Source organism: Streptomyces luteolifulvus (genome assembly GCF_008806595.1).
Classification (GTDB): Bacteria; Actinomycetota; Actinomycetes; order Streptomycetales; family Streptomycetaceae; genus Streptomyces; species Streptomyces luteolifulvus.
In genome coordinates this window covers 1-55,699 of sequence record NZ_VZRB01000027.1, presented here as the reverse complement: position 1 = coordinate 55,699, position 55,699 = coordinate 1, and the positions used below count along the sequence as shown (strand labels likewise).

Annotated in this window: 56 protein-coding genes; 13 read left to right on the top strand and 43 right to left on the bottom strand. The window is 70.5% G+C overall.

All coding sequences use genetic code 11. The features are described 5' to 3' along the window. Positions 1 to 143: 143 nt before the first annotated feature. Positions 144 to 719 (top strand): NADAR family protein, encoded by a 576-nt coding sequence (locus F7R91_RS30615; protein WP_150954138.1) that lies wholly within the window; start codon positions 144 to 146, stop codon positions 717 to 719. A gap of 42 nt (positions 720 to 761) precedes the next feature. Here the strand turns inward: F7R91_RS30615 and F7R91_RS43080 are convergent, their stop codons facing one another. After that, positions 762 to 1,601, bottom strand: coding sequence for a DUF4190 domain-containing protein (locus tag F7R91_RS43080; RefSeq protein ID WP_225320867.1), 840 nt, complete (start codon positions 1,599 to 1,601; stop codon positions 762 to 764). 155 nt (positions 1,602 to 1,756) lie between these two features. Between F7R91_RS43080 and F7R91_RS30605 the strand changes: the two genes are divergently transcribed. Together F7R91_RS30605 and F7R91_RS30600 are read left to right on the top strand one after the other, a co-directional pair. Next, the gene (locus F7R91_RS30605; RefSeq protein ID WP_150954135.1) at positions 1,757 to 2,872 is read left to right on the top strand and encodes an adenosine deaminase; all 1,116 of its coding nucleotides are present in this window, start codon (positions 1,757 to 1,759) and stop codon (positions 2,870 to 2,872) included. A 71-nt stretch (positions 2,873 to 2,943) separates the two neighbouring features. Further along, complete coding sequence (locus F7R91_RS30600) at positions 2,944 to 3,639, top strand: glycerophosphodiester phosphodiesterase (protein WP_150954315.1); 696 nt, start codon at positions 2,944 to 2,946, stop codon at positions 3,637 to 3,639. Between the two features lie 78 nt (positions 3,640 to 3,717). On the opposite strand, the gene F7R91_RS30595 is transcribed toward F7R91_RS30600, so the two are convergent. From F7R91_RS30595 to F7R91_RS30565, 7 genes are all read right to left on the bottom strand, one after another. Next, entirely contained in the window at positions 3,718 to 4,245 is a 528-nt protein-coding gene (locus tag F7R91_RS30595) for a hypothetical protein (RefSeq protein WP_150954132.1), read from the bottom strand. Positions 4,246 to 4,376: 131 nt separating this feature from the next. Then, positions 4,377 to 4,856, bottom strand: a complete 480-nt coding sequence (locus F7R91_RS30590; protein ID WP_150954129.1) for a hypothetical protein — start codon at positions 4,854 to 4,856, stop codon at positions 4,377 to 4,379. Then, positions 4,840 to 5,331, bottom strand: a complete 492-nt coding sequence (locus F7R91_RS30585; RefSeq protein WP_150954126.1) for an RNA polymerase sigma factor — start codon at positions 5,329 to 5,331, stop codon at positions 4,840 to 4,842. Before F7R91_RS30585 ends, F7R91_RS30590 begins: the two co-directional genes overlap by 17 nt. 107 nt (positions 5,332 to 5,438) lie before the next feature. Continuing rightward, a complete protein-coding gene (locus F7R91_RS30580; RefSeq protein ID WP_150954123.1) occupies positions 5,439 to 6,050 on the bottom strand; it encodes a class F sortase in 612 nt (203 codons plus the stop codon). Beyond that, positions 6,047 to 6,391, bottom strand: a complete 345-nt coding sequence (locus F7R91_RS30575) for a Tat pathway signal sequence domain protein (RefSeq protein WP_150954121.1) — start codon at positions 6,389 to 6,391, stop codon at positions 6,047 to 6,049. Before F7R91_RS30575 ends, F7R91_RS30580 begins: the two co-directional genes overlap by 4 nt. Before the next feature lie 170 nt (positions 6,392 to 6,561). Further along, positions 6,562 to 7,752: a polyamine ABC transporter substrate-binding protein gene (locus F7R91_RS30570; protein ID WP_150954118.1), complete on the bottom strand. Its 1,191-nt coding sequence runs from the start codon at positions 7,750 to 7,752 to the stop codon at positions 6,562 to 6,564. Between the two features lie 196 nt (positions 7,753 to 7,948). Beyond that, entirely contained in the window at positions 7,949 to 9,385 is a 1,437-nt protein-coding gene (locus F7R91_RS30565; RefSeq protein ID WP_150954115.1) for a gamma-aminobutyraldehyde dehydrogenase, read from the bottom strand. 169 nt (positions 9,386 to 9,554) lie between these two features. Here F7R91_RS30565 and F7R91_RS30560 point away from each other — a divergent pair, with 169 nt between their 5' ends. From F7R91_RS30560 to F7R91_RS30535, 6 genes are all read left to right on the top strand, one after another. Beyond that, positions 9,555 to 10,070, top strand: coding sequence for an Lrp/AsnC family transcriptional regulator (locus F7R91_RS30560; protein WP_150954112.1), 516 nt, complete (start codon positions 9,555 to 9,557; stop codon positions 10,068 to 10,070). Positions 10,071 to 10,072: 2 nt separating this feature from the next. After that, positions 10,073 to 11,437 (top strand): aspartate aminotransferase family protein, encoded by a 1,365-nt coding sequence (locus F7R91_RS30555; protein ID WP_150954109.1) that lies wholly within the window; start codon positions 10,073 to 10,075, stop codon positions 11,435 to 11,437. Positions 11,438 to 11,627: 190 nt separating this feature from the next. Next, positions 11,628 to 12,368 (top strand): ABC transporter ATP-binding protein, encoded by a 741-nt coding sequence (locus F7R91_RS30550; RefSeq protein WP_150954106.1) that lies wholly within the window; start codon positions 11,628 to 11,630, stop codon positions 12,366 to 12,368. Beyond that, positions 12,350 to 13,696 (top strand): hypothetical protein, encoded by a 1,347-nt coding sequence (locus tag F7R91_RS30545; protein ID WP_150954103.1) that lies wholly within the window; start codon positions 12,350 to 12,352, stop codon positions 13,694 to 13,696. The genes F7R91_RS30550 and F7R91_RS30545 overlap by 19 nt, the downstream gene beginning before the upstream one ends. Positions 13,697 to 13,792: 96 nt before the next feature. Then, the gene (locus F7R91_RS30540; RefSeq protein ID WP_150954100.1) at positions 13,793 to 14,200 is read left to right on the top strand and encodes a VOC family protein; all 408 of its coding nucleotides are present in this window, start codon (positions 13,793 to 13,795) and stop codon (positions 14,198 to 14,200) included. Positions 14,201 to 14,442: 242 nt separating this feature from the next. Beyond that, positions 14,443 to 15,138: an LAETG motif-containing sortase-dependent surface protein gene (locus F7R91_RS30535; protein WP_191971695.1), complete on the top strand. Its 696-nt coding sequence runs from the start codon at positions 14,443 to 14,445 to the stop codon at positions 15,136 to 15,138. Between the two features lie 54 nt (positions 15,139 to 15,192). Here F7R91_RS30535 and F7R91_RS30530 read toward each other — a convergent pair whose 3' ends face one another. From F7R91_RS30530 to rpsB, 11 genes are all read right to left on the bottom strand, one after another. Next, on the bottom strand, positions 15,193 to 16,029 hold the full coding sequence (locus tag F7R91_RS30530) for a maleylpyruvate isomerase family mycothiol-dependent enzyme (protein ID WP_150954097.1): 837 nt from the start codon (positions 16,027 to 16,029) through the stop codon (positions 15,193 to 15,195). A gap of 10 nt (positions 16,030 to 16,039) precedes the next feature. Next, positions 16,040 to 17,074, bottom strand: a complete 1,035-nt coding sequence (locus F7R91_RS30525) for an ABC transporter ATP-binding protein (protein ID WP_150954094.1) — start codon at positions 17,072 to 17,074, stop codon at positions 16,040 to 16,042. Further along, positions 17,074 to 18,801: an ABC transporter permease gene (locus F7R91_RS30520; RefSeq protein ID WP_408056072.1), complete on the bottom strand. Its 1,728-nt coding sequence runs from the start codon at positions 18,799 to 18,801 to the stop codon at positions 17,074 to 17,076. Before F7R91_RS30520 ends, F7R91_RS30525 begins: the two co-directional genes overlap by 1 nt. Next, complete coding sequence (locus tag F7R91_RS30515) at positions 18,777 to 19,874, bottom strand: thiamine ABC transporter substrate-binding protein (RefSeq protein ID WP_150954092.1); 1,098 nt, start codon at positions 19,872 to 19,874, stop codon at positions 18,777 to 18,779. The genes F7R91_RS30520 and F7R91_RS30515 overlap by 25 nt, the downstream gene beginning before the upstream one ends. A gap of 225 nt (positions 19,875 to 20,099) precedes the next feature. Further along, positions 20,100 to 21,206, bottom strand: a complete 1,107-nt coding sequence (gene rlmN, locus F7R91_RS30510) for a 23S rRNA (adenine(2503)-C(2))-methyltransferase RlmN (RefSeq protein ID WP_150954089.1) — start codon at positions 21,204 to 21,206, stop codon at positions 20,100 to 20,102. Between the two features lie 101 nt (positions 21,207 to 21,307). Beyond that, positions 21,308 to 21,760, bottom strand: coding sequence for an SRPBCC family protein (locus F7R91_RS30505; protein ID WP_150954086.1), 453 nt, complete (start codon positions 21,758 to 21,760; stop codon positions 21,308 to 21,310). Between the two features lie 205 nt (positions 21,761 to 21,965). Next, complete coding sequence (locus F7R91_RS30500; protein ID WP_150954083.1) at positions 21,966 to 23,183, bottom strand: phosphatidate cytidylyltransferase; 1,218 nt, start codon at positions 23,181 to 23,183, stop codon at positions 21,966 to 21,968. Further along, positions 23,183 to 23,740, bottom strand: coding sequence for a ribosome recycling factor (gene frr / locus F7R91_RS30495; RefSeq protein WP_150954080.1), 558 nt, complete (start codon positions 23,738 to 23,740; stop codon positions 23,183 to 23,185). Before frr ends, F7R91_RS30500 begins: the two co-directional genes overlap by 1 nt. A gap of 130 nt (positions 23,741 to 23,870) precedes the next feature. Beyond that, positions 23,871 to 24,629: a UMP kinase gene (gene pyrH / locus F7R91_RS30490; protein WP_150954076.1), complete on the bottom strand. Its 759-nt coding sequence runs from the start codon at positions 24,627 to 24,629 to the stop codon at positions 23,871 to 23,873. A gap of 195 nt (positions 24,630 to 24,824) precedes the next feature. Then, the gene (tsf, locus tag F7R91_RS30485) at positions 24,825 to 25,661 is read right to left on the bottom strand and encodes a translation elongation factor Ts (RefSeq protein WP_150954074.1); all 837 of its coding nucleotides are present in this window, start codon (positions 25,659 to 25,661) and stop codon (positions 24,825 to 24,827) included. A gap of 95 nt (positions 25,662 to 25,756) precedes the next feature. Then, the gene (rpsB, locus tag F7R91_RS30480; RefSeq protein WP_150954071.1) at positions 25,757 to 26,668 is read right to left on the bottom strand and encodes a 30S ribosomal protein S2; all 912 of its coding nucleotides are present in this window, start codon (positions 26,666 to 26,668) and stop codon (positions 25,757 to 25,759) included. 270 nt (positions 26,669 to 26,938) lie between these two features. Here rpsB and F7R91_RS30475 point away from each other — a divergent pair, with 270 nt between their 5' ends. After that, complete coding sequence (locus tag F7R91_RS30475; RefSeq protein ID WP_150954068.1) at positions 26,939 to 27,550, top strand: M23 family metallopeptidase; 612 nt, start codon at positions 26,939 to 26,941, stop codon at positions 27,548 to 27,550. Between the two features lie 176 nt (positions 27,551 to 27,726). On the opposite strand, the gene F7R91_RS30470 is transcribed toward F7R91_RS30475, so the two are convergent. The 17 genes from F7R91_RS30470 to F7R91_RS30390 all read right to left on the bottom strand — a co-directional run bounded on the left by F7R91_RS30470 (position 27,727) and on the right by F7R91_RS30390 (position 40,822). Next, positions 27,727 to 28,284, bottom strand: coding sequence for a TetR/AcrR family transcriptional regulator (locus tag F7R91_RS30470; RefSeq protein WP_150954296.1), 558 nt, complete (start codon positions 28,282 to 28,284; stop codon positions 27,727 to 27,729). Positions 28,285 to 28,417: 133 nt separating this feature from the next. Then, on the bottom strand, positions 28,418 to 29,260 hold the full coding sequence (gene whiG, locus F7R91_RS30465; RefSeq protein WP_150954066.1) for an RNA polymerase sigma factor WhiG: 843 nt from the start codon (positions 29,258 to 29,260) through the stop codon (positions 28,418 to 28,420). Between the two features lie 272 nt (positions 29,261 to 29,532). Continuing rightward, positions 29,533 to 30,693: a DNA-processing protein DprA gene (dprA, locus tag F7R91_RS30460; protein WP_150954063.1), complete on the bottom strand. Its 1,161-nt coding sequence runs from the start codon at positions 30,691 to 30,693 to the stop codon at positions 29,533 to 29,535. After that, positions 30,690 to 32,315, bottom strand: a complete 1,626-nt coding sequence (locus F7R91_RS30455; RefSeq protein ID WP_150954060.1) for a YifB family Mg chelatase-like AAA ATPase — start codon at positions 32,313 to 32,315, stop codon at positions 30,690 to 30,692. Before F7R91_RS30455 ends, dprA begins: the two co-directional genes overlap by 4 nt. After that, positions 32,315 to 32,716 (bottom strand): YraN family protein, encoded by a 402-nt coding sequence (locus F7R91_RS30450; RefSeq protein WP_150954057.1) that lies wholly within the window; start codon positions 32,714 to 32,716, stop codon positions 32,315 to 32,317. Before F7R91_RS30450 ends, F7R91_RS30455 begins: the two co-directional genes overlap by 1 nt. A 58-nt stretch (positions 32,717 to 32,774) precedes the next feature. Continuing rightward, positions 32,775 to 33,083, bottom strand: a complete 309-nt coding sequence (locus F7R91_RS30445) for a DUF2469 domain-containing protein (RefSeq protein WP_003993268.1) — start codon at positions 33,081 to 33,083, stop codon at positions 32,775 to 32,777. Positions 33,084 to 33,139: 56 nt separating this feature from the next. Further along, positions 33,140 to 33,670 (bottom strand): NUDIX hydrolase, encoded by a 531-nt coding sequence (locus tag F7R91_RS30440; RefSeq protein ID WP_150954054.1) that lies wholly within the window; start codon positions 33,668 to 33,670, stop codon positions 33,140 to 33,142. Next, positions 33,660 to 34,436, bottom strand: a complete 777-nt coding sequence (lepB, locus tag F7R91_RS30435) for a signal peptidase I (protein ID WP_150954051.1) — start codon at positions 34,434 to 34,436, stop codon at positions 33,660 to 33,662. The genes F7R91_RS30440 and lepB (F7R91_RS30435) overlap by 11 nt, the downstream gene beginning before the upstream one ends. A gap of 102 nt (positions 34,437 to 34,538) precedes the next feature. Continuing rightward, on the bottom strand, positions 34,539 to 35,519 hold the full coding sequence (gene lepB, locus F7R91_RS30430) for a signal peptidase I (RefSeq protein WP_150954049.1): 981 nt from the start codon (positions 35,517 to 35,519) through the stop codon (positions 34,539 to 34,541). After that, positions 35,407 to 36,501 carry a signal peptidase I gene (gene lepB, locus F7R91_RS30425; protein ID WP_150954046.1) on the bottom strand — a complete coding sequence of 365 codons (1,095 nt, stop codon included), beginning with the start codon at positions 36,499 to 36,501 and terminating at the stop codon, positions 35,407 to 35,409. Before lepB (F7R91_RS30425) ends, lepB (F7R91_RS30430) begins: the two co-directional genes overlap by 113 nt. Further along, on the bottom strand, positions 36,494 to 37,234 hold the full coding sequence (gene lepB / locus F7R91_RS30420) for a signal peptidase I (protein WP_150954044.1): 741 nt from the start codon (positions 37,232 to 37,234) through the stop codon (positions 36,494 to 36,496). The genes lepB (F7R91_RS30425) and lepB (F7R91_RS30420) overlap by 8 nt, the downstream gene beginning before the upstream one ends. A gap of 59 nt (positions 37,235 to 37,293) precedes the next feature. Beyond that, complete coding sequence (rplS, locus tag F7R91_RS30415) at positions 37,294 to 37,644, bottom strand: 50S ribosomal protein L19 (RefSeq protein WP_150954041.1); 351 nt, start codon at positions 37,642 to 37,644, stop codon at positions 37,294 to 37,296. 133 nt (positions 37,645 to 37,777) lie between these two features. Then, positions 37,778 to 38,611 (bottom strand): tRNA (guanosine(37)-N1)-methyltransferase TrmD, encoded by an 834-nt coding sequence (gene trmD, locus F7R91_RS30410; RefSeq protein ID WP_150954038.1) that lies wholly within the window; start codon positions 38,609 to 38,611, stop codon positions 37,778 to 37,780. Next, positions 38,611 to 39,153 carry a ribosome maturation factor RimM gene (rimM, locus tag F7R91_RS30405; protein ID WP_150954035.1) on the bottom strand — a complete coding sequence of 181 codons (543 nt, stop codon included), beginning with the start codon at positions 39,151 to 39,153 and terminating at the stop codon, positions 38,611 to 38,613. Before rimM ends, trmD begins: the two co-directional genes overlap by 1 nt. Positions 39,154 to 39,247: 94 nt before the next feature. Further along, positions 39,248 to 39,487, bottom strand: coding sequence for an RNA-binding protein (locus F7R91_RS30400; RefSeq protein ID WP_003973401.1), 240 nt, complete (start codon positions 39,485 to 39,487; stop codon positions 39,248 to 39,250). 2 nt (positions 39,488 to 39,489) lie between these two features. Continuing rightward, positions 39,490 to 39,918 carry a 30S ribosomal protein S16 gene (gene rpsP / locus F7R91_RS30395; RefSeq protein ID WP_150954032.1) on the bottom strand — a complete coding sequence of 143 codons (429 nt, stop codon included), beginning with the start codon at positions 39,916 to 39,918 and terminating at the stop codon, positions 39,490 to 39,492. Between the two features lie 301 nt (positions 39,919 to 40,219). Then, the gene (locus F7R91_RS30390; RefSeq protein ID WP_150954030.1) at positions 40,220 to 40,822 is read right to left on the bottom strand and encodes a hypothetical protein; all 603 of its coding nucleotides are present in this window, start codon (positions 40,820 to 40,822) and stop codon (positions 40,220 to 40,222) included. A 522-nt stretch (positions 40,823 to 41,344) separates the two neighbouring features. Here F7R91_RS30390 and F7R91_RS30385 point away from each other — a divergent pair. Further along, positions 41,345 to 42,202, top strand: a complete 858-nt coding sequence (locus tag F7R91_RS30385; protein WP_150954027.1) for a class I SAM-dependent methyltransferase — start codon at positions 41,345 to 41,347, stop codon at positions 42,200 to 42,202. A gap of 7 nt (positions 42,203 to 42,209) precedes the next feature. Here F7R91_RS30385 and ftsH read toward each other — a convergent pair whose 3' ends face one another. From ftsH to nsdA, 6 genes are all read right to left on the bottom strand, one after another. Then, complete coding sequence (gene ftsH / locus F7R91_RS30380) at positions 42,210 to 44,147, bottom strand: ATP-dependent zinc metalloprotease FtsH (protein ID WP_150954024.1); 1,938 nt, start codon at positions 44,145 to 44,147, stop codon at positions 42,210 to 42,212. Positions 44,148 to 44,237: 90 nt separating this feature from the next. Then, positions 44,238 to 45,791, bottom strand: a complete 1,554-nt coding sequence (gene ffh, locus F7R91_RS30375; RefSeq protein WP_150954021.1) for a signal recognition particle protein — start codon at positions 45,789 to 45,791, stop codon at positions 44,238 to 44,240. Positions 45,792 to 45,905: 114 nt separating this feature from the next. Beyond that, positions 45,906 to 48,353 carry a [protein-PII] uridylyltransferase gene (locus F7R91_RS30370; RefSeq protein WP_150954018.1) on the bottom strand — a complete coding sequence of 816 codons (2,448 nt, stop codon included), beginning with the start codon at positions 48,351 to 48,353 and terminating at the stop codon, positions 45,906 to 45,908. Between the two features lie 28 nt (positions 48,354 to 48,381). After that, entirely contained in the window at positions 48,382 to 48,720 is a 339-nt protein-coding gene (locus F7R91_RS30365; RefSeq protein WP_003997576.1) for a P-II family nitrogen regulator, read from the bottom strand. Then, positions 48,717 to 50,057, bottom strand: a complete 1,341-nt coding sequence (locus F7R91_RS30360; RefSeq protein WP_150954015.1) for an ammonium transporter — start codon at positions 50,055 to 50,057, stop codon at positions 48,717 to 48,719. The genes F7R91_RS30365 and F7R91_RS30360 overlap by 4 nt, the downstream gene beginning before the upstream one ends. Positions 50,058 to 50,369: 312 nt before the next feature. Continuing rightward, positions 50,370 to 51,860 (bottom strand): transcriptional repressor NsdA, encoded by a 1,491-nt coding sequence (nsdA, locus tag F7R91_RS30355; protein WP_150954012.1) that lies wholly within the window; start codon positions 51,858 to 51,860, stop codon positions 50,370 to 50,372. 433 nt (positions 51,861 to 52,293) lie between these two features. On the opposite strand from nsdA, the gene F7R91_RS30350 reads away from it, so the two are divergent. Next, complete coding sequence (locus F7R91_RS30350; protein WP_150954009.1) at positions 52,294 to 52,950, top strand: bifunctional DNA primase/polymerase; 657 nt, start codon at positions 52,294 to 52,296, stop codon at positions 52,948 to 52,950. Between the two features lie 265 nt (positions 52,951 to 53,215). Here F7R91_RS30350 and ftsY read toward each other — a convergent pair whose 3' ends face one another. Continuing rightward, positions 53,216 to 54,427 carry a signal recognition particle-docking protein FtsY gene (ftsY, locus tag F7R91_RS30345; RefSeq protein WP_150954006.1) on the bottom strand — a complete coding sequence of 404 codons (1,212 nt, stop codon included), beginning with the start codon at positions 54,425 to 54,427 and terminating at the stop codon, positions 53,216 to 53,218. Between the two features lie 179 nt (positions 54,428 to 54,606). Between ftsY and F7R91_RS30340 the strand changes: the two genes are divergently transcribed. Continuing rightward, entirely contained in the window at positions 54,607 to 55,578 is a 972-nt protein-coding gene (locus F7R91_RS30340; protein ID WP_150954002.1) for an LLM class flavin-dependent oxidoreductase, read from the top strand. Positions 55,579 to 55,699 lie beyond the last annotated feature (121 nt).

Below are 55,699 nucleotides of genomic sequence, written 5' to 3'. Positions count from 1 at the left end.
GCCGATCCTGACAGAGGAGAGGGCATCCAACAAGTGATTCCGTTGTTGCCTTTTGGTTACGCGACGGAATCTGTCGACCAGGTGTCGAGTCGGCGTCGAAAAGGGGGGACGGAGTGTCAGTGGTGGCTGCCAGACTCGCATGCATGGAAAGGATCACGGGGAAGATCGATTCACGGGATGCCCTGGTCAGGGAGGTCCGCGCGGGGGCGAGGATCAAATACCTGTACTTCTGGGGACACCGGCCGCGGCCGGACGGCAGTGTCGGCGCGAGCTGTCTGAGTCAGTGGTGGCCGTCGCCGTTCGCGGTCGGCTCGGTCACCTATGCGACGGCCGAGCACTGGATGATGGCGGCCAAGGCGCGGCTTTTCGAGGACGCGGAGGCGGAGCGGCGGGTGCTGGCCGCGGAGCATCCCGCCGAGGCGAAGAAGGCCGGGCGGCTTGTGCGGGGCTTCGACGAGGCGATATGGGAGCGCGAGCGGTTCGGGATCGTCGCCGAGGGCAATGTACGGAAGTTCGCCTCCGATCCCGCGCTGCGGGCGTTTCTGCTCGGCACGGGTGAGCGGGTGCTGGTGGAGGCGAGCCCCGTGGACCGGGTATGGGGCATCGGTCTGGCCGCGGACGACGAGAGGGCGACAGACCCGGAGCGGTGGCGGGGGCCGAATCTGCTGGGGTTCGCGCTGATGGAGGCGCGGACGACACTGCGGGAGGGGGCTGTCTGACGGGGCCGGTCTGCGGGTGCCCCCGCCGTGGCCCGCACCGTGTCAGGTCGCTATCAAGAACGCGATCATCACCAGGCCGAGGACGATACCCGCCGCTCCGCAGATGATTCCGGCGAGCGCCTGACCCGGGTTGGTCGCCTCACCGCGGTGGGCCTTGCCGCGGCCGATCATGCCGAAGACCACGGCCATGATGCCCAGCAGGATCGCGATCGGCCACAGGCAGAAGACGACGGCCGAGATGATGCCGATCACGAGACCGGCCGTGCCCAGCCCGTTGCTCGGCACGGGCGTCATACCGGGCCAGCCGTAGTACGCCCCGGCGCCCTGGGACTGCGGACCGTGGGCTCCGCCGCCGTAGGAGGGCTGGGAGGGGTAGCCGTAGCCGCCCGGATAGCCGTAGGGCACCTGGCCGGGGCCGTCCGGGGAGATCGGCGGCGGGGGCACCGGCTCACCCTGGGCGTAGGACGGGCCGACGGGGGGCGCGAAGGGACCGGCCGGGCCGCCCACGGGCGCGGAGGGGGCGGGCGGGACGAACGGGTTGCCGGCGGAGCCGTTCGCCGGTGCGGAAGGAGCGGGCGGGGCGAAGGGATTGCCGGCCGAGCCGTTCGCCGGTGCCGAGGGGGCGAGAGGGGTGAACGGGGATGCCCACGGCCGGGGAGCCGGCGAGCCGTCCACGCCGGGGAGCGAGGTGACCGTCTGCTGGTCGTGCACGGAGGGGGTGTGCGGAGTCGGTGAAGCCGTGTCGGCGATGGTCGCCCCTGGTCCCACGGAGCCGTCGTTCACCGGCGGCGCCCAGGGCTGCGGCACCGGCGCGGCCCCGCCGCCGGCCTGGTCCGGCTTGCTCAGCGGCACCCTGGGCGGCGTCTGCGCGTCGTCGGACATGCGCGGGATCCCCTCTGTTGAACGTCCCGTCATGCTAGGGCCTGTCCGGCGGGCCATGTCGCAGAGGAGCGGCGGCTCCTGATCGGCCGAGGTGAGGGCCGAGCACGGCCCGCGAAGCCTCGGCCTACGATGATCCCCGAGTCATCGATCAGCCGATCACCCGCGTCCCGCCGCATTCCGGGCCCGGACGCCGTTCCCGGGGAGGAACCTTGACCGACCACCTCGTCGACGCTCGCGTACCGCGCGACCTGCACGCCTTCATCGCGTCGCTGCCCAAGGCCGAACTGCATGTGCACCACGTCGGCTCCGCCTCCCCCCGGATCGTCTCCGAGCTGGCCGCACGCCACCCCGACTCCAAGGTGCCCAGCGATCCCGAGGCCCTGGCCGACTACTTCACCTTCACCGACTTCGCCCACTTCATCGACGTGTACCTGTCCGTCGTGGACCTGATCCGCACGCCGGAGGACGTACGGCTGCTGACCTACGAGGTGGCCCGGGACATGGCCCGGCAGCAGGTGCGCTACGCCGAGCTGACCATCACCCCGTTCTCCTCGACCCGGCGCGGCATCGACGAGCGTGCCTTCATGGACGCGATCGAGGACGCCCGCAAGGCGGCCGAGGCCGAGTTCGGGACCGTACTGCGCTGGTGCTTCGACATCCCGGGCGAGGCCGGTCTGGAGTCGGCCGAGGAGACCACGCGGCTGGCCACCGACGACCGGCTGCGTCCGGAGGGGCTGGTCTCCTTCGGTCTCGGCGGGCCGGAGGTCGGCGTACCCCGGCCGCAGTTCAGGCCGTACTTCGACCGGGCGATCGCCGCCGGCCTGCGGTCGGTGCCGCACGCGGGCGAGACCACCGGGCCGCAGACCGTGTGGGACGCGCTGGTCGACCTGCGCGCCGAGCGCATCGGTCACGGCACGAGTTCCGCGCAGGACCCCGAGCTGCTCGCGCACCTCGCCGAGCACCGCATCGCGCTGGAGGTCTGCCCGACCTCCAATATCGCCACGCGCGCGGTCCCCACGCTCGACGAGCACCCGATCAACGAGTTCGTGCGGGCCGGGGTCCTGGTGACCATCAACTCCGACGACCCGCCGATGTTCGGCACCGACCTCAACAACGAGTACGCGGTGGCCGCCCGGCTCCTCGACCTCGACGAGCGGGGCCTGGCGGACCTGGCCAAGAACGCGGTCGAGGCGTCCTTCCTCGACGAGGACGGCAAGGCCCGCATCAGGAACGAGATCGACACGTACACCGCGGCCTGGCTCGCCCCGTGATGGCCACGACGAGGCACCCCGAGACGATGCACGCCGAGACGACGGACCGCGAGACGATGGACCGCCGGACGATGGACCGCGAGAAGAACCTGACGGCCGTGGCCCACCGCGGCGACCCCTACCGTTTCCGCGAGAACACGCTCGACTCGCTGCGGTCCGCGCTCCGGCAGGGCGCGGACGCGGTCGAGATCGACGTACGGCTCACCCGTGACGGCGTGCCCGTGCTGCTGCACGACGAGACGCTGAAGCGGCTGTGGGAGCTGGACCGGCCGCTGCGCTCGCTGTCGGCGGACGAGGTGCGCGGGCTGACGGACGGCGGCGTGCCGACCCTGGCGCAGGCACTGACCGCGACCCACGGGGGCCGGGTGCTGCTCGACCTCCCGGGGACGCCGGACGCGCGGGCGGTGCGCCGGGTGGTGGACACGGTGCGCGAGTGCGGGGCCGAGGACCGTGTGTACTACTGCGCGGGCGCCCCGGCCATGCTCGCCGTACGCGCCGCCGCCCCGGCCGCCGAGATAGCGCTGACCTGGACGACGCTGGCGCCGCCGCGGCCCGCGCTGCTGGACGCGGTGCGTCCGCGCTGGCTCAACTACCGCTTCGGCCTGGTGGACCCGGGGCTCGCCGCCCGGGTCCACCGCGACGGCTATCTGCTCTCCGTCTGGACCCCCGACACCCGCCGCTCCATGCGCCGACTCCTCGACGCCGGCGTCGACTCGATCACCACGAACCGCATCGGCACCCTGTGCGCGCTGCGCGACCGCGCCTAGCAGCAGCGCAAGGGACCGCTGGGGCGCCGGCATCCGGAGGCTTCCGGGACAACGGTTTGTGCGCCCCCTCTTGATCCTTCACGTGGCCGTGGCCGTGGCCGGTACCGGGTCCGGGGTCATCCTCGCCAACCGCTTGATCTTCTTCCGTACGACGTACAGCGGGATCACCCCGAACACCCCGAACGACATGTCGATCACGCTCCACCAGAAGGGGATCTCGCGGATCGGCCCGCAGATCAGCGCGAGCGGGATGATCCCGGCGCAGGCGATCATCCCGAACTCGACGACCCAGATGTTGCGGACGGGGTCGCGGTAGGGGCCGTAGAAGGCGACGGCGATGACGAGGTGCGCGAAGGCCAGCCAGTCGGTGCCGTAGAGCACGAAGGGGTATGCGGCGTCGGTGGCGTCGAGGCCGCGCCGGACGTGCTCGATCCAGTCCATGAGGCCGGGCAGATGCTCCGGGACGGACAGGGCCCGGAGCAGGTCCTCGGTCCAGCGCAGTTCGTGCACCAGCGGGAAGGCCGTGGCGCCGCTGAGCACCAGGCAGACGACGAAGAGGGCCAGCCATGCGCGGATGCCCTTGAGAAGGGCGGCTCTGTCGCTCATGCCCCGAGCGTACGCCGTTAATTGAACACGTTCAAAACCGGGCCGCGCCCCAACGTGGCCCGGCGCGCCGGCCCTTCGGGCTCATGTCACTCCGGAGGGGCTGTCCTGCAGGGCACCGGCGACCTGCGACGTCACGGCTCCCGCACGGCGGACGGCTCGTCAAAGACCCTGGGCGGCTCGTCCGAGACCGTGGGCGGTGCCGTCGGGGTCTCGGCCGGAGTCGAGGTCCGGGATGGCGACGGACGGCGGGTCGGGCTCTCCGAGGTGGCGGGGCTCGGGGTTGCGGTCCGCTCCGTGGGCCGGGGGCGGACCGGCTCCGGGGAAGCCGGCGGGGCCGAGGGGGTGCTCGCGGGCGGCGGGGCCAGGGGAACCGCCGGGGACACGGGTGCGTCGGGTGCCGCCAGGCGCAGCGGCAGCATGATGCATGCCGCGACCGCGCAGGCCACGCCCGCTCCCGCCGCGGTGCGCAGCAGCCGGCGGCGCGACGCACGGCGGCGGATCGCCTCGTAGCGGCCGACGGGCGGTCCGAGGTAGTCGGAGGCGGGCCGCAGGATGACGGCGAGGGGGTCGTCGGGGTCGAAGTCCGGACCCTCGTCAGAGTGTGTGATCAAGACTTCTCCTCAGGTGGGCGCGGAGCAGTTCGCGGGCCGCGTGGAGGTCGGCCTTGACGGTTCCTTCCTTGCGCCCGGTCAGCACGGACACCTCTCTGACCGGCATGTCAGCGTAGTAGTGCAGCAGGATCGGGACGCGCAGCCGTTCCGGCAGGGCCTGCACGAGCAGACGTACCGACGGATCGGCCTGTTCGGGCGGCGGGCGTACGGCGGCCTCGGTGGTGGCGCGGCGCACGGCACTGCGTTCCCGTTCGAGCTTGCGCCAGTGGTCACGGACGAGGTTGGCCGCGGTGACGTACAGGAAGCCGCGCGGCTCCGCGACGGCCGTCCAGCGGGCCCAGAGCCGGGTGAACGCCTCCGAGGCGATCTCATGGGCCGTCTCGTCGTCGTCGACAAGACGGCGGCACCAGCCGGCGAGGCGCGGGTAGAGGGCGGCGAACAGTTCGGACGCGGCCTTCTCGCGGGACCGTTTCAACACTCTCCATGCTCGTGGGGGCTCGTGGGAGCTCGTGGGAGCTCGTGGGGGAAGACCCCGGGCCGGCGGCATGGGTTCCGCGGCCCGGGGTGAGGGTGGACGGCGGGTCAGGGGCCCGCGGAGGACAGCGCGGCGAAGACGATCACGTTGTCGGGGTAGCCGTCACCGGTACGGGGGCCGCCGCAGGTGATGAGCCGCAACTCCGGACGGTCCACGTCCCCGTAGACCTCGTCGGCCGGGAAGTCCGCCTTCGGAACCGTCCGTACGGCGGTCACGGCGAACTCCGGCGCCGCCCCCTCCGCCAGACGCGCCACGATCCGCTCGCCCCGCCGCAGCCGGGCGAGGTGACGGAAGACTCCGTCCCCGTAGGCGCCGACCGTGACATGACCGACGATCACCGACGGGCCGACCTGGCCCGGCGTCGGCGAGTGGCGGTACCAGCCCGCGCGGTCGTGCGCCGTGACCGGAGGCACCTCCATGCTGCCGTCGGGGGCCAGCCCCAGCCGGATGACGGGGGTGTCGACCCCAAGGACCGGTATCCGCAGCCCGACCGGGACCGAACGCCCCACGGCACGAGCCGCGTTCACGGGAGTGCGCGACCGCGTCGGCGTGCTGCGGGGGCCGGATCCCGTCTCCGGGTCCGCCCGGTGGCCGGCGCAGCTCACGAGCAGCGACGCCGTCGCCGCGGTGACGAATGCCCGCCTGGAGGGCGGGTTCACGCCCCGGTCGCCCGCCGGCGACGTACGAGAAACACGGCTCCACCGGCGGCGAACACCGCGGCGGCGGCCCCGCCGATCAGCCCCGTCTGCGCTCCGGAGCCGTCCTGCGCCGGTGCCACACCGGTGTCGGGCGCCTCCCTCGGTACGACCGACACCTGGCCCTCGGCGGGCGCCCGGGTCGGCTCGGCGCTCGGGGCGGTGGACTCGGCCGGGGCGGGTGAAGCGGTGACGCTCTCCCGGGGGCTGGGGACCGGGCTCGCCCCGTCGGCGAACGCGGGCACCGTGCCCGCCAGCACGGCGGCGCACGCAAGTGCCGTGGCGCTCAGAACAGTTCGGCGCATGAATCGCTCTCCTTCGTCGGCCGGCCCGCCCGCTGTCGGGGCGGGCCGGGTCACGGATCGAGGGGAGAGACGAGGGGGCGACGGGGCAGGTTGTAAAGAACAGGCAAAGTCAGGCGGGCGGGCAAGTCTGGCCCGGGAACAGCTTCTTGGCGGCGTGCGGGCCCTCGCGCCTACAGCCCCACGATCCCGTTCCACCGCTTGGTGAACTCCGCCCGTTCCTTCGGTGTGATGTCCCTCGCGACCGCGAGGTGTGCGCGCATCTCGTCGTCGGGGAAGATCAGCGGGTTCTCGGCCAGGGCCGCGGTGTCCTTGTCCTTGGACGCCGCGAGGACGTCCCGGGCGGCCGGGACCGGGCAGACGTAGTTCACCCAGGCGGCCAGCTCCGCTGCGGCCTCGGGCTCGAAGTAGTAGTCGATCAGGCTCTCGGCGTTCGCCTTGTGCGTGGCCCGGTTCGGGACCATCAGCGAGTCCGACCAGAGCTCGGCGCCCTCCTCGGGGACGACGAAGCGGATGTCGGGGTTGTCCGCCTGGAGCTGGATCACGTCGCCGGAGTACGCCTGGCAGGCCAGCACATCACCGCTGACCAGGTCCTTGGTGTAGTCGTTGCCGGTGAAGCGGCGGATCCGGCCGCCGTGCACGGACGACTCGACCTGGTCGCACACCGTGTGGAAGTCGTCGGCCGTCCACCGGGTGATGTCGACGCCGTTGCCCTGCATCAGCAGCGCGAACGCCTCGTCGAGGCCCGACAGCAGCGTCACCCGGCCCTTGAGGTCGCTCGCCCACAGGTCGGAGACCTGTCGGATCTCCCGGCCGAGCCTGCGGCGGTCGTAGGCGATACCGGTGATGCCGGACTGCCACGGCACGGTGAACCTGCGGCCGGGGTCGAAGGCGGGTGAACGCAGCAGCGGGTCGAGGTATTTCGTGACATGCGGCTGGCGGGCGCGGTCCATCTCCTGGACCCAGCCGAGGCGGACGAACCGCGCGCACATCCAGTCACTGATGACGACGAGGTCACGGCCGGTGCGCTGATGGTTCATCAGCGCGGGGCTGATCTTGCCGAAGAACTCGTCGTTGTCGTTGATCTCCTCGACATAGTCGACGGAGATCCCGGTGCGCTTGCCGAAGGCCTGCAGGGTGGGCCGCCGCGTCGAGTCGTCGTCGTCCGTATCGATGTACAGCGGCCAGTTCGCCCAGGTCAGCCGCTTGTCGGTGACGGAGACATCGGCGACGGCACGGTCGCCGGGAGCCACATACGCGGCGGGCACTCCACAGCCGGCGAGACCGGCCAGTGCCGCGCCCGAGCCGAGCACGCGCAGCAGGCTGCGGCGCGAGAGGGGGGACGTCCTGGGTGCGAGGGGCATGGGGGCAGCATGCCGGGGCGTGCCGCGTGCCCACAATCGACGCTGCGTCGAGCAGGCCCGCGCGGGGTCGACACCCTGTCGATCACCGTCTGGCAGGGGAAAGACGGCGGCCCCGGGACGGTCATCTCCCGTCCGGGGCCGCGGGCTTGAGGCCGACAGGCCTTCAGCCACTCAGCTGACTCGGTCACTCGGTCACTCAGTCGAGCGACGTCATCACGTGCTTGATGCGGGTGTAGTCGTCGAAGCCGTACGCCGACAGGTCCTTGCCGTAGCCGGACTTCTTGAAGCCGCCGTGCGGCATCTCGGCGACCAGCGGGATGTGGGTGTTGATCCACACACAGCCGAAGTCGAGGTTCTTGGACATCCGCATCGCGCGGCCGTGGTCCTTGGTCCACACCGAGGAGGCGAGGGCGTACTCGACGCCGTTGGCCCACTCCACCGCCTGCTCCTCGTCGGAGAAGGACTGGACGGTGATGACGGGGCCGAAGACCTCCTTCTGGATGATCTCGTCGTCCTGCTTGAGGCCGGAGACGACGGTCGGCGCGTAGAAGTAGCCCTTCTCGCCGACCTGGTGGCCACCCGTCTCGACCTTGGCGTGGGCGGGCAGGCGCTCGATGAAGCCGGAGACCTGCTTGAGCTGGCTGGGGTTGTTGAGCGGCCCGTACAGGACGTCCTCGTCGTCGGGCTGCCCGGTCTTCGTCTCGGCGGCGGCCTTGGCCAGCGCGGCGACGAACTCGTCGTGGATGGCCTCCTGGACGAGGACGCGGGTGGCGGCCGTACAGTCCTGGCCGGCGTTGAAGAAGCCCGCCACCGAGATGTCCTCGACGGCCTTGGCGATGTCGGTGTCGTCGAAGACGACGACCGGCGCCTTGCCGCCCAGCTCCAGATGGACGCGCTTGACGTCCTTGGACGCGGACTCGGCGACGGACATGCCCGCGCGGACCGAGCCGGTGATGGAGGCCATGGCCGGGGTCGGGTGCTCGACCATCATGCGGCCCGTGTCACGGTCGCCGGTGATGACGTTGAAGACGCCCTTGGGCAGGATCGAGCCGATGATCTCCGCGATCAGGACCGTGGAGGCGGGCGTGGTGTCCGAGGGCTTCAGCACCACGGTGTTGCCGGCCGCGATCGCCGGGGCGAACTTCCATACGGCCATCATCATCGGGTAGTTCCACGGCGCGACCTGCGCGCAGACGCCGACCGGCTCACGGCGGACGATGGAGGTCATCCCCTCCATGTACTCGCCGGCGCTGCGCCCCTCCAGCATCCGGGCCGCGCCCGCGAAGAAGCGGATCTGGTCGACCATCGGAGGAATCTCCTCGGAGCGGGTCAGCCCGGTCGGCTTGCCCGTGTTCTCCACCTCGGCCGCGATCAGTTCCTCGGCGCGCTCCTCGAACGCGTCCGCGATCTTCAGGAGGGCCTTCTGACGGTCGGCAGGGGTCGTGTCGCGCCAGCCGGGGAAGGCAGCGGCGGCGGCCGCCATGGCGGAGTCCACGTCCGCCTGCCCGGACAGCGGCGCGGTCGCGTACGCCTCCCCCGTCGCGGGGTTGACCACCTCGGTGGTCCGCCCGTCGGCGGCGTCCCGGAACTCACCGTTGATGTAGTTGCGCAGACGACGCAGCTCGGTGCTCACTGCCGGCCTCCTGTCAAGTTCGACGTGTCCAATCACTGAGACACCCACCCTAATCTGCAGACCCACGTTTTCAACACCCCTGCTCGCCGTAAGGCTGCGAAATCCGCAGGTCTCAGTCTCGTAAACAACGAATTTCATTGATGCAGCCTTGCGGAACTGTCGAGACGTCGTGCAGAGTGAGCGCGTGGCCAGTCGAAGCGCAGACCCCAGGGACTCCCGTGAGTCCAGGAGCGGCACTCCCCAGCTGGATGCCGTGTCCCTCGCCATCATCGAGCAGCTTCAGGAGGACGGGCGCCGGCCGTACGCCGCGATCGGCAAGGCCGTCGGCCTGTCCGAGGCGGCCGTGCGTCAACGCGTCCAGAAGCTGCTCGACCAGGGCGTGATGCAGATCGTCGCCGTCACGGACCCGCTCACCGTGGGCTTCCGCCGGCAGGCGATGGTCGGCATCCACGTCGAAGGCGACGTGGAGTCCGTGGCGGACGCGCTGACCGCCATGTCCGAATGCGAGTACGTGGTGATGACCGCAGGCTCCTTCGACCTGATGGTGGAGATCGTCTGCGAGGACGACGACCACCTCCTGGACGTCATCAACAAACGCATCCGGGCCATCCCCGGAGTGCGCTCCACCGAGAGCTTCGTCTACCTCAAGCTCAAGAAGCAGACCTATATGTGGGGAACCCGATAACCGTGAGCTCAAAGGACCTCAGCCGCACCGCGTACGACCACCTGTGGATGCACTTCACCCGCATGTCCTCGTACGAGAACTCCCCCGTCCCGACCATCGTCCGGGGCGAGGGCACCCACATCTACGACGACAAGGGCAGGCGCTACCTCGACGGTCTCGCCGGTCTGTTCGTGGTCCAGGCCGGTCACGGCCGCACGGAGCTCGCCGAGACCGCCTTCAAGCAGGCGCAGGAGCTGGCGTTCTTCCCGGTGTGGTCCTACGCCCACCCCAAGGCCGTCGAGCTGGCGGAGCGTCTCGCCGACGAGGCGCCCGGCGATCTGAACAAGGTCTTCTTCACCACCGGCGGCGGCGAGGCCGTCGAGACCGCCTGGAAGCTCGCCAAGCAGTACTTCAAGCTGACCGGCAAGCCCACCAAGTACAAGGTCATCTCCCGCGCGGTCGCCTACCACGGCACCCCGCAGGGCGCCCTGTCCATCACCGGACTGCCGGGCCTCAAGGCCCCGTTCGAGCCGCTGGTGCCGGGCGCGCACAAGGTCCCGAACACCAACATCTACCGCGCCCCGATCTTCGGCGACGACCCCGAGGCCTTCGGCCGCTGGGCCGCCGACCAGATCGAGCAGCAGATCCTCTTCGAGGGCCCCGACACCGTCGCCGCGGTCTTCCTGGAGCCGGTACAGAACGCAGGCGGCTGCTTCCCGCCGCCGCCCGGCTACTTCCAGCGGGTCCGCGAGATCTGCGACAAGTACGACGTCCTGCTGGTCTCGGACGAGGTCATCTGCGCCTTCGGCCGCCTCGGCACGACGTTCGCCTGCGACAAGTTCGGCTACGTCCCGGACATGATCACCTGCGCCAAGGGCATGACCTCGGGCTACTCCCCCATAGGCGCCTGCATCGTCTCCGACCGCCTCGCCGAGCCGTTCTACAAGGGCGACAACACCTTCCTGCACGGCTACACCTTCGGCGGCCACCCGGTGTCGGCCGCCGTGGGCCTCGCCAACCTCGACCTGTTCGAGCGCGAGAACCTCAACCAGCACGTGCTCGACAACGAGGGCGCCTTCCGCTCGACCCTGGAGAAGCTGCACGACCTGCCGATCGTCGGCGACGTCCGCGGCAACGGCTTCTTCTACGGCATCGAGCTGGTGAAGGACAAGGCGACGAAGGAGTCGTTCAACGACGAGGAGACCGAGCGCGTCCTGTACGGCTTCCTCTCCAAGGCCCTCTTCGACAACGGCCTGTACTGCCGTGCCGACGACCGCGGCGACCCGGTCGTCCAGCTCGCCCCGCCGCTGATCTCCGACCAGGGGACGTTCGACGAGATCGAGCAGATCCTGCGCGCGACCCTGACCGAGGCGTGGACGAAGCTGTGATCAGCTGACGCTGTGATCAGTTCCGGCCCCGGGCCGCCCATTCGAGTGAGAAAGGGCGGCCCGGGGCCGCGTGCTGTCCGGCGTCCCCGCGTGGACTGCCTAGCGTGCCGAGTGACCGATCGGCCCTGCCTTCGTTCCCCCGCACGGGGGATCCCGCAGGGAAAACGGATCAGAACCGAGGTGTACGCGCATGGTGGCCCCGCCCGACAACGACGTGCTCTGGGCACGCGCCCTGCACTTCCAGCACCACGACGGCTCGCCCGCGCTCAGCGGTGTCTCTCTCGGTGTCCGCGAGGGTGAGATCCTCGCCGTCAGCGGGCCCCGGGGCAGCGGCAAGACGACGCTGCTGCGATGCCTGTCGGGCCTGACTCCGGCCCAGCGCGGCGAGGTCTGGTTCAACAGCGTGCCCGTGCACACCATGGGCACGCTCACCCGGGAACGGCTGCGCCGCGACCGTTTCGGCTGGATCGACCCGGTCCCCGTGCTCGTCCCCGAGCTCAACGTCTGGGAGAACGCGGCCCTCCCCCTGATGTTGCGCGGCACCAGCCGGCGCCGGGCCAAGACGTCCGCGGTGGAGTGGCTGGAGCGCCTCGACATCGGCGACAGCATCCGCAAACGCCCGCACCAGCTGCACCAGGCCGAGCGTCAGCGCGTCTGCATCGCCCGCGCCCTCGCTCCCGCCCCCTCGATCCTGTTCGCCGACGAGCCGACGGCGCCCCTGCATCGCGCGGACCGCGCCCACGTCCTGCGCACCCTCACCACCGCGGCCCGCTCGCACGGCATCACGGTCGTACTGGCCACCCATGACGCGGAGACCGCGGCCCTCGCCGACCGCACCGTGTCCCTGCTGGACGGAAGGTGCGTGACCACCGTGCATCTGCCCCCGGTCGCCGAGACGGAAGGCCGGGCCGCGTGCTCGCTCTCCGTCTGACCCGCGGCGCCCGTCCCGCCGTACAGCTGCGCCGTCTGCTGGTGGCGGTGGCCTCGGCGGGCACGGGCTTCCTGCTCCTGTGCACACTCGGCCACGCCCTCAGCCACCCGGACGACCCCGCCGCCTCCCTCCTGCGCCTCGCCTGGTGTCTGACCCCGCTGGCCGCCACGGTGTACTTCGCCGTCGCGGTGGCCCGCACCGACCCGGGCACCAGACCGCGCCCCGGCCTCGCGGCGATCGGCCTGGGCCCCGCCCGGCTGATGGCCGTCTCGGCCACGACGACGGCCCTGTCCTGCACCCTCGGCTCGATGCTGGCCCTCCTGGTCTTCCTCCACCTGCGCGGCGACCTGACGGGCCTGCCGTTCGACGGCGCGGCAGCACACGCCCTGGCCGCGGACAGCCCCCTCCCCCTTCCGGCGACGGTGACGCTGCTGTCCCTGGTACCGGCGATCGCGTCGGTGTCGGCGGCGATGACCCTGCGGCCGCAGGGGGCGAAGGGAATGTTCGGAACGCGATGGAGGGGCAGCCTTCGCCGCCCGGACGCGCGCCAAGCTGCGGGCGGCGCCTTCGGCCGCCCGTCTGCGGGCATCCGCGCCACTGGGGCGGCGCCCGTCCCGAGGAAAGGCGGCACCACTCCGGCGCCGGTCCGCGCAGCCCACGTCCCCACAGCAACCCCGGCCACCCCACAGCCCGACCCCGACCTGACCCACACGACAGCCCCACCCCCCACCCCGGACGGCCTCCCCTGGGGCATCACCATCCTCGCCGCAGGCCTCGCCACGGAGGCCTACGCGATCCAGGCCGGAAACCCCCCGGGCCTCACCCTCCCCGGCGGCACGGCCACCGCCCCCGCCGTCCTGATCGGCTGGCTGCTCACCGCCCTCGGCCTCGCCCTGGCCGGCCCCGGCCTCACCCACCTCTGCGGCCACCTCCTCCAGTCCGCCCGCCCCGGCCCGCTCCGCCTCCTGGCCGGGCGCATCCTCATGGCGGAAGCCACCCGTATCGGCCGCCCCCTCGGCGTCGTCTGCGCGGTGGCGTCCGCGGCGTACGCCGTGATCACGCTGTACGACACCGCCGACCCGTCGTTCGGGCCGCTGACCCTCCTCGGTGCGGCCCTCGTGAGCGGCTGCACCGTCGCCACCCTGCTGACCGCCGCACTCGAGGCGAAGCAGGCCCGCGCCGACACCACCGCCGCGCTGCTGCGCCTCGGCGCCCCGACGGCGATGCTGCGCAGTGTCGCCGCCCTCCGCGCGGGCGCGCTGCTCACGGTGTTCGTACCGCTCACCCTGGCCGTCGCCCGGCTGGCGGCGCTTCCGCTGGCCCGCTGAAAAGTCCACGCGAACAATTTCCCCGGACGCCGATGAGTTCCGCACCGGCTACCGGTCTACCCAGGCGTACAGCACGCATCCGACGGGAGACCTCGCATGTACCAGCAGATGATCTTCGTGAACCTGGCCGTGAACGACGTCGACGCCGCGAAGAAGTTCTTCTCGGAGCTCGGCTACACGATCAACCCGCAGTTCACCACCGACGACTGCGCCTGCGTCGTGATCAGCGACACCATCGTCGCGATGCTGCTGAGCAAGCAGCGCTACGCGGACTTCACCAAGAAGGAGCTCGCGGACTCCACGAAGACCAGCGAGGTCCTGCTGTGTCTGAGCGCCGAGAGCCGCGAGAAGGTGGACGAGCTGGTCGACAAGGCGATCGCGGCCGGCGGCACCGCCAGCGGCCAGACGCAGGACCACGGTTTCATGTACGGCCGCGCCTTCGACGACCCGGACGGTCACACCTGGGAGGTCATGTGGATGGACCCGGCGGCGGTCCAGAGCTGACAACACGTACGTACAGGAGGTCTTCGCCCTGGTTGACCGGATCGGGGAGGCTCCGGAGGGTTTGAAACGCCTCGGTGGTTAACGAAAGAGCAAAGCCAATGTGCCCCAGGGGCATATGCATTGACACCGCCGATGGAGCGCTTATAAACCTGTGAGACTGCTGGGGGTGGTGAAGCCTCGCCTCACCGTCGCGTCATCTCCCCCCGAGCCCCGCTCAGTTGTACGACCCGCGAAGGGCAAACGTGTTCATAACCCGCCGCACCGCACGTCGTTCCGTGCGCATCCTCGGTGTCGCCTCCGCGTCGGCCGCGCTCGCGCTCGGCGTCGCGGGAAACGCGCTCGCCGTCGACATCATCGAGTTCTCGGCCGAAGCCAAGTGCGACGGCAAGAAGGGCGTCATCACCGTCACCGACGTGGACCCCACCGGGACCCCGGCGACCGTCTCCGTCTTCCTCGAGAACAACGGCGCCGATGCGAAGAAGGTGGGCGAGCAGGAGGTCAAGGGCTCGCGCAAGGGCACCACGGTCACCTTTGCCGAGAACTGGAAGCCGGACGCCGTCTACCGCATCCACGTCAAGACGGACGACGGCAAGGTCGACGCCGATGTCACGCCGAACCTGACCACCCCGTCCGTCGCCTGCAAGAAGGAGGACACCGGGAAGCCGTCGGCCAAGCCGTCGCCCTCGAAGTCCGCCAAGCCCCCGGCCGACGACAAGGAGTCCAAGACCCCGGCCCCGTCCGCCTCACAGAGCGAGAGCACCCCGCCCGCGGACACCTCGAGCAACGAGCCCTCGCCCGCGGCCGGTGAGTCGAACCTCGCCGAGACCGGTGCCAACTCCAACACCGGGCTCATCGCCGGTATCGCGGTCGCCCTCGTCGCCGTCGGCGGCGGCGCCGTGTTCTTCGGCATGCGCCGTCGTGGGAACAACTCCCGCTGATCCGCCCGTACGCGACCACGGCCCGTCCCCTCACCGGGGCGGGCCGTCCGCCTGTCAGCCGAATGTGGCCCGCTCCAGCCAGAACTCCAGGAGCTCCCGCTCGCCGACGATCTCCAACTCGGGGCTGTCCAGCGGCAGTCGACGGTAGAACGCGAGCAGTACGGCGGTCAGCGGGCCCCTCAGCTCGACGGTCGCCTTCTCATGGCCAGGCCGCCACACGACGACGTCCTCGGTGAACTCGACCACCCTCCCCCACCCTTCGGGCGAGGAGACCCCCAGCTCGCTTCGCTCGGCGTTCAGCCCGGCGGACGTGGCGGTGGCATGCAGATGGATACTGCGCCCGGGACCGCGCAGTTCGGTCGCCGAGTCGTCCGGCAGGGTCCGCTGCGCCCACTCGACGATCTGCAGCCACTCGTCGACGGCGTCGGCGGCCACCTCGGGCGCGACCTCGTAGGGCAGCCCGGCGGCCAGCGTGGCGTCGGCGCGGTGGACCGTGATCTCGTGGGTCATCCGCCGGGCCCAGAAGCCCGCGTCGGGGATCCCGGCCCAGCCCCACACCTTCGCGTCAGGGCCGGCCTCCCGCAGCGTGCCGACCAGCAGCTCACCCGTCTCGGCGAGCCAGGCGTCCAGCGCGGCGGCGTCGCCGCGCGCCTCGGGTCCGTCGTGCTGGGGCACCCGCTCCTCGGGGATGTCCTCCTCGGCTCGCGTGCGCACCAGGAGCTCCACCCAGCGCAGCGCACCGCCCACATGCCGTACGAGCTCTTCCAGCGACCAGTCCGGACAGGTGGGCACGGTGCCGGACAGATCGGCCCCGGAGGTCACCACCGCCCTCAACAGACCGACTTGGTGGTCGATTTCGTCGCAGTAGCGGTCGTACGGGAGCAGCGTCATGGCCCGCACCCTATGCGCCGGACGGCCGCCCCAGCACCACGATTTCCGCCGCCTCGAACTCCACCCCGACGGTGTCCCCGACCTCCGGCGCCTCCCGCAGCGCGCAGGCCGCTTCGAGCCGCTGGGCATCCTCGGGCTGCAGATGTACGGCGACGTGGCTGCCCTTGAAGGTGCGCGCGGCGACCGTGCAGCGCAGGCCCTGGTCGGCGGCCACGAGCCGCACTCCGGCGGGCCGCACCAGCAGTGTGTGGCTGCCGTCCGGGGTGCCCGCCGGGACCGGCAGCTTGCCCCATGGGGTGACCGCGGCCTCCCCGCCGACCGTGCCCTCGACCACGTTGTCGAAGCCGAGGAAGCGGGCCACGAACTCGTCCGCCGGCCGCTGCCAGACCTCCAGGGGCGTACCGGACTGGGCGATCCGCCCGTCCCGCATCACCACGACCCGGTCGGCGAGCGCGAACGCCTCGCCCTGGTCGTGCGTCACGGCGAGCACCGTCGTGCCCAGCCGCCCGAAGAGTTCCTTCAGTTCGACCACCAGCCGCTCCCGCAGCGAACGGTCGAGCTGTCCGAGCGGCTCGTCGAGCATCAGCAGCCGCGGCCGGGGCGCGAGCGCGCGGGCCAGCGCCACCCGCTGCTGCTCACCACCGGACAGGGAGGCGACGGCCCGGCCCGCGGCGCCCGGCAGTCCGACCAGGTCCAGCAACTCCCGCACCCGGGCGTCCCGCTGTCCCCTGGACGCTCCGCGCATCCGCAGCCCGAAGGCGACGTTGCCGCCCACATCCCGCTGCGGGAACAGCTGATGGTCCTGGAACATCAGCCCGACCCCGCGCCGGTGCGCGGGCACCCCCGCCTGGTCGCGCCCGTCGAGCAGCACCCGCCCACGGTCCAGCGGCTGCAGCCCCGCCACCGCCCGCAGCAGCGTCGACTTGCCGCTGCCGCTGGGTCCGAGCACGCACACGACCTCATGCTCGGCGACGTCCAGACCGACCGCGTCCAGCACGGCCCGGCCGCCGAACCGCACGGTCGCGTCCTCCAGGCTCAGCAGCATCAGAACTCCCCGGTCCGGTCGCCGCGGAGCCGCTCGAGGACGAGCAGCGCCACCGCGCACACCACCATCAGAATCGTCGAAAGGGCCATGGCCTGTCCGTAGTTGAGCTCCCCCGCCCGCCCCAGCAGCCGCGCCACCGCGACCGGCAGCGTCGGATGGTCGGGCCGTGCGATGAACACCGTCGCCCCGAACTCCCCGAGCGACACCGCGAAGGCGAACCCGGCCGCGATCAGCAGCGCCCGCCGCACCATCGGCAGATCGACCTCCCGCCACACCCGCCACGGCGAGGCCCCGAGCACGGCCGCCGCCTCCCGCAGCCGCTCGTCCACGGCCCGCAGCACGGGCAGCATGGTCCGTACGACGAACGGCACACCGACCAGCGCCTGGGCGAGCGGCACCAGGATCCAGGAGCTGCGCAGATCCAGCGGCGGCTCGTCGAGCGCGATCAGGAACCCGAAACCGACGGTCACCGCGGACACCCCGAGCGGCAGCATCAGCAGTGCGTCGAAGCCCCGCACCAGCCGGCCCGCGTCCCGCCGGGTCAGGGCCGCGGCGGCGAGACCCCCGATCACCACGGCGATGACGGTGGCGACCACGGCGTACTCCAGCGAATTGCCGATCGCCTCGATCGGCGCGACGAGGAAGATGCCGCTGTCGTCGCTGGTCAGGGCCCTGTAGTAGCCGAAGTCCGGTGCGTCGAAGGACCGCTGCACCAGCACGGCCGGCGGCAGCACGAGCAGCAGGGCGACCGAGACGAGGACGCCGGCGAGCAGCGCCCACTGCCCGGCTCCGCGCGGCCGCCGCGCGGTCGTGGACGCGTCCACGAGACGCAGGGCGGTCTCCCGTCGCCGTACGGTCCAGGCGTGCACGGCGAGGACCGCTCCCACCGCGGCGAACTGGATCAGCGTCAGTACGGCGGCCGTGGACAGGTCGAAGATCTCCGAGGTCTGCCGGTAGATCTCGACCTCCAGGGTCGAGAAGGTCGGCCCGCCCAGGATCTGCACCACACCGAAGGACGTGAAGGTGAACAGGAAGACCATGAGCGCGGCGGCGGCCACGGCGGGCCCGAGCGCGGGCAGTGTGACCTTCCGCCAGGCCGCGATCCGCGAGGCGCCGAGCATCCGCGCGGCCTCCTCCTGACGCGGGTCGAGCTGCGACCAGAGCCCGCCGACCGTTCGTACGACGACCGCGTAGTTGAAGAAGACGTGCGCGAGCAGGATCGCCCAGACCGTGGTGTCCAGCCGCAGACCCCACAGCTCGTCGAGCAGACCGCCGCGCCCCACGAGGGCCAGGAACGCCGTGCCGACCACGACCGTCGGCAGGACGAACGGGACCGTCACCACGGCCCGCAGGACGTGCTTGCCAGGGAAGTCGAGACGGGCGAAGACATAGGCGCCGGGCAGCGCGATCAGCAGGGTGAGCGCCGTGGAGGCGAGCGCCTGCCAGGTGGTGAACCACAGGACGTGCCGGATACCGGCATCGCCGAGCACGTCCGTGATCCGGCCGAGCTGCCAGACCCCGTCGGCCTTGAGACCGCGCGCGACGATGGCGGCGACGGGGTAGGCGAAGAACACCGCGAAGAAGGCGACGGGCACGGCCAGCAGCCCCAGCCGCGCCGCCACGCTCTTCGCGGCGCCTTTGCGCTCCCCGCCGTTCTTGCGCTTCCCGGCGTCCTTGCGCTTCCCGGCGCCCTTACGGGGGGTTACTTCAGTACGAGCGAGGTCCACGACTTGACCCACTGGTCACGGTTGTCGGCGATCTTCGCCGGGTCCATGGTCTCGGGATCCTTGGCCTGGGGGCCGTACTTCACGAACTCCTCGGGCACCTGGGCGGCCTCCCGCACCGGGTAGACGAACATGTTCATCGGCATGTCGTCCTGGAACGTCTTGGTGAGCATGAAGTCGAGCAGCGCCTTGCCGCCCTCGGCGTTCTTCGCGTTGCTCAGCAGTCCCGCGTACTCGACCTGACGGAAGCAGGTGCCGGTCGCGACGCCCGTGGGCGCGGTGCTCGGCTTCGGGTCCGCGAAGATCACCTCGGCGGGCGGCGAGGAGGCGTACGAGACCACGAGAGGCCGGTCGGCCCCCGCCTTCTTGCCCCCGGCGGAGCCGGAGAACTCCTCGTTGTAGGCCTGCTCCCAGCCGTCGACGACCTTCACGCCGTTGGCCTTGAGCTTCTTCCAGTAGTCCGGCCAGCCGTCGTCGCCGTACTGCGCGGCGGTGCCGAGCAGGAAGCCCAGGCCGGGCGAGGAGGTGGCGGCGTTCTCGGTGACGAGGAGGTTCTTGTACGCGGGCTTGACCAGGTCGTCGAAGGAGGACGGCGGGGTCAGCTTGTGCTTGCTGAAGTACGCCTTGTCGTAGTTGACGCAGATGTCGCCGGTGTCGATCGGCGTGACCCGGTGCTTGTCCTCGTCGGCGCGGTACTCCGGCATGACCAGGTCCGAGCCCTTCGGCTCGTACGACTGGAACAGCCCGTTGTCGAGTGCGCGCGAGAGCAGGGTGTTGTCGACGCCGAAGAAGACGTCGCCCTGCGGGTTGTCCTTGGTGAGGATGGCCTTGTTGACGGCTTGCCCCGCGTCACCGCTCTTGAGGACCCTGACCTTGTAGCCGGACTGCTTCTCGAAGTCCGCGAGCACGCTTTTGGACACGGCCCATGAGTCGTGGCTGACGAGGGTCACGGTCTTGGAGCCGGCGCCTGAGTCGGCGCTGTCGGAGTCGGACGACGAACCGCACGCGGACAGCACGGGCAGCGTGACCAGGCCCAGGCCGACGGCCATGGCCGCGAGCTTCTTGGTAGTGCTCACTGAAATTCCTCCTGGCTGACCAGGAAGAGACGCGGCCCTGCCCGGGACCTCTGACAGTTCCCGGGCAGGGCGCAACAGCTTGAGTGATGACCGAACTTCCTACCCAGAATGACCTGGGCAAGGTTCAGAGGGTCTGCGGTCCGTCCCGCACTCTCAGCGCTGTGGCGCTCCCCTGTCGGATGATGAAGATGTTGAGCTGATGAACGAGTCCTTACGCCGGTCAGACTACCGCTCGGTCGCGGCGAGCTGACCACACGCCCCGTCGATCTCCTGACCACGGGTGTCCCGGACGGTCACCGGCACACCATGGGCGGCGATCGCCTCCACGAACGCCTTCTCGTCCTCCGGCCGGGAAGCGGTCCACTTCGAGCCCGGCGTCGGGTTGAGCGGGATCAGGTTGACATGCACCGGCTTACCCCGGAGAAGCCGGCCGAGCCGGTCACCACGCCAGGCCTGGTCGTTGATGTCCCGGATCAGCGCGTACTCGATCGACAGCCGGCGCCCGGACTTCCCGACGTACTCGAACCCGGCGTCGAGCACCTCCCGCACCTTCCACCGCGTGTTCACGGGGACGAGGGTGTCGCGCAGCTCGTCGTCCGGGGCGTGCAGCGAGATGGCGAGCCGGCACTTGAAGCCCTCGTCGGCGAAGCGGTGGATGGCCGGGACGAGGCCGACCGTCGAGACGGTGATGCCGCGCTGCGACAGGCCGAGGCCGTCGGGCTCGGGGTCGGTGAGCCGGCGAATGGCCCCGACCACCCGGTTGTAGTTGGCGAGGGGCTCGCCCATGCCCATGAAGACGATGTTGGACAGCCGCGCGGGGCCACCGGGAATCTCCCCGTCCCTCAGGGCTCTCATCCCGTCCACGATCTGATGCACGATCTCGGCGGTGGACAGGTTCCGGTCCAGCCCCGCCTGCCCGGTCGCACAGAACGGGCAGTTCATCCCGCACCCGGCCTGGGAGCTGATGCACATCGTCACCCGGTCCGGATAGCGCATCAGCACCGACTCGACGAGCGTCCCGTCGAACAGCCGCCACAGGGTCTTACGGGTGGTGTCCTGGTCGGTCGACAGATGCCGCACGACCGTCATCAGCTCCGGAAGCAGCGCCTCGCGCAGCCGGCCCCGGGAAGCGGCCGGAATGTCGGTCCACTGCTCCGGGTCGTGCGCATACCGCGCGAAGTAGTGCTGCGAAAGCTGCTTGGCACGAAACGCCTTCTCCCCGACCGCGGCAACAGCGTCCTTGCGCTCGGCGGGCGTGAGATCGGCAAGATGCCGCGGCGGCTTCTGGGCTCCGCGGGGGGCGACGAAAGTGAGTTCTCCGGGCTTAGGCATGGCCGTACCAGTGTCGCAGATCCACAAGCGACACCGACCCGGGCTCCAGCAGGGCCGACGCGGCGGCTGCGCGCGTCGTAGTGGAGCCCGGGGAGGCCGTGCTACGCGGCCGTGTGCTCCAGGCGGTCCTTGAGCAGTTGTTCGTTGCGCGGGAGCTCCTTGCGGACCTGGGGGCGCACGACGAGGGGCAGGAGGACCTTGCCGACGCCGTGGCCCTCGAAGTCGAGGTCCAAGGTCACGCGGGAGGCGCGGCCGTCGTCGAGGGGGGTGATCTCGCCGTGGACGTGTCCCCGGATGGGGCCGTCGATCCCGCGCATGCCCCAGGTGTGCGGCGGCTGGAACTCGGTGACCTCCATGGTCATCGGCATCTCGCGGCGGCGGCCCACATGCCGGGTGACCCGGACGCGGGAGCCGACACCCATCGGGCCCTCGTCGAGTTGCTCCGCGGAGATGGCGCTCGCCTGCCATTCGGGCAGGTGGGAGGGGTCGATGACGTAGGCCCAGACATCTTCGGGAGTGCGGTTGACGTCGATCTCTTCGTGGAAGCCGGACATGGCTCCCCCTTTCCGAGGCGACCCCGTTATGGGGGCCTGCACCGGAATCGTCCCACCCGTCCGGTCGGGGCGCCATCGCCCGAGGACGCCGTGACGCGGAGGAGCCCCCGCCCTCGACGACCCCGAAGTCCTCGAAGTCCTCGAAGTCCTCGTAGTCCTCGAAACGGCAGGGGCTCCGTGCGACTCGTTCCGGTCGGCCGGGCCCTCAGCCGGACCCGACGAACAGCACCATCAGCAGCCACACCACGGGAGCCGTCGGCAGCAGTGAGTCCAGCCGGTCCATGATCCCGCCGTGCCCGGGGAGCAGCGTGCCCATGTCCTTGATGCCCAGATCCCGCTTGATCATGGACTCGCCGAGGTCGCCCAGCGTGGCGCTGGCCGCGACCGCGAGGCCGAGCAGCAGGCCCTGCCACCAGCGGCCGTCGTCGATCAGGAACTGCATGCACAGCGCGCCCGCCACCATCGCGAACGCGATGGCCCCGAGCAGGCCCTCGCGGGTCTTGCCGGGGCTGATGCGCGGGGCGAGCTTGTGCTTGCCGAAGCGCCAGCCGACGGCGTACGCGCCGGTGTCGCTGACGACCGTCAGGACCAGGAACGTCAGCACGCGGAAGGGGCCGTCGTCGGCGGTCAGCATCATCGCGACGAACGTGGCCAGGAAGGGGACGTAGAACGCCGCGAACACGCCCGCCGTGACGTCCTTGAGGTAGCCCTCCGGTGGTTGCGTCATCCGCCAGACCAGGACGGCCAGCGCGGTGAGCGCCATGGCCACCCAGGCGCCCTCGGCGCCGCGGACGTACCCGGAGACGACCATTGCGGCGCCGCCGAGCGCGAGCGGGACCAGGGGCGCCTTGATGCCCTTGCGCTCCTCGAGCCGCGTGGTCAGCTCCCACAGGCCCACCACGACGGCGGCCGTTATCACCCCGACGAACACGGCTTTGACGACGAACAGCGACGCGACGATCACCACGCCGAGCCCGATACCGACCCCTATGGCCGCACTCAGGTCCCGGCCCGCGCTCTTCTTCTGCGGCGCGGGAGCCGGCTGCGAGGCGTCGGGCATGGGCTCCGGATTCTGCGGCACCTCCCCGTAGGGGTGGGCCTGCGGCGTGTCGTAGGTCCCGTACGGCTGGGCCTGCAGCGGGTCGTACGGCGGAGTCTGCGGCGGGTCGTACAGCTGCGACGGGTCGTACAACTGCTGCGGCTCGTCGCGGAACAAGGGGCCGCTCAGCCGAGCGGCCCCCCGGTCGTCATCCTGGTGTCCGCCATGAGCGGGTGCGTCGGGCGCGATGGGCATGGGGCGAGTGTGCTGCGCGTCATGCGCATCGTACGCGGGACCCGCCGGGGCTGCCCCCTGGACAGGCCCCTGGTCGGACGGCCCCCAGTACCCGGCTTGTGGCGGCGCTCCCCAGGAAGAGTCGTTCATCAGACCTCGAGCAGCTCCGATTCCTTGTGCTTGAGGAGTTCGTCCACCTGGGCGACGTACTTGTGCGTCGTGTCGTCGAGCTCCTTCTCCGCACGGCGGCCCTCGTCCTCGCCGATCTCGCCGTCCTTGATCAGCTTGTCGATGGCGTCCTTGGCCTTGCGGCGGACGGAGCGGATGGACACCTTGGCGTCCTCGCCCTTGCCCTTGGCGACCTTGATGTACTCGCGGCGGCGCTCCTCGGTGAGCTCGGGGAACACCACACGGATGATGTTGCCGTCATTGCTGGGGTTGACGCCCAGGTCCGAGTCGCGGATCGCCTGCTCGATGTTGCGCAGCGCGCTCTTGTCGAACGGGGTCACGACGGCCATGCGCGGCTCCGGCACGGAGAACGAGGCCAGCTGGTTGATCGGCGTCGGCGCACCGTAGTAGTCGGCCACGATCTTGTTGAACATCGCCGGGTGCGCACGCCCGGTGCGGATCGCGGCGAAGTCCTCCTTGGCGACCACGACGGCCTTCTCCATCTTCTCCTCGGCCTCGAGGAGGGTCTCTTCGATCACCACTTGCTCCTGCGTGTCTTGAGTAGGCCCGGCTGCGGTTCCTTGACGGGGGCGGCGGCCGGCTGCGTCGCGTCTTCTTCCTGCACGGTTCCCGACCGGCAGGACATTGTCCATCCCCCGGTCAGGGTGATCAGCCCTGGCTGCCTTGGTCACCGACAAGCGTGCCGATCTTCTCACCCTTGACGGCGCGCGCGATATTGCCCTCCGTCAGAAGCTCGAAGACCAGGATCGGAAGCTTGTTGTCGCGGCACAACGTGATCGCCGTGGCGTCGGCGACCTTGAGGTCGCGGGTGATGACCTCGCCGTAGCCGAGGGAGTCGAACTTGACGGCGTCCGGGTTGGCCTTCGGGTCGGAGTCGTAGACTCCGTCCACGCCGTTCTTGCCCATCAGCAGCGCCTCGGCGTCGATCTCCAGGGCGCGCTGGGCGGCGGTGGTGTCGGTGGAGAAGTACGGCATGCCCATACCGGCACCGAAGATGACCACGCGGCCCTTCTGCAGATGGCGCACGGCACGCAGCGGGATGTACGGCTCGGCGACCTGCCCCATCGTGATGGCGGTCTGCACCCGGCTGTCGATGCCCTCCTTCTCCAGGAAGTCCTGGAGGGCGAGGCAGTTCATGACCGTGCCGAGCATGCCCATGTAGTCCGAGCGAGCCCGGTCCATGCCGCGCTGCTGCAGTTCGGCTCCGCGGAAGAAGTTGCCGCCGCCGATGACGACCGCGATCTCCGCTCCGTCGCGTACGACGGCCGCGATCTCGCGGGCGATCTTGTGCACCACATCGGGGTCCACGCCCAGGCCCCCGCCTCCGGAGAAGGCCTCTCCGGACAGCTTCAGCAGAAACCGGCCGCGTACTTTGCCGTCGTCGCTCTTCTGGGCCTTCGTGGTCATGGCGTTCTCCTCATGGTGCACATACGAAGAAGACCATTGCCGGTGGGGTGTGGTTCGCAACCCATACGCGGCAATGGCCTCCTCGTCAGATCTGCTGTCGTCCGCCACACGCGCGTGTGCAGCGGCGTACTCGGACGACTGCTGTCGACCCTAGCGGGATTACTCCCAGGATCGCGCGTCGATCGCGGTACGGACTCAGATGCCGACCTTGATACGCGAGAAGCGCTTCAGGGTGACACCCGCCTCGTCCAGGATCTTCTGGACGGACTTCTTGTTGTCGAGCGCGTACGGCTGGCCCAGCAGCGTGGCGTCCTTGAAGAAGCCGTTGAGGCGACCCTCGACGATCTTCGGCAGGGCGGCCTCGGGCTTGCCCTCGGCGCGGGTGGTCTCCTCGGCGACGCGGCGCTCGGACTCGACGACCTCGGCCGGCACGTCCTCCTTGGAGAGGTACTTCGGCGCGAAGGCGGCGATGTGCTGGGCGATGCCCTTGGCGACGTCGGCGTTCGGCTTGTCGAACTCGACGAGTACACCGATCTGCGGCGGCAGGTCGGGCATCGTGCGGTGCATGTACGCCGTCACGAAGCCGTCGGCGAACTGCGCGTAGCGGTCCAGGACGATCTTCTCGCCCAGGTTGGCGTTGGCCTCGTCCACGAACGCCTGAACGGTCTTGCCGGCCTCGATCTCGGAGGCGAGGAGCGCCTCGATGTCGGCCGGGGAGGTCTTCGCGACGTGCTCGGCGATCGCCTTGGCGACGGCCTGGAACTTGTCGCCCTTGGCGACGAAGTCCGTCTCGCACTTCAGCTCGACCAGGACACCGGAGGAGTTGTCGTCGGCGATGACGGAGACCACGGCGCCGTTCTCGGCGGAGCGGCCCTCGCGCTTGGCGACGCCCTTCTGGCCCTTGATACGGAGCGCCTCGACGGCCTTCTCGACGTTGCCCTCGGCCTCGTCCAGCGCCTTCTTGCAGTCCATCATGCCGGCGCCGGTGAGCTCACGGAGCTTCTTGACGTCGGCGGCGGTGTAGTTCGCCATGATTCCTGGAGTCTCTCTCGAAGTCTCTGAAGATCTACGGGCCGGACGGCGGGGGTTTGCGACCCCCGCCGTCCTTGACCCGAAGCGGTGAGGGGTCAGGCCTGCTCGGCGTCCGCGGCGGGGGCCTCAGCGGCCGGAGCCTCGGCGGCGGGAGCCTCGGCAGCCGGAGCCTCGGCGGCGGGGGCCTCGGCCTCGGCAGCGGGAGCCTCGGTAGCCGGAGCCTCGTCGGCCTTCTTCTCGCCCTCGAGCAGGTCGCGCTCCCACTCGGCCAGCGGCTCGCCCGCGGCCTTCTCACCCTTGCCCTCGGCGGCGACACCGGAGCGGGCGATGAGGCCCTCGGCGACCGCGTCGGCGATCACACGGGTGAGCAGGGTGACGGAGCGGATCGCGTCGTCGTTGCCCGGGATCTTGTAGTCGACCTCGTCGGGGTCGCAGTTGGTGTCGAGGATGGCGACGACCGGGATGTTGAGCTTCCGGGCCTCGCCGACCGCGATGTGCTCCTTCTTGGTGTCCACGATCCAGACGGCGCTGGGCACCTTCTGCATCTCGCGGATACCGCCGAGGGTCTTCTCCAGCTTGGCCTTCTCACGGGAGAGGACCAGGAGCTCCTTCTTGGTCAGACCGGACGCCGCGACATCCTCGAAGTCGATCTGCTCGAGCTCCTTGAGGCGCTGCAGACGCTTGTAGACGGTCGAGAAGTTGGTGAGCATGCCGCCCAGCCAGCGCTGGTTGACGTAGGGCATGCCGACGCGGGTGGCCTGCTCGGCGATGGCCTCCTGCGCCTGCTTCTTCGTGCCGACGAACATGACCGTGCCGCCGTGGGCGACGGTCTCCTTGACGAACTCGTAGGCGCGGTCGATGTACGACAGCGACTGGAGCAGGTCGATGATGTAGATGCCGTTGCGCTCGGTGAAGATGAAGCGCTTCATCTTCGGGTTCCAGCGACGGGTCTGGTGACCGAAGTGGACGCCGCTCTCCAGCAGCTCCCGCATCGTGACGACGGCCATGGCCGTTCTCCTTGAATTTCTCGGTTGTGCCGCGGGTGCCGGACGGCACTCGCGCCTGACGCCCACGTGCGCCGTGCCGCGAAGGACCGAGGAGCGCTGACACCGGCTTTTGATCACCTGGTGTCGGGGCGTGCGAAGTCGACCCGGTGACCCGGATCGCCAGAAGAAGTGTACGGGACCGGCGAGGCACCGGGTGACGCCGCTGTCCACAACCGACCGGTAGTCCACAGATCCCGGCCATGATCGACGCAGCTGCGGGACGGTTCTCGCATGCGAGTGAACCGATTTGAGCGGCGGGTATGTAGGGAGCTGTGGCTGCTGCTGTTGCTGACGGCGACGGTGGTCACCTCGACGGCCCGGCCGGGCGTCGCGGCGCGGCCGCCGTCGTGGGAGCCGGCGGGCCGTGGCACGCCGGTCCCTCCCGTGGCCCGCACTTGGCCGGTGGGCCCGGTGGGCACGAGGCCCGTGGTCCTGCGCGGCTGGGAGCCTCCGGCGACGGTGTACGGGCGCGGACACCGGGGCGTGGACATGGCCGCGCCAGCAGGCACTGCGGTACGGGCGATCGCGGCGGGCCGGGTGTCCTTCGCGGGCCGGGTGGCCGGCAGGGGCGTCGTCTCGGTCGAACTGACGGACACGGGCTCCCCACCCCTGAGGACGACGTACGAGCCGGTACGAGCGTCGGTGCGGAAGGGCGACGAGGTGGCGGCAGGCGGCGTTGTGGGCACGGTGGAACCCACGGGCTCGCACTGCACGGCCGCGTGTGTGCACTGGGGTCTGCTCAGAGGGGAGACCTACCTGGACCCCCTGTCGGTACTGCCACCATGGCTGCTCCGCAGGGGCCCGTCCCGCCTACTACCGGTGCACGGAGTGCCACTCCCGTAGCCGCGAGCCGCCAACCGCGGGCCTCCCGGCAGGCAGTCGTGCCGCCGCGGCGGCACGGGAGGGCGCGCACGGCACCCGTCAGCGCCGGACCGCGAAACCCACCCCACCCCGGCCACAGCCGACCAGCTCGACATGCTGCACGGCATAGCACTGCCCCACGCCGACCGCAGTCGACCTCAGCCCCGCACACCCCGCAGCGCCATCGAAACCGCCGCGGCCGTGATCGCCGACGGATCTTCCGCCGCCCCCAGTTCGATGCGCCGCACAGCCGCGTCCACGACTCCCTGCAGCAGCATCGCCGCCAGCCGGGGCTCCGCGTGCCCCATCTCCCCCAGCGCTTCGACGATCATCGCGACGAGGCCCCCGTGCGCGGCCCGGATCTTCTCGCGGGCCCCGGCGTCCAGCTCACTCGCCGAGATCGCCACCACGGCCCGGTGCCGCCGGTCCCCGACCAGCGCCAGCTGCTGCCGCACATAGGCCTCGACCTTGGCCTCCGCCGAGTCCTCCCGTTCCATCGCAGCCGACACCTCGGCGGCCCAGACCGGGAAGTCGACCTCGCACAGCTCCTCGACCACAGCCGCCCGGGACCGGAAGTACTCGTACACGGACGACCGGGCGAGCCCCGTCCGCTCGGCAAGGGCCGGGAAGGTCAGCGCCTCCGTCCCGCCCTCGGACAACAGGGAACGAGCCGCGTCCAGCAGGGCGGCTCGCTGCATCGACCGGTGCTCGGCCACGGAGGCCGCTCGAATCCTTGGCACGTCAACCACTGTACGGACGCGGCACCCCGCACGGGAGTCACTCCACGCGACCGACGCGCGTTCGACGGCCACCCGACGACCGGCCACGGCCACTGGCCGCCGGCTCCGGTCAACGTCCAAAACTCGCCAGCTTCGCGCGCAGCTGCAGCACGGACTTGGTGTGGATCTGACTCACCCGGCTCTCGGTCACTCCCAGCACGTTCCCGATCTCGGCGAGCGTCAGGCCCTCGTAGTAGTACAGCGTGACCACGGTCTTCTCCCGCTCGGGCAGCGTGTTGATCGCCCGCGCCAGAAACCGCCGCAGCTCCCGGTCCTCGGCCACCTCCACGGGGTTGTCGGCGGCGGTGTCCTCCAGTGTGTCCATCAGGCTGAGCCGGTCGCCGCTCTCGCCCCCCACATGCAGCAGCTCCTCCAGGGCGACCACGTTCGCCAGCGACAATTGGCTGAAGACCGCGTGGAGTTCGTCCACCGCGATCCCCATTTCCGCGGCGACCTCGCTCTCGGTGGGTGTGCGCCGCAGCCGCGCCTCCAGCGTGGCGTAGGCCCGCTCGACGTTGCGTGCCTTCTGCCGCACGGACCGCGGAATCCAGTCCAGCGCCCGCAGCTCGTCGATCATCGCGCCGCGGATCCGGGTGATCGCGTACGTCTCGAACTTGATCTCCCGGTCGATGTCGAACTTCTCGATCGCGTCGATCAGCCCGAACACTCCGGAGGAAACGAAGTCCGCCTGCTCGACATTGGGCGGCAGACCCACGCTCACCCGGCCGGCCACGTACTTCACGAGCGGCGAGTAGTGCAGGATCAGCTGCTCGCGCAGCCGCTCGTCCCCCGTCGCCTTGTACGACCGCCACAACTCGTCGAGCGTCGAGGGAGCGGGGGGCCGCACGCTGCCACCGTCGCGGGCGGCTGCGGGGATCGCCGCCCGGTCGGACCCGGAGGTGTGCTGGGGCATTCGTCGCCTTGTGCCGTTCTGCCGTGAAGTGCAGCTGCTTGAGTGAGCTGTCGGTCTGATGTCGAGATTGCCTGTCTGCGTGAGAACCCCCGTGAGCGTAGCGTGACTGGAGTGTCGCGGTGTGCGAAGAGCGATGCTCATCGCGTGCGCAGATACGTTCCGCTGAACGCCCTGCCGAGGCGCGCCGATCGCTGTGCGTGATCACCGGTTTGCGCCAACTCCGGGATTTCTCAAGGGCGTCAGGGTTCCCCCGGACGGCCGAACACGCTCGGTCAGCAGCGGCTCCGATCACCGCGTACGGAGATCATCGACTGGCGTGTCAACTTCCAGCCGTCGCCGTGTCGTTCGACGTAACCAAGTGATCGGAGTTCGTACAGCCTCGCGATCGCGTCGTCCTGCGTCGTCTGCGCACCGCGCGCGATCTCTTCCGCCGTGGCGGCGCGGCGGGCAGGCAGTGCGGCCAGGACATGCCGGGTGGGGGCGTCGAGCAGGTCGCGCGGCAGCACCGGCCCGAGCCGGTCCGGGGCCAGCTCGCCCATGTCGCCGACCAGTTCGACGACCTCCGCGGCGTCGGTGACCAGGACCGCGTCCTTGCGCAGCAGCTCGTGCACGCCCGCGGAGAGTGCGCTGGTGGCCGGGCCGGGTACGCCCATCGTGTGACGTCCCAGCCGCTGCGCCGCCCGGGCGGTGACCAGTGAGCCGCTGCGGTAGGCGGCCTCGACGACCACGGTTCCCCTGGTGAGAGCTGCGATGACCCGGTTGCGCAGAACGAATCTGCTCGGCGTCGGATGATCGCCGGGCGGCAACTCGCCGACCACCAGTCCCTGTTCGGCGATCCTGGTGATCAGCCCGGTGTGCCCGCGCGGGTAGGGCCGGTCGACGCCGCAGGCGAGCACGGCGACGGTGGCACCGCCCGCAGCGAGGGCGCCGCGATGGGCGGCTCCGTCGACGCCGTAGGCGCCCCCGGACACCACCACCCAGCCACGCTCGGCGAGCCCCGCGGCGAGGGTGGCCGCCATATGGGCGCCGTACTCGGTGCAGGCCCGGGCGCCGACCACGGCGACGGACCGCAGTGCCCATATCCGCAGACTGGGCCGACCGCGGACCCACAACCCCAGCGGCCGTGTGTCGCCCAGGTCGTCGAGCTGTCCGGGCCACTCGGCGTCGCCGGGGCACACGAACCGCACCCCGGCTTCCCGCGCCACGTCGAGGTCCCGGCGGGGCTCGGCCTGCCCGGCCCGGGCCCGCAGCCCCGCCCACCGTTTCTCACTGACCGCCGGTGGCCGCGGCCCGCCGTCCCGCAGCCGCCGTGCCGCCTCCCGGACCCCGCACTCCCGCATCCACCGTCCGCAGACCTCGTCGCCGGGCTCGATGACACGGGTGAGGAAGACACGGGCGAGCAGTTCGTGATCCGGGTCGTCACCGGCGCTCATGTCAGCGCCCCGATGGCCATGGGCACGCCTCGCGGCACTCCGGTGCGCAGTTGCAGCGCGAGGGCGACGTCCGTCGCGTCCGGCCGGTCATGGCCGACGAGGTCCGCGACGGTCCAGGCGACGCGCAGGACGCGGTCGATTCCGCGAGCGGTCAGTACGCCCCGCTCCAGGTTCCGTTCGGCTTCGTCCATGGCGCCGGTCACGGCGTGCCAGCGGTTGCGCAGTTCACGGCCCGGGATGTCGCTGTTGGTGCGCCACGGGGTGCCGGCGAGTCGTGCCACCGCCCGCTCTCTGGCCGCCCGCACCCGGTCGGCGACCGTCTCGGTGGACTCTCCCCGGGCACCGCGTTCGGTCAGCTCCGCCCGTGTCACCCGGTCCACCTCGACCCGTAGATCGACCCGGTCCAGGAGCGGGCCGGACAGCCGGGCCTGATAGCGGCGGATGGCCGAGGGCGGGCATTCGCACAGCGAGTCCTTGAGGGAGAAGCGGCCGCACGGACACGGGTTCGCGGCCAGCACCATCAGGAACTTCGCCGGGAAGCGCACGACCCCTGCGCTGCGGGCGATCACGACATGGCCCGCCTCCAGCGGCTGGCGCAGCGCATCGAGAGCCTGGCTGCTGAATTCCGGTGTCTCGTCCAGGAAGAGAACGCCCCGGTGGGACAGTGACACCGCTCCCGGCCGGGCGATACCTGGGCCGCCGCCGACCAGTGCCTGCATCGTCGCCGAGTGGTGCGGGGCGCAGTAGGGGGCGATGTCGATCAGTGGTTTGCCGGGCGGCAGCAGGCCCGCCACCGAGTGCACCGCCGTCACCTCCAGCGACTCCTCGCGGCTGAGCCGGGGCAGGATGGCGGGCAGCCGTTCCGCGAGCATCGTCTTGCCGGCGCCTGGCGGACCTTCGAGGAAGAGGTGGTGTCCCCCGGCCGCGGCAACCTCCACCGCCGTGCGTGCCGAGATCTGGCCCACGACATCGGCCAGGTCATGGCCGTGGTCGTGCTGTGCGGCGCCCATGCTGTGCGCTCCCGTGGCCGCGCCGGTGCCCGGCATGCGCAGACCCGCGAGGAGCGGATCGGGGCGGCCCGGGTCGACGGGCTCCTCGTCGGGCACGGGCTCGTCGGCGAGCACGGCGATCAGCTGGCGCAGGCTGCGCACGCCCAGCACCGACACACCGGGGACCAGGGAAGCCTCGGCGGCTGCGCACTCCGGCACGACCACCTGCTCGTAGCCGGCGTCCGCGGCGGCCAGCACCGCGGGCAGGATGCCCCGTACCGGACGCACCCGTCCGTCCAGGCCGAGCTCCCCGATCATCACGATGTCGGCCAGGACCCGCGGGTCGATCCGCTCGGCGGCACCGAGCACGGCGCAGGCGACGGCGAGATCGAAGCCGCTGCCCGCCTTCGGCACGGAGGCCGGGCTGAGACCGACCGTCAGTTTCTTCTGAGGCCATTCGCCGCCCGAGTTGACCACCGCAGCACGCACCCGGTCCCGGCTCTCCGTCAGGCTCTTGTCGGGCAGTCCGACCAGCGTGAACGCCGCGACGCCCGGTTCCAGGTCGGCCTGGACCTCGACCACCACGCCCTCGACGCCGACCAGCGTCACCGCACACGTACGGGCGAATCCCATCAGGCCACCCCCCGCACATGCTCGACGACGGGCGCGCCGCGACGGGGCAGGACGACGCCGATCAGATCGATGCGGACCCCGCCCGGTGGTGCGCCCCCGTGTTCCTGCGTCCAGCGTTCCGCGAGGCCCCGCAGACGGTCCGCCTTCACGGGCGTGACCGCTGCCATGGGGTGCTGGAAGGGACCCGCCCTGCGGGTCTTGACCTCGCAGACGACCAGGACGTCGCCGTCCCGCGCCACGATGTCGATCTCTCCGGCCCGCCCGCAGCGCCAGTTGCGCTCCAGGACCGTCATTCCGGCCTCGCCCAGCCGCCGCGCGGCCAGATCCTCGCCGTATGTGCCGAGTGCACTGCGTGCCCGGTCTGCGTTCATGTCGGCACCACCTCCGGCGCCAACCGTCACGCAACCGCCCCCAAGAAGTGGATCTTGGTGGATAACTCAGCGGTTGTGGATAACTCCGTCACCCGCTCGGGAGCTCGAGATCGCTCTTGTTCAGCTCCTCGATGTTCACATCCTTGAATGTGAGCACCCGTACCTGCTTCACAAAGCGAGCCGGCCGATACATGTCCCACACCCAGGCATCCGCCATGGACACCTCGAAGAACACCTCACCCTGGACCGAGTGCACCTGCATCTCGTAGTCGTTGGTCAGGTAGAAGCGCCGCTCGGTCTCGATCACATATTTGAACAGACCGACGACATCGCGGTACTCCCGGTAGAGCTTCAGCTCCATCTCGGTCTCGTACTTCTCGAGGTCCTCGGCGCTCATGGCATGTTCCCCTTCAGCCGTGCGATCCCACCATTGTGCGCCAGTCCCGTCAGCCCCTAGACGATTTCGGTGTCAAGGGTCACGGGCCCGGCCGGGGGACCTTCGTCGAGCACCCTGCGCAGCAGCTCGGCGAGTCTGGTCGGATACACCGTCTCATGTGCCCGGCCCAGTTCCTGACACGTCCACCAGCGTGCTCCGGCGACGCTGCGCCGCTCCAGTTCGGTGAGGCCCGCGGCCTCGGTGGACGTCTGGGTCGTACGGGCCAGGTAGTACCACTCGTCCTGGTCCCAGCGGCGGCCCGCGAACGGGAAGGAGCACATCCGGCGCCACAGCACCGGGCCCAGCTCGACCTCGGTGATGCCGGTCTCCTCGGCGAGCTCCCTGAGCGCGGCCTCCTCCCGGCTCTCGTCGCCCTCCACGCCGCCGCCGGGTGTGAACCACCAGTCGTCCGCCGGATCGTCCGGCTCATGGCCGTGCAGCAACAGGATGCGGTCCTGCGGGTCGAGCAGCACCACACGGGCGACCTTCCGCAGTCCGCCCCGGGAAGAGTCGGCCCCTTCGCCCGTCTCGGTCGCCTCAGCGGGCACCGGCCGGCTCCGTCCGCGTACCGGAGCGCCGGCCGCCGAGGCGCTTGGCGACCGGTCCGTACGCGGCGCCGCCCAGGATGAGCGCCGCGCCTACGACGATCATGGCGACCATGGTGCGCAGCGGGCCCGGCTCGGAGAGGGTGCCGAGCGCCTCGAAGCCGGTGGGCCGCTTCAGCATGCCGTCCATGGGCCAGACGACCGCGTCCACCCGGGCGGTGACCGCGTTACGCGACACCGTGCCCTGGGCCGCGTCGGCCAGATGGGCCGTGGAGTCGAGCGAACCCTGGCGCTCGTCACCGAGCAGGAACAGCCGCCCCTTGGGCACCGTCACGGTCGGGAAGTCCGTGATCTCGGCCAGGCTCCCCTTGGGCAGATACGGTTCGTCGATCCGCTTGCCGTTGACGGTCAGCTTGCCGTCCGTGCAGCAGGCGACCGTGTCACCGCCGATCGCCACCACGCGCTTGAGCACGGGGGCGTTGGTCACCCAGGTCTTGTCCGTGAAGACGACGACATCGCCGCGGCGGACCTCCCCGCCGTCGACGCGCTGCGCCAGCACCCGGGCGCCCGCGTCGATCGTCGGGCTCATCGAGCTCGTGGGCACGGTGTACGGCCGGTAGACCACCGCTCCCCAGCCGAATCCCCCGAGGAACAGCACAAGGCCCAGCGCGACGGCCAGCCCGGACAACCGCTGCCCGGTCCGGCTGCCGCCCGGGCCCGTGTTGGAGCCGCCGCCGTGCGGGGCCGTACGCGTCGTGGTCTCACCCATGGGTCCGCACCCTACCCGGCAGTACGGGACCCGGTCAGCCCCTCCACCTCGGCCGAGGTCAAGAGCTCCACAAGGGATTCACGACGGTGCAGATCGAGGACCTCAGCGGGTCTCGGCCGCCGCGGTCTTCCGGCGGCGCCACAGGGCGAAGGGCACCACGCCGGCCAGTGCGAGCCCGTTCGGGGCGACCGTCAGCGCGGCGGCGGCCGAGGACTGGTCCGACAGGCCGGGCTGGTCGAAGGTGTCCGGGACAGGGAGCGTGCCCCAGCGGCTGATCGGCCAGGCCTTGACGATGGCCCGTCCCACGGCCTCGTCCACCGGGACCATGCCGTGGTGCTTGTCCGACTGGTTGTAGCGGGAGTCACGTGAGTTCTGCCGGTGGTCGCCCATGACCCAGATGTAGCCCTCGGGCACCTTCACCGTGAACTGGCCGCCCTGGTCGTCGACGCTGCACGGGGTGTTGCCCGGGTACACGTACGGCTCGTTCAGCGCCTTGCCGTTGACCCTCAGCGGGCCGGTGCCCTTGCAGGAGACGGTGTCGCCGCCGACGCCGATGACGCGCTTGATGAGGTCCTTCTCTTCCGAGGACGGCATCAGGCCGATCCAGCTGAGGAAGGTCTGCACGGCGTTCGGGTTCGACGTCGGCTCGCCCGCGAGCCAGTTGTCCGGGTCGTGGAAGACGACGACCTCGCCACGCTCGGGCTCGGAGCCGAACCAGGGGGTGAGCTTGTCGACCAGGACGCGGTCACCCTGCTGGAGCGTGTTCTGCATCGAGTCGGAGGGGATCGAGAACGCCTGTACCAGGAACGTCTTGATCAGCAGGGCGAGCACCAGCGCGATGCCGATGAGGATCGGCAGCTCCTTCCAGAAGGAGCGCTGCTTCTTGGTCCTCGGGCCGGAGTCACCCGGCCCCTGGTTCCCGGAACCGCCGCGCCCGCCCGGCGCCGTACCGTCCTCGCTCGCCCCGGAGTCACTCCCGGGGGTCACGGCGCTGTCCGCGGCCGGGACAGCTGCTCCCACGGGGCGTCCGCGGTGTTCCTCGCCGTCGTGTCCGGACCGTGCGCCGACCGCCACATCCCCCACGCCAACTCCTTACTCTGTGCCGCCGCCTGCCCCACACACGGTGCAGGCCCACCACTCCCATAACGAGCGGGAGTTCCGCAGGGCTCGGGAGTCGGATCGTTCCGTTGAGATCCTCTGGAGCAACCCTATGCGACGGTGCGGCAGCCGCGGGCGACCCGGTTGCCGAGTCGGACACAGAAGCGTAGGTGTTCGGCTCCTTCAGTGAAGTCCAGTGACCGAAGGGCCAGGCGATGACCATGGCGCGGCCCACCACGGAGTCCTCGGAGACCGTGCCGCCATTGGTGTCCTGGTGCGAGCGGGAGTCCGCGGAGTTGGCGCGGTGGTCACCCATCACCCACAACCGCCCCTGGGGCACGGTGATGTCGAACTTCGCTTCGGACGGGACATTGCCGGGATAGAGGTAGTCCCCCTCGTTCAGGGGGACGCCGTTGACGGTGACGCGTCCTTGCGCGTCGCAGCACTTGACGCGGTCACCCCCGACACCGACGACCCGTTTGATGAGGTCCTTCTCGTTGTCGGACGGCAGCAGGCCGATGAAGGTCAGACCTTCCTTGACCTGTTTGACGACGACGGGGTCCTCCTTCTTCGCGGTGGGCTGCTCGTCCTTCAGCCAGCCGCCCGGGTCCTTGAACACGACGACGTCCCCGCGCCCCGGCTTGGAGCCGAACCACGGGGTGAACTTGTCGACCAGGACACGGTCGCCGATCTGGATCGTCTGTTCCATGGAGCCGGACGGGATCACGAACGCCTGGACGAGGAAGGTCTTCAGGACGAGGGCGATGAGGACCGCGACGCCGACGAGGAGAGGTATCTCCTTGACCGCCGAGCGCCTGCGCTTTCGCTTGACCTTGCGCTGCAGCTTGCGCCGCTCGGCACGCGTGCGGCCGCCGACCGGGCCGGAGAACGCACGCCGCGAACCCGTGGGCAGGAGATTGTCGGCGGGGCTGCTGGACGAACCGCGCGGTTTGCCGCGGTTACCCATGGGCACCGTCCGCCCTGCCCGACCCCCCGGCCTCCGGAGCGGGTACGCGCGCGTAGGCGCCGGGGCGCTCGAGGCGGGCCCAGTGGGCGGTGGGCCATACGATCCACTCGGCCCGGCCGATGACGTCGTCGACGGGGATCATTCCACCGCCCGGCGAGCCCAGGTGGTCGCGGGAGTCACTGGATGCGCTGCGACGGTCGCCGAGGACGAACAGCGTGCCGTCGGGCACGACGACGTCGAAGGGCACCGTGGACGGGCTGTCACCGGCGTCGAGGAACGCCGACTCGTCGACCGACCGCCCGTTCACCTGGATCCGTCCCTCCTTGTCACAGCAGACCACGTGGTCTCCCCCCACACCGACAACGCGCTTGATGTAGTCCGCGTGCCCGAAGTAGCCGGTGCCGTCGAACACGACGATGTCGCCGCGCCGCGGCTCGGCACCAAAACGGTACGCCAACCTATTTACGAGAACGCGGTCCCCGATCCTCAATCCGGGCTCCATGGATCCGCTGGGAATCTGGAACGGTTTGGCCACGAACGCGTTGAGGAGCAGCAAAAACAGCAGGCAGATCAGCAGGGTCAGGCTGATCCGGCCACCGGGAAGCCGGTCGGTGATCCGCGCCACCCATACGAAACGCGACCGTCCCTCCCGTCCTCCGGTGTCCGAGGTCTCCTCGGAGTCGGAGGGGCGGGAGGAGCGGTCGCGCTCCTTCGGCTGTGCTTCGGTGTCCATCGGGGCCAGATGGTATCCGGACCCGCTGTGAACGCCTCTTCTTACAGCGCGCCGCGAGATCAGTTCTCGCGCTTCTCCTTGATCTTCGCGGCCTTGCCGCGCAGGTCGCGCAGATAGTACAGCTTGGCGCGGCGCACATCACCGCGGGTCACGAGCTCGATCTTCTCGACGATCGGGGTGTGCACCGGGAAGGTGCGCTCGACGCCGACGGAGAACGAAACCTTGCGGACCGTGAAGGTCTCGCGGACACCGGCGCCCTGACGGCGGATGACCACGCCCTTGAACTGCTGCACACGGGAGCGGTTGCCCTCGATGACGCGCACGTGGACGTTGACGGTGTCACCCGGGCGGAAGGCCGGGATGTCGCTGCGCACCGACGCGGCGTCGACGGAGTCGAGCAGGTGAGACATTTCGTCTGCTTTCTTCGCTGATGCCACAGGTCATCAACGGGAACTAGGTGTTCTGGATGAAGCCGTGCGGGTCGGGGCGGGCGTCGTGTCCCCCTGCGGCAGGGGCGCACGCCGGACGGCGCACAACAGCGGCCTATTCTTCCATGCCCTCTGGCCTGCGCCAAAATCGGCCGTACGGCTCCCCCTCCGGGTCCGGCGCCCAGCCCAGGATGGAGAGCATTTCGCGGTCCTTCTTGTCGAAGGCCCTGGGATCGCAGCGCTCGATGAGGTCGGGCCGGTGGGCGGTGGTGCGCCGGAGGGCCTCGTCGCGGCGCCAGCGGGCGATCTTCCCGTGGTGACCGCTGAGCAGCACGTCCGGGATGTCACGGCCGCGCCAGACGGGCGGCTTGGTGTAGACGGGCCCCTCCAGAAGACCGGCCATCGCTCCGGGAGCGAAGGAGTCGTCCCGGTGGGACTCGGCGTTGCCGAGGACGCCGGGCAGCAGTCGCGCCACGGCCTCGGTGACGACGAGGACGGCAGCCTCGCCGCCGGCGAGGACGTAGTCGCCGATGGACACCTCGTAGACGGGTATCCGGGTGGCGTACTCGTCGATGACTCGGCGGTCGATGCCCTCGTAGCGGGCGGGCGTGAAGATCAGCCAGGGCCGCTCGGAGAGCTCGACGGCGAGTTCCTGGGTGAAGGGGCGGCCGCTGGGGGTGGGCACGATGAGCGCCGGCGCATGGGAGCCGGTCTCGTAGCCGTCGGCGAGGACGGAGTCCAGCGCGTCACCCCAGGGGTCGGTCTTCATGACCATGCCGGGGCCGCCGCCGTACGGGGTGTCGTCGACCGTGTGGTGCCGGTCGTAGGTCCAGGACCGCAGATCGTGCACCTGCACATTCAGCTGTCCACGCGCGCGTGCCTTGCCGACGAGCGAGACGTTCAGGGGCTCCAGGTACTCGGGGAAGATCGTGACGACGTCGAGCCGCATCACGCCTCGTCCCGGGTGGATGCGATCTCCGCGCGGTCGTCGATGAGTCCGGGCGGCGGGTCGATGACCGCGCGCTGCTCCTGGAGGTCGATCTCGGTGACGATCTCCTGGACGAACGGGATCATCACCTCGCTGCCGTCGGGGCGCTCGACGATGAACAGGTCCTGCGAGGGCAGGTGCGAGATCTCGGTGATCCGGCCGACCGCCATGCCGTCCCCGGTCACGACGTCGAGGTCCATCAGCTGGTGGTCGTAGTACTCGTCCTCCTCCTCGGGCAGCTCGTCCGGGTCGACGTCGGCGATGAGGAGGATGTTGCGCAGGTCCTCGGCGGCGTTCCGGTCGCGGACGCCCTCGAAGCGCAGCAGGAGCCGGCCGCTGTGCACCCGGCCGGTCTCGATGGTGAGCGGGCCCGCGGAGGCGGGGTCGGTGGCCAGTACGGCCCCGGGGGCGAGCCGCAGTTCGGGCTCGTCGGTACGGACCTCGACGGTGACCTCGCCCTTGATGCCGTGGGCGCGGCCGATCCGTGCGACTACGAGCTGCACTTTCGAAGATCTCCTGTGGATAGGACCCGTAACGACTACGGGCCGGGGAAGGCCTCGTGGCCTTCCCCGGCCCGAGCCGGTGCTGCGTTCGGCGTCAGCGGACGTGGTCCACGTCGACGAGGTCGACGCGGACACCGCGGCCGCCGATGGCGCCCACGACGGTGCGCAGAGCGCGTGCGGTGCGGCCGTTGCGGCCGATCACCTTGCCGAGGTCGTCGGGGTGGACCCGGACCTCGAGCACCCGCCCGCGGCGCAGGTTGCGCGAGGCCACCTGCACATCGTCAGGGTTGTCGACGATGCCCTTCACGAGGTGCTCGAGAGCCTCCTCGAGCATGCTCAGGCCTCGGTCGGCGCAGACGCAGAGGACTCGGCCGAAGCCTCGTCCTTCTTCTCAGCCTTCTTCTTCTGGGTGATGGCCTCACCCTTGCCCTCGTCGTCGCCACCGAGAGCCTCGAACGACGGACGCGCAGCCTTCGGGGCCGGCTGCAGCAGCGGCGCCGGGGCGGGCTCGCCCTTGAACTTCTGCCAGTCGCCGGTCTTCTTCAGGATGGCGAGCACGGGCTCGGTCGGCTGGGCGCCGACGGAGAGCCAGTACGCCACGCGCTCGGCGTTGACCTCGATGCGCGAGGGGTTCTGCACCGGGTGGTACAGACCGATCTCCTCGATGGCCCGGCCGTCACGGCGGGTACGGGAGTCGGCGACGACGATGCGGTAGTGAGGCGAACGGATCTTGCCCAGACGCTTCAGCTTGATCTTGACTGCCACGGGAGTGGGTTCTCCTGGATTTGACGTGGTTGGGCACGGCGAGATGGCCGCGTGGGGCTGCGGTACCCGAGTGCCCGATGGACGCGTCAGCCGGAGGAGAGAGGGGTCCTGTACGGCTGTCGAGTACAGCTAGCCATTGTGCCACACCCTGCGGGGGCCACCGACCGGGGCCCGGGCATGACGGAGAGGCACCCAGCGCCGCAGGTGCCCTCGTGCGGGTCGCGGCACCCCGGCGCGTCAAGGTGCCGCTGCGCCCACTCCCGACTGCTTGTCCGGCACCCACGAGATGCCGGGATCGCAGTCAGCCTGCCGCCGCCCCCACGACCTCGGGGATCCGGAACGGCTTCCCGCAGCCGCCGCACACGATCGGCGCCTGGGCCAGGACGGACGGGACGACCCGTACGTTGCGGCCGCAGTCGCAGACCGCCTTTACCCGCACGCCTCCGCCGGAGGAGCCGTGGCGGGCGGCCGGGCCGCGGAACGAGCGGGCCGTGTCCCCGGCCGTCGCGGCCGTGTGGGCCTTGAGAGCGCGCTGGAGGCGGTCGATCGTCGGACGGTAGCGCCGTTTCGCCTCGGGGTTGAGCGTGACCAGGGAGAAGCCGCTGCTGGGGTGCGGCTCCTCGGGGTGGTCCAGGCCCAACTCCTCGGCGATCGCGAGGAATCTGCGGTTGTGGTAGCGGCCGGCACGGGACGTGTCGCGCACCCCGCGCGCGGCGGCGATGCCATGGACTGCTTCGTGAAGCAGTCGCTCGAAGGAGAGTTCGTGCCCGCAGGCGGACGAGGACTCCCCGATCAGTGACTCGGGCGCGGCAAGATCGGGCAACTCGGGGTGGTACCGCTGGATGTCGGCCCACGCGAGCGCCAGTTCTGCGGCGAGTACAGGTGGTGTCTGTGTCGTGCTCACGTAATGACAACGAGCCGGAGTGCCTCTGTGTTCCGATTCCGGGGCATCCCAAATAATTTGCACGTACCCGTCAGTTGCCGCTGATGCGTCCTGACGAGGGCGGGTGCGCTGATCTGCGGAGAAGCCTCGCAGGTCCCAACAATGTGGTGCGTAGTCTGACGTACGACCCCGCGCGTAGACCATGTCCACACGCCGGGGCACCTGTGGTCCGCGCGTGCGCAAGAGGCGTTTCGGCCGCTCTCCCGCCGGAGGGCGCCACTTCACTCAGCGCCTGGGACGCCCGCGACGTTACCCGGACTCGGCGGCGGCCCCTGATCGCCATGGCGCGATGCTACGGGCCCAGGTTGCCGGAATGTGAAATCTGGCCACAGGGCCTTCCGACCCGCAAGCAGGGACCGACAACCCCTGGACGCGGGGTCGAGTGCGGAGTTACCTGGCTTACGGGGGGAGTGCGAGCGCACGTCACGGGGGCCATGGAAACGGGCACAGCGGCAAACTCTCGGCGGATTGGGGCGCTTACCTATGACACCTACGCTCGTGCGGCACCATCCTTCTCCCGCGGGATCCGCTCCCCGCGTGGACCGGTGGGCACGCGCGCGTGACTGGTCGGAGATCCAGGAGCGGATGCTCGTTCCGCTCTACGAGGCGGTTTACGAACGACTCGAAGTGGGCCCCGGTACGCGGCTGCTGGGCCTCGGCTGCGGCAGCGGGCTCGCCCTCCTGATGGCGGCGTCCAGAGGCGCCTCGGTCACCGGTGTCGAGCCCTGCTCCCCCGAGCGGCTGGCCCTCGCGCGGGAGCGGCTGCTCCCGGACGCGTGGGACAAACGCGCGCGTGCGGACACCCGGCTCGTCGGCGGTCCGCCCAGGGACGCGGCCGACGCGGAGACGCCCGCGTACACCCTGGTGACCGCCTTCGATCCCATAGGGTGCCTCGCGGGCGACACGGAGGGGCTCGGGGAGATGCTCGACGCGGCGACGCCGCTCGCCGGGCACGGGGCACCGGTGGTGCTGGCCAGCTGGGGTCCGCCGGAGCGCTGTGCCACCGCGGCCGTGCTGCGCGTCGCCAAGAAGCTGGCGGAGCCGCTGCGCGGCACGGGCAGCTGGCGCCCCGCCGGCCGGGACGACCTGGAGGAGGTTGCCGAGGGCTCCGGCCTCAAGCCGGACGGCTCCGGCCGGGTCGCCTGCCCGTTCGGATACGCGGGCGTCGACAGCGCCGTACGCGGACTGCTGTCGACGGGGCTCTTCGACGCAGCGATCTCGGCGACGGACCAGGCGCAGGTGGACAAGGAACTGAAGGAGGCGCTGCACCCGTACCAGCGGCGGGACGGGACGGTGTGGATGCCGAACGTGTTCCGCTATCTGATCGCACGAACCCGGTAGCCGCCCCTCAGGCGTCCTGCTCCTTCTTCAGGCGGGTGATCCCGGCGATCCGGTACGCGTCCGCCTCTTCCAGGGTCTCGTTCTCCAGCAGGGCCTCCGTCAGGGCGTCGAGCTTGCCCCGGTGCTCGCGGAGTTTGCGGCAGGCCTCCTCGTAGCACTCGTCGACGATCCGGCGCATCTCGGCGTCGATCACATCCAGGGTCTGCGGCGCGGCCGAGAGTCCGTATGCCTGCTGGGCGTCGCTCGGCAGGGCGGACAGCCGGCCGACGCGCTCGCTCATGCCCCAGCGGGCCACCATCCCGCGCGCGATGTTGGTGACCTGTTCGAGGTCGCTCTCCGCGCCCGTGGTGATGACCCCGTAGACGACCTGTTCGGCCGCCATGCCGCCCAGGGCGCCGATGATGCGGCCGCGCAGGTACTCCTCCGAGTGCGCGTACCGCTCCACCTCGGGGGTCGACATGGTCACCCCGAGTGCCCGGCCGCGCGGCACGATGGTGATCTTGCGGACCGGGTCGGCGCCGGGCTGCAGCATGCCGAGGAGGGCGTGCCCACTCTCGTGGAAGGCGGTGCGACGGCGGTCCTCCTCGGGCATGACCAGGGTGCGTTCGGCACCCAGCTGTACCTTCTCCAGGGCCTCGGACAGATCGGGCTGGGTCACCTTGTCCTGCTTGCGCTTGACCGCGAGCAGAGCGGCCTCGTTGGCGAGATTGGCCAGATCCGCACCTGTCATGCCCGGGGTCGTGCGGGCCAGCTGGGCCAGGTCCACGTCCTCGGCGAGGGGGATCTCCCGAGTGTGGATCTTCAGGATGGCCTCGCGTCCGCCGCGGTCGGGCGGGGAGACGGTGACCACCCGGTCGAAGCGGCCGGGCCGGGTCAGCGCCGGGTCCAGGATGTCGGCGCGGTTCGTGGCCGCGACGACGACCACGCCCTCCGAGCCGGAGAAGCCGTCCATCTCCGTGAGGATCTGGTTCAGCGTCTGCTCGCGCTCGTCGTGGCCGCTCACCGACGGGCCGCCGCCCCGCTGCCTGCCGATCGTGTCGATCTCGTCGATGAAGATGATCGACGGCGCCACCTTGCGGGCCTCGGCGAACAGTTCACGGACGCGGGACGCCCCGACGCCGACGATCATCTCGATGAACTCGGAGGCGGAGGCGGAGAAGAACGGCACGCCCGCCTCGCCCGCGACCGCCCGTGCCAGCAGGGTCTTGCCGGTGCCGGGCGGACCCGCGAGCAGCACACCACGGGGCATCTTCGCGCCCATGCGGCGATAGGCGTCGGGGTGCTCCAGGAAGTCGACGACATCGTCCAGCTCCCCCTTGACCTCGTCGATGCCGGCCACGTCCGCGAACGTCGTGCGCTCGGTGCCCGGCAGCAGCTCGACCGGTTTGGGCGGCGCCTTGCGGCCGAACATGCCGCCCGCTCCGCCGAGGCCCGCGCTCATCCGCCGGGCGAAGAAGACCCACACCGCGACCAGGAGCACGATCGGGATCAGGGAGATCAGCAGGTTGGACAGAAGGCTGCGCTCCTGCACGACCGGCCGCGCGGTCACCGTGACGTCGTGGCTACTCAGGTTCTGCCAGAGATTGTCGTCCGCGAAGGCGGGGCGCTGGGTCCTGAACTTGGTGTACTCGCCGCCGTCGTCGGGATCGTCCCGCGCCTCCTTGAGCTCGCCCTGGATCGCGTCGCCCTTGGAGTAGATCTTGGAGACGTTGCCGGCGTCGACCTGCCTGCTGAACTCCGTGTAGGAGATGGTCGGCTCGTCTCCCTTGCCGAGGTAGTTCAGCCCGATGTAGGCGAGCAGAAAGACGATCACCGCGGTGACGGCCAGGCCCCACCATCTGCCGCGTGTCCTTCTGCCGCCGGGCCGCCGGGGCGGCTCGTCCGGCGTGCCCTCGGTGCGCCACGGCTGATCAGGGGTCTTGCGGGGCGGCGCGGCATTGCTCATACATGGACGTTACGGCACACAGCGGGCCTCGGCACGCAGTGAGGGCGCCCCCTGGACAGGGGCGCCCTCACTGTCGTACGGCTTCGCGTGTCAGCCCATGAACTTCTTGAACTCGTCCGGCAGCTCGAAGTCCTGGCCGGCCTGCTGGCCCGGGAGGCCGAAGGCGCTGCCGCCCTGGGCCCCGGCGGCGCGGCGTGCGGCCTCCTCCTGCTCCTGCTGCTTGCGCTTCATCGGGTTGCCGGAGCGCTGTTTGCCCTTGGCCTTCTTCGGCTGCTTCTTCGTCCGGCCGGGGCCGCCGCCCATGCCCGGGATCCCCGGCATGCCCGGCATGCCGCCGCCCTGGGCCATGCGGGACATCATCTTGCGGGCCTCGAAGAACCGCTCGACCAGGTTCTTCACCGCGCTGACCTCGACGCCGGAACCACGGGCGATACGGGCGCGCCGCGAGCCGTTGATGATCGTCGGCTCCTGGCGCTCGCCCGGGGTCATCGACTTGATGATCGCGGCCGTGCGGTCGACATCGCGCTCGTCGAGGTTGTTGATCTGATCCTTGATCTGGCCCATGCCCGGGAGCATGCCGAGCAGCTTGGAGATGGAGCCCATCTTCCGGACCTGTTCCATCTGGGCCAGGAAGTCGTCCAGGGTGAAGTCCTGGCCCTTCTTGGACGCCAGCTTGGAGGCCATCTTCTCGGCCTCTTCCTGGCTGAACGTCTTCTCCGCCTGCTCGATCAGGGTGAGCAGGTCACCCATGTCGAGGATGCGGGAGGCCATCCGGTCCGGGTGGAAGGCGTCGAAGTCGTCGAGCTTCTCGCCGTTCGAGGCGAACATGATCGGCTTGCCGGTGATCTGCCGGATCGACAGGGCCGCACCACCGCGGGCGTCACCGTCGAGCTTGGAGAGCACCACACCGTCGAAGCCGACGCCGTCACGGAAGGCCTCGGCCGTGTTGACCGCGTCCTGACCGATCATCGCGTCGACGACGAACAGGATCTCGTCCGGCGAGACCGCGTCCCGGATGTCCGCGGCCTGCTGCATCATCTCCTGGTCGATGCCGAGGCGGCCGGCGGTGTCCACGATCACGATGTCGTGGACCTTGGACTTCGCGAAGTCGATGGAGTCCTTGGCGACCTTCACCGGGTCGCCGACGCCGTTGCCCGGCTCCGGTGCGTACACCGCCACGCCGGCGCGCTCGGCGACGACGCTCAGCTGGTTGACGGCGTTCGGGCGCTGGAGATCGGCGGCGACCAGCAGTGGCGAGTGGCCCTGGTCCTTGAGCCACCGGCCGAGCTTGCCCGCGAGGGTGGTCTTACCGGCACCCTGGAGACCCGCCAGCATGATCACGGTCGGCGGCTGCTTGGCGAAGCGCAGTCGCCGGGTCTCGCCGCCGAGGATCGTGACCAGTTCCTCGTTGACGATCTTCAGGACCTGCTGGGCGGGGTTCAGCGCCTTGGAGACCTCGGCGCCGAGCGCACGCTCCTTGACGTTCTTGATGAACGTCCGCACGACGGGCAGTGCCACGTCCGCTTCGAGGAGCGCGATACGGATCTCGCGCGCGGTGGCGTCGATGTCCGCCTCGCTCAGACGCCCCTTGCCGCGCAGATTCTTGAAGGTCGCTGAGAGGCGATCGGAGAGAGTATCGAACACGGCGGCGTCGGTCCTCGGGAGTCGGGGGCAGTATGAGCGTCTTCCAGGGTATCCGGACCCGCAAGACAATCCTCCCCGCCTGCGGCATTCAGGGCCTGGGAGGGAACGACGGGGTCACGCCCGTAGCGTCTGCTCCAGCTTCCCGGCCACCGCAGCCGCCTCGTCGCCCGCCAGCGGCACTCCTGCGGCGGTCGTCACATAAAAGGCGTCGACCGCATTGGAACCCAGCGTGCTGACGTGCATGCTCCGCACCTGCACCGCCGCCTCCTCCAGTGCCCGGCCGATCCGGTGCAGCAGACCGGGCGCGTCATGGGCGCGGACCTCGATCACCGTCGCCAGCCGTGAGGCGGACGGGGCGACCGTCACGCGCGGTGGCGGCGCCACCACACCCCGGCGGCGCGGGTAGGCGGCGTCGCGTTCGGCGAGGCGGCCGGCGATGTCCAGGGAGCCGTCGAGGGCCCGTACGAGATCGGCGCGCAGCCGGGCGGCCTGCGGCAGGGAGCCGTACTCGGCGGCGACACGCCAGTTCAGCAGCAGTACGGAGCCGTCCACGCCGTCCGGCAGGTCCTGGGCGCGCAGTTCGGCCGTGCGGACCGTCAGACGGTGCATGGCGAGGACACCGGCCACGGCGGGCAGCACACCCGGCTGGTCCGGTACGGCGATGAGCAGCTCCACGCCGAGGGGCTCCGGGTCGCCGGCCGACCGCTCCTCCGCAGGGGGCTCGGTCTGCGCGCGCAGCGCCAGCACCGGGCTGCCCGTGGCGACCGCCTCGATGGCGAGCCGCTCCTGCTCCGCGGTCGGCGCGGCGGCCTCCGGCTCGTCCGGGTCGTCCCCGGCGAGCACCGCGGCGACCCGCTTCACCAGGTCGGCGACCAGGGACCCGCGCCAGGACGACCAGGCGGCCGGTCCGGTGGCCAGCGCGTCCGACTCGGTCAGGGCGCGCAGCAGCTCCAGGGTGCTCTGTGTACCGACAGCCTCCGCGACCGAGCGCACGGTGGCGGGATCCTCCAGGTCGCGCCGGGTGGCCGTCTCGACGAGCAGCAGATGATGGCGTACGAGGGTGGCGAGCACGGTGACGTCGGCGCGGTCGAAGCCGATCCGCGCGGCCACGTCCTTGGCGATGATCTCGCCGGCCACCGAATGGTCGCCCGGCCAGCCCTTGCCGATGTCGTGCAGCAGCGCACCGACCAGGAGGAGGTCGGGCCGGCTGACCCGGCGGGTCAGCTCGGAGGCGCGGACCGCGGTCTCGATGAGGTGCCGGTCGACGGTCCAGACGTGGACGGCGTTGCGCTGCGGGCGGCAGCGCACCCGCTCCCAGTCCGGCAGCAGCCGTGTGATCAGGCCCTCGGCCTCCAGCGCCTCCCAGACCTCGACGGTGGGACGGCCGGAGCCGAGCAGTGTCACAAGCTGCTCGCGCGCTTCCGCGGGCCAGGGTGTGGGCAGCGGGCCCACCGTGGCGGCCATGCGCCGCACGGCATGCAGGGAGAGCGGGAGGCCCGCCTGAGCGGCGGCCGCCGCGGCGCGCAGCGGAAGCACGGGGTCGCGTTCGGGGCGCGCGGCGCGGGCGAGGACCACCTCGCCGTCCTGCTCCACCACCCCTTCGGCCAGCGGGGAGCGCTCGGGGACGGGCTTGCCGCCTCCGAGCATGGCGCGCAGACGCGGCCGCACAGCGCGCGACCGCAGCACGCGCCCCACCTCACGCCAGGTCACATCGCTCGCGTACGAGATGACGCGCGACGCCTCGTAGACCTGCCGCAGCAGAGCGTCGCCGTCGAGGAGGCCGAGCTCGACGGACACCTGGTCCTGTTCCTGGAGGGAGAGCCGGTCGGTGGCCCGCCCCGTCGTCAGATGCAGTGCGTCACGGACGTCCAGCAGCCGGCGCCGGGCGTCGTCCAGTCCCTCTCGCGGGGCGTCGGCCAGCCAGGAGGCGGCGACGGCGCGCAGCGCGGTGGCGTCACGGAGGCCGCCCCGGGCCTCCTTGAGGTCGGGTTCCAGGAGGTACTGCAACTCGCCCTGGCGCTCGGCGCGTTCGGCGCACAGCTCCTGGAGTTCGGGGAGGCGTTTCGGCGCCTGGTTGCGCCAGTCGGCGAGCACGGCCGTGCGCAGTCCGGCGGTCAGGCCGAGATCGCCCGCGAGATGGCGGGCGTCGAGCAGGCCGAGGTGGGCCTTGAGGTCCTCGGCAGCCGTCTTGCGGGCCTCGGCCGGGGTGCGGACCGAGTGGTCGAGGGCGAGGCCGAGATCCCAGACGGGGTACCAGAGGCGGTCGGCCAGGGCGGCGACCGCGTCGGAGTCGCTGCCGTCGTGCAGCAGCAGGAGGTCGAGGTCGCTGCGCGGGGACAGCTCGCCGCGGCCGTAGCCGCCGACGGCGACGAGGGACGCCCCGCGCAGTCCCGGCGCGGCCGCGTCGAACAGGCCGGACAGCCAGTGGTCGGTCAGTTCACTGAGGGCGGCACGGCGCGGCGGCCCGGTCCGCGCCCCCTCCTGGAGGAGGCGCAGCCGGGCCGCCGCGTAGCCGCCGGGTCCCGAGTCCTCTGCTTCGTTGCGCATGTCCGTACGCGTCACCCGGCGACTCCTGTTCCTTCTTCTGCTGTCAGAGGGCGTCCGGGCCGCGCTCGCCCGTCCGGACCCGTACGGCGGTCTCGACCGGCAGGGACCAGACCTTGCCGTCACCGATCTTGCCGGTCCGGGCGGCCTTGACGATGACGTCGATCAGCTGCTCGGCGTCGTCGTCCTCGGCCAGCACCTCGATGCGGATCTTGGGGACCAGGTCCACGGTGTACTCGGCACCGCGGTAGACCTCGGTGTGGCCCCGCTGACGACCGTAGCCGCTCGCCTCGGTGACCGTCAGTCCGTGCACCCCGAAGGCCTGGAGGGCCTCCTTGATCTCGTCGAGCCGGTGGGGCTTGACGACGGCGGTGATGAGCTTCATGCGTCCACCTTCTTGCTCGCAGTGTCGGCGACCGGAGCGGAGGCGGCGGTCCGGGCGGCGCCGCCGCCGGCCCCGCTGAAGTCGTATGCGGTCTCGGCGTGCTCGGCCTGGTCGATGCCGGAGATCTCCTCGTCCTCGGAGACCCGCATGCCGATCGTCTTGTCGATCAGGAAGGCGAGGACCGCGGAGGCGACGAGCGAGTAGGCGAGGACCGCGAAGACACCGGCGCACTGCTTCCAGAACTGGTCGAGGCCGCCGCCGTAGAAGAGGCCCTGGACCTCGGACTGGCCCTTGCCGCTGGCGAAGAAGCCGATCAGCAGGGAGCCGGCGACACCGCCGACCAGGTGGACGCCGACGACGTCGAGGGAGTCGTCGTAGCCGAGCTTGTACTTCAGGCCGACGGCCATGGCGCACAGCAGACCGGCGATGGCGCCGACGGCGATCGCGCCGACCGGGGAGACCGCACCACCGGACGGGGTGATGGCGACCAGACCGGCGACCGCGCCGGAGGCGGCGCCCAGCGTGGTGAACGCGCCGTGGCGGATCTTCTCGTAGATGAGCCAGGCCAGCATGGCGGCCGCGGTGGCGATCTGCGTGTTGACGAACATCAGCGCGCCGACGCCGTCGTCGTTGCCGAGCCACGAACCGGCGTTGAAGCCGAACCAGCCGAACCACAGCAGACCGGCGCCGAGCATGACCAGCGGCAGGCTGTGCGGACGCATCGGGTCCTTCTTGAAGCCGACGCGCTTGCCGATGACGAGGATCACGCCGAGGGCCGCGGCACCAGCGTTGATGTGGACCGCCGTACCACCGGCGAAGTCGATGACGCCCAGCTCGAAGGCCCAGCCGCCGGCGCCCCAGACCCAGTGGGCGACCGGGAAGTAGACGACGGTGGCCCACAGGGCGACGAACAGCGACCACGCCGTGAACTTCACGCGGTCCGCGAGGGCACCGCTTATCAGGGCCGGCGTGATGATCGCGAACATCAGCTGGAAGACCATGAACACGAAGATCGGGATGGTGTATCCGTCCCACAGCTCCGTCAGCCCGATGTTGCTGAGGCCCACCCAGTCGGAGGTCCAGCCGACGACACTGCCGGAGTCCGTACCGAAGGCCATGGAGAAGCCGTACAGCACCCACAGGATGGTGACGATGCCGATACTGATGAAGCTCATCATCAGCATGTTGAGGGTGCTCTTGACGCGGACCATGCCTCCGTAGAAGAAGGCCAGGCCCGGTGTCATGAGCAGCACCAGGGCGGAACAGATGAGCATGAAACCTGTGTTGGCGGCAGAGAGCTTGGGCGCCTCTGCGGCAAGCGTGATGGCTGGTGCCATCGGCGTCTCCTCGTCGTTGGTACGGCCCCGTGCGGGCGAAGCCTGAGCGGATTGAGGGGTGGGCCGGTTATGCGCCATGAGATTGGCGCAGCGCGGTTTCGGTGGAAGCCCCTCGTTGTTTCGCCGCCGTGACGAAGGCGCCGTGTGTGTTACGCGTCGATGAACTGGCGGATATGGCCCACGTCGATCGTTATCGTGGCGCAACCTTCGGAAGAGGAAAGAAACCGGCCGCGGGCGGCCTTCCGATGACCTGGCGGGGGGAGCCGAGTCGGGCAGTTCGGGAGGGCCGGCCGCGGCCGGGGCCTGGCGGGATCAGACCGCTTCGGCGGTCTCGGGCAGCTCTGCGGCGAGCTTCTCGGTCAGGTCCACGACGTCGGCGAGGTCCCCGAAATCGCGTACGGCCGTGTCGACCGTCTTTCGGATACGAGTGTTGACGCGCTCGGAGCGGACCTTCTTGGCGATCCGCATGGCATCGGCGGCCGGCCCGGTGCTCCGTTCGGGCTCGCGCTGGAGCAGGTGCACCGTGGCCAGACCGATCAGGTTCAGCGCGTACGAGCGCTGGTGCTCGTCGTCCTTGGCGAAGAGGTCGACCGCCCGCTGCATGAGGGGCTCGGCGAGGGAGGCGTAGGTCGGGCTGCGGCCGGCAACGTAGGCGAGGTCCCGGAAGGAGTGGGAGTTCTCGCCGTACAGCTCGGCCTCGGAGAAGAAGCGGATCCAGTCGGGGTCCGGCTCGTCCCACTCGTCGATGTCGGCGAAGGTGTCCTCGGCCATCCGGACCGCCCGCTTGCACTTGCCGGGCTGTCCCATGTTGGCGTACGCGCGCGCCTCCATCGCATACAGCATGGACTGGGTGCGCGGACTCGCGCAGTCCCGGCTGCCGTACTGCGCGAGGTGGATGAGCTCCAGGGCGTCGTCGGGCCGCCCGAGATGAATCATCTGGCGGCTCATGCTGGACAGGACGTACGAGCCGAGCGGCTTGTCGCCCGCCTCCTTGGCGGCGTGCAGGGCGAGCACGAAGTACTTCTGGGCGGTGGGCTGAAGCCCCACGTCGTACGACATCCAGCCCGCGAGTTCCGCGAGCTCGGCGGCGACCTTGAACAGCTTGCGCGTGGTGGCCTCGGGCTGGGGTTCCTGGAGGAGGTCGGTCACCTCGTGCAGCTGGCCGACGACCGCCTTGCGGCGCAGACCGCCGCCGCACTGGGCGTCCCACTGGCGGAACATCACCGTGGTGGACTCGAGGAGCTCCAGCTCGGGCCGGGACAGCCGGCCGCCGCGGCGGCTCGCCGACGGCTCGGGATCCGCTTGCGGGGCCGCCGCGGTGGGCACGAGCCAGCGCTGCATCGGCTCGATGAGGGACGGGCCCGCGGACAGGACCAGCGAGGTCCCGAGGAAGCCGCGCCGCGCCAGCATCAGGTCGCTGCGCGAGAACTCGCTGAGCAGGGCCACCGTCTGCGGGCCCGTCCAGGGCAGGTCGACGCCGGACACGGAGGGTGATTGGCGGGTGGCGCGCAGACCGAGGTCCTCCACGGAGACGACACAGCCGAACCGCTCGGAGAACAGCTCGGACAGGATCCGCGGGATGGGTTCGCGCGGGTTCTCGCCGTCCAGCCAGCGGCGCACCCTGGAGGTGTCCGTGGAAATGTGGTTGGCCCCCAACTGGCGGGCCCGGCGGTTGACTTGGCGGGCGAGTTCGCCCTTGGACCAGCCGCTGCGCACGAACCACGAGGTAAGGAGCTCGTTGGGGCGTTTGTCAGCCTGCGCAGCGTTTCCAGCGCTCGTCCCGCTTCCGCCGTTGCCGCCCACTGGAACGCCCCCATCCCTGAGACCACTTGTCACTGAGTGCGCCAAGCCCTATCAGAATGCCGGTAAATACGTCCTCCCGTCCGGTAGTTGTCACCCTTGGAACGGAAAGCCGACTTGCCTCCGGCATACCCACGAGCACATGCACCCTCAGGACTCGTGCACTCAAAGTAATCCTACGATCACGCGTCCAGCCATGGCGAACCCGGAAACGCCACCATTCGCCACCCCATCGAATGAACTCACGGTCGCCCGCGCGCGATTCACTTGACACAGGACGAACGGAAGTGGGCGGAGCGGTGCACTCGGGGGCGCGCAGGGCCGGGCACACCACGCGGGGCGCTTCCGAGCGCGACATGCACCGGATCAGGTGACGGAGAGTCACACGTCACGCTCGTCGCGTAACCACCGGCGCGCTGGACCCGTTGGAGGGGGCATGGGCTTCACGATCGGCGGCATCCGGGAGATCCGCCCCGGCTCGCGTCGGCGCGGGCGCTCCTCGGAGTGCACCGCGGTCGCCGAGTTCACCGGGCTGTGGGGCTGGGACGTCGTGCCGGGTGCACGGGCCGCGGCGGGCGCGTGCTCGTGCGGCCACGCGGACTGTCCCGCTCCGGGCGCCCATCCGCTCGACTTCGCACCGCAGGTCCCGGCCGGCGCCACGCTCGACGAGGTGACCAGGGCCTGGGCGGAGTTTCCCGGCGCCTCGGTGATGCTGCCGGTCGGGCGGGCGTTCGACGTGATCGAGGTGGCCGAACCCGCCGGGCGCCGCGCACTGGTCCGGCTCGAACGCATGGGCCTCCCCCTCGGCCCCGTGACCGCAACACCTCATGGCCGCGCCCAATTCTTCGTCGCCCCCGGCGCCGCCGCCGACCTCCCCGGACTGCTCTACCGCATGGGCTGGGACGACCCGACCTCCCTCGACCTGCACGGCCTCGGCCCCGGTACGTCCATCACGGCCCCGCCCTCCGACCGCGGCGGCCTGGGCCCGGTCCGCTGGCTGCGCTCCCCCGCCCTGGACTCGGCGACAAGGCCGCCGGCGGCCCGGCTGCTGCTGGGAACGCTGGCGTATGTGGCACACCGGTCACGGGCGTAGGCCTGCGACCCGGACTCAGGCGTGTCCGGGCTCACGGCGTACACAGCGAAGGGCCCCGGCGCATCTGCACCATGCGGTGGGGCCCTTTTTCAGCTGCACGCAGCCAGGTGCCACCATCGAGTGTGGAACCACGACGGTGAGGGACCCGGTCCGCGAGAGCGGCGCCGACTCAGGCGCAAAGACAGCAGCGCCCGCCTCCGACTGCACTTTGGGGCGGGCGCTTCTTGCGTGACCTCCGAGGAGCGGATCCCGGATGCAGGAGGTCCTACTCCCCGATAAGGGCGTCAACGAACGCCTCCGGCTCGAACGGCGCCAGATCGTCCGCGCCCTCGCCGAGCCCGACCAGCTTGACCGGCACGCCCAGCTCGCGCTGGACCGCGACCACGATGCCGCCCTTCGCCGTGCCGTCCAGCTTGGTGAGCACGATGCCCGTGATGTCGACGACCTCGGCGAAGACACGGGCCTGCACCAGACCGTTCTGCCCGGTCGTCGCGTCGAGGACCAGCAGCACCTCGTCGAGCGGCGCGTGCTTCTCCACCACCCGCTTGACCTTGCCAAGCTCGTCCATGAGCCCGGTCTTGGTGTGCAGACGGCCCGCGGTGTCGATGAGCACGACGTCCATGCCCATCTCCTTGCCCTCCTTGACCGCGTCGAAGGCGACGGAGGCCGGGTCGCCGCCCTCCGGACCGCGCACGGTGTAGGCGCCGACCCGCTCGCCCCAGGTCTGGAGCTGGTCGGCGGCGGCGGCACGGAAGGTGTCGGCGGCGCCGAGGACGACGGTGCGGCCGTCGGCCACCAGAACACGGGCGAGCTTGCCGGTGGTGGTGGTCTTGCCGGTGCCGTTCACGCCGACGACCATCACGATGCCCGGCTTGCTGGTCTCGGGCTCGGTCTTGACGGTGCGGTCGAAGTCGGTGCCGACCAGCTTGAGCAGCTCCTCGCGCAGCAGCGCGCGCAGCTCCACGGGCGTGCGCGTGCCGAGCACCTTCACCCGCTCACGCAGCCCGTCCACCAGCTCCTGGGTGGGCTGCACCCCGACATCGGCAGTGAGCAGCGTGTCCTCGATCTCCTCCCAGGTCTCCTCGTCGAGGTGCTCGCGCGACAGCAGCGTGAGCAGCCCCTTGCCGAGCGCGTTCTGGGAGCGGGAGAGCCGGGCGCGCAGGCGCACGAGGCGTCCGGCCGTCGGCTCGGGGATCTCGATCTCGGGAACTTCGAGTTCCGGGGCGGCCGGAGGCTCCGCGACGGCCGTCGGGGCCGAGCCGTCCGGAAGGTCCACCTCCTCTATCGTCCGGCGCGGTTCGTCGCGCGGGGTCTCGGCCTCGTCGCCGATGTGCGGCTCGGCCGGAGGGGCGGTGATGTCGGGCGCGGACGGGGGCGGCGGGGGCAGCGGCTTCTTGCGCCGGGTGCCGATGACGAGCCCGCCGAGCGCGCCGAGCACGACCACGGCGATGACTACAGCAAGGATGACGGTTTCCATAACAGCTCCAGTATGGCGTGACCTTTCCGCACCGCCTTTCTTCGTCCGCGCCTCTGCGTCCGCGCCGGGATGTGCGCCCAGCTTTTCGAACACCTGATCTATCGTTCTCGGCTATGGCTGTCTGACGCCCCGTCAGTTAACGTCCCCCCTCACACCCGCCCTGCGAAGGGGGACCCGCCATGCCCGTATCGGTCGTACGCTTCAACCTCGTCGAGCCGGACGCCACCCCCGCCTCGCTCGGCGCCCGCTACCGGGCCGCCCTGGAGATGGCCGCGTACGCCGACGAGCGCGGGATCACCACCGTCCAGACCGAGGAGCACCACGGCGTCGCCAACAACTGGCTGCCCTCGCCGTTCGCGTTCGCGGGCGCGGTCTTCGGCGCGACCCGGCATCTCGCGGTCACGGTCTCGGCGGTCATCGGCCCGCTGCACGATCCGCTGCGGCTCGCCGAGGACATCGCCGTACTCGATCTGCTCAGCGGCGGGCGGCTGGTGACGGTCTCCGGTATCGGGTACCGGCCCGAGGAGTACGCACAGTTCGACGTGGAGTGGCGCCGGCGCGGAAAGCTCCAGGACGAGGTCCTGGAGACGCTGCTGAAGGCCTGGACCGGCGAGGAGTTCACCTACCGGGGCCGCAGGGTGCGGGTCACCCCGCGCCCCTGCTCCGACCCTCACCCCCTGCTGCTGGTCGGCGGCTCCTCGAAGGCCGCCGCCCGCCGCGCCGCCCGGCTGGGCCTGCCCTTGTTCCCCAGCGCGTATCTGCCGGAGCTGGAGGCGTACTACAAAGAGCGGCTCGTCGAGTACGGCACCGGGGGCTGGACCATGATGCCCGCCGCCGAAACCCCGCTGCTGCACATCGCCGAGGACCCGGACCGGGCGTGGGCGCACTACGGCGAGCACTTCCTGCACGAGGCACGGACCTATGCCTCCTGGCAGACCGGGGACATCACGTCGGCGGTGAGGTCGGCGGCCACGACGGTGGACGAGCTGCGGGCCGAGGGCGTGTACCGCATCCTCACGCCCGAGGCATGCCTGGACCTGGGCCTGGACAACCTCGTGCTGCATCCGCTGGCGGGCGGGATGCCGGTGGAGGAGGGCTGGCGCAGCCTGCGGCTGTTCGCGGAGCGGGTGGTTCCGGCGTTGGGCGGCTGACCTGACCCTATGAGGGCGGGGGCTCCCCCTCCCGGCTCGTTCAGGGAACAATCGTTCTGGGGGAGCCGAGTCGGGGTCTGGAGGCCCGCGATGTCGGCTTACGTAGGGATCGATGTGCACC

What these genes read in the sequence shown, in the direction of transcription:
- F7R91_RS30615 (WP_150954138.1), top strand. Translation starts at nt 144, where the DNA reads ATGGAAAGGATCACGGGGAAGATCGATTCACGGGATGCCCTGGTCAGG.
- F7R91_RS43080 (WP_225320867.1), bottom strand. Translation starts at nt 1,601, where the DNA reads ATGTCCGACGACGCGCAGACGCCGCCCAGGGTGCCGCTGAGCAAGCCG.
- F7R91_RS30600 (WP_150954315.1), top strand. Translation starts at nt 2,944, where the DNA reads ATGGACCGCGAGAAGAACCTGACGGCCGTGGCCCACCGCGGCGACCCC.
- F7R91_RS30595 (WP_150954132.1), bottom strand. Translation starts at nt 4,245, where the DNA reads ATGAGCGACAGAGCCGCCCTTCTCAAGGGCATCCGCGCATGGCTGGCC.
- F7R91_RS30575 (WP_150954121.1), bottom strand. Translation starts at nt 6,391, where the DNA reads ATGCGCCGAACTGTTCTGAGCGCCACGGCACTTGCGTGCGCCGCCGTG.
- F7R91_RS30570 (WP_150954118.1), bottom strand. Translation starts at nt 7,752, where the DNA reads ATGCCCCTCGCACCCAGGACGTCCCCCCTCTCGCGCCGCAGCCTGCTG.
- F7R91_RS30550 (WP_150954106.1), top strand. Translation starts at nt 11,628, where the DNA reads ATGGTGGCCCCGCCCGACAACGACGTGCTCTGGGCACGCGCCCTGCAC.
- F7R91_RS30540 (WP_150954100.1), top strand. Translation starts at nt 13,793, where the DNA reads ATGTACCAGCAGATGATCTTCGTGAACCTGGCCGTGAACGACGTCGAC.
- F7R91_RS30530 (WP_150954097.1), bottom strand. Translation starts at nt 16,029, where the DNA reads ATGACGCTGCTCCCGTACGACCGCTACTGCGACGAAATCGACCACCAA.
- F7R91_RS30525 (WP_150954094.1), bottom strand. Translation starts at nt 17,074, where the DNA reads ATGCTGCTGAGCCTGGAGGACGCGACCGTGCGGTTCGGCGGCCGGGCC.
- rlmN (WP_150954089.1), bottom strand. Translation starts at nt 21,206, where the DNA reads ATGCCTAAGCCCGGAGAACTCACTTTCGTCGCCCCCCGCGGAGCCCAG.
- F7R91_RS30505 (WP_150954086.1), bottom strand. Translation starts at nt 21,760, where the DNA reads ATGTCCGGCTTCCACGAAGAGATCGACGTCAACCGCACTCCCGAAGAT.
- F7R91_RS30500 (WP_150954083.1), bottom strand. Translation starts at nt 23,183, where the DNA reads ATGAACGACTCTTCCTGGGGAGCGCCGCCACAAGCCGGGTACTGGGGG.
- pyrH (WP_150954076.1), bottom strand. Translation starts at nt 24,629, where the DNA reads ATGACCACGAAGGCCCAGAAGAGCGACGACGGCAAAGTACGCGGCCGG.
- tsf (WP_150954074.1), bottom strand. Translation starts at nt 25,661, where the DNA reads ATGGCGAACTACACCGCCGCCGACGTCAAGAAGCTCCGTGAGCTCACC.
- rpsB (WP_150954071.1), bottom strand. Translation starts at nt 26,668, where the DNA reads ATGGCCGTCGTCACGATGCGGGAGCTGCTGGAGAGCGGCGTCCACTTC.
- F7R91_RS30475 (WP_150954068.1), top strand. Translation starts at nt 26,939, where the DNA reads ATGCGAGTGAACCGATTTGAGCGGCGGGTATGTAGGGAGCTGTGGCTG.
- whiG (WP_150954066.1), bottom strand. Translation starts at nt 29,260, where the DNA reads ATGCCCCAGCACACCTCCGGGTCCGACCGGGCGGCGATCCCCGCAGCC.
- dprA (WP_150954063.1), bottom strand. Translation starts at nt 30,693, where the DNA reads ATGAGCGCCGGTGACGACCCGGATCACGAACTGCTCGCCCGTGTCTTC.
- F7R91_RS30455 (WP_150954060.1), bottom strand. Translation starts at nt 32,315, where the DNA reads ATGGGATTCGCCCGTACGTGTGCGGTGACGCTGGTCGGCGTCGAGGGC.
- F7R91_RS30445 (WP_003993268.1), bottom strand. Translation starts at nt 33,083, where the DNA reads ATGAGCGCCGAGGACCTCGAGAAGTACGAGACCGAGATGGAGCTGAAG.
- lepB (WP_150954051.1), bottom strand. Translation starts at nt 34,436, where the DNA reads ATGGGTGAGACCACGACGCGTACGGCCCCGCACGGCGGCGGCTCCAAC.
- lepB (WP_150954046.1), bottom strand. Translation starts at nt 36,501, where the DNA reads ATGGGTAACCGCGGCAAACCGCGCGGTTCGTCCAGCAGCCCCGCCGAC.
- lepB (WP_150954044.1), bottom strand. Translation starts at nt 37,234, where the DNA reads ATGGACACCGAAGCACAGCCGAAGGAGCGCGACCGCTCCTCCCGCCCC.
- rplS (WP_150954041.1), bottom strand. Translation starts at nt 37,644, where the DNA reads ATGTCTCACCTGCTCGACTCCGTCGACGCCGCGTCGGTGCGCAGCGAC.
- trmD (WP_150954038.1), bottom strand. Translation starts at nt 38,611, where the DNA reads ATGCGGCTCGACGTCGTCACGATCTTCCCCGAGTACCTGGAGCCCCTG.
- F7R91_RS30400 (WP_003973401.1), bottom strand. Translation starts at nt 39,487, where the DNA reads ATGCTCGAGGAGGCTCTCGAGCACCTCGTGAAGGGCATCGTCGACAAC.
- F7R91_RS30385 (WP_150954027.1), top strand. Translation starts at nt 41,345, where the DNA reads ATGACACCTACGCTCGTGCGGCACCATCCTTCTCCCGCGGGATCCGCT.
- ftsH (WP_150954024.1), bottom strand. Translation starts at nt 44,147, where the DNA reads ATGAGCAATGCCGCGCCGCCCCGCAAGACCCCTGATCAGCCGTGGCGC.
- F7R91_RS30365 (WP_003997576.1), bottom strand. Translation starts at nt 48,720, where the DNA reads ATGAAGCTCATCACCGCCGTCGTCAAGCCCCACCGGCTCGACGAGATC.
- F7R91_RS30360 (WP_150954015.1), bottom strand. Translation starts at nt 50,057, where the DNA reads ATGGCACCAGCCATCACGCTTGCCGCAGAGGCGCCCAAGCTCTCTGCC.
- F7R91_RS30350 (WP_150954009.1), top strand. Translation starts at nt 52,294, where the DNA reads ATGGGCTTCACGATCGGCGGCATCCGGGAGATCCGCCCCGGCTCGCGT.
- ftsY (WP_150954006.1), bottom strand. Translation starts at nt 54,427, where the DNA reads ATGGAAACCGTCATCCTTGCTGTAGTCATCGCCGTGGTCGTGCTCGGC.
- F7R91_RS30340 (WP_150954002.1), top strand. Translation starts at nt 54,607, where the DNA reads ATGCCCGTATCGGTCGTACGCTTCAACCTCGTCGAGCCGGACGCCACC.